The sequence below is a fragment of the Micromonospora sonneratiae genome (assembly GCF_042679305.1).
Lineage (GTDB): Bacteria > Actinomycetota > Actinomycetes > Mycobacteriales > Micromonosporaceae > Micromonospora_H > Micromonospora_H sonneratiae.
In genome coordinates, this window is the sequence record NZ_JBHTMP010000017.1 from 1 (window position 1) to 57,671 (window position 57,671).

Annotated in this window: 48 protein-coding genes and 1 pseudogene (1 of these 49 running past the window's edge); 30 read left to right on the forward strand and 19 right to left on the reverse strand. The window is 69.5% G+C overall.

What is annotated here, in order from left to right; translation table 11 throughout:
* A partial coding sequence (locus ACFQ4H_RS13225; protein ID WP_377570750.1) for a GTPase occupies nt 1-975 on the reverse strand: 975 nt, incomplete at its 3' end.
* 26 nt (nt 976-1,001) lie between these two features.
* A complete protein-coding gene (locus ACFQ4H_RS13230) occupies nt 1,002-2,828 on the reverse strand; it encodes an ABC transporter (protein ID WP_377570557.1) in 1,827 nt (608 codons plus the stop codon).
* Nucleotides 2,829-3,053: 225 nt separating this feature from the next.
* On the opposite strand from ACFQ4H_RS13230, the gene dnaK reads away from it, so the two are divergent.
* The 4 genes from dnaK to ACFQ4H_RS13250 all read left to right on the forward strand — a co-directional run bounded on the left by dnaK (nt 3,054) and on the right by ACFQ4H_RS13250 (nt 7,758).
* The gene (dnaK, locus tag ACFQ4H_RS13235; RefSeq protein ID WP_377570559.1) at nt 3,054-4,943 is read left to right on the forward strand and encodes a molecular chaperone DnaK; all 1,890 of its coding nucleotides are present in this window, start codon (nt 3,054-3,056) and stop codon (nt 4,941-4,943) included.
* Nucleotides 4,944-4,992: 49 nt separating this feature from the next.
* On the forward strand, nt 4,993-5,994 hold the full coding sequence (locus ACFQ4H_RS13240; RefSeq protein WP_377570561.1) for a nucleotide exchange factor GrpE: 1,002 nt from the start codon (nt 4,993-4,995) through the stop codon (nt 5,992-5,994).
* A 94-nt stretch (nt 5,995-6,088) separates the two neighbouring features.
* Entirely contained in the window at nt 6,089-7,285 is a 1,197-nt protein-coding gene (dnaJ, locus tag ACFQ4H_RS13245; RefSeq protein WP_377570562.1) for a molecular chaperone DnaJ, read from the forward strand.
* Between the two features lie 29 nt (nt 7,286-7,314).
* Entirely contained in the window at nt 7,315-7,758 is a 444-nt protein-coding gene (locus ACFQ4H_RS13250; protein ID WP_377570564.1) for a heat shock protein transcriptional repressor HspR, read from the forward strand.
* Nucleotides 7,759-7,962: 204 nt separating this feature from the next.
* Here ACFQ4H_RS13250 and ACFQ4H_RS13255 read toward each other — a convergent pair whose 3' ends face one another.
* From ACFQ4H_RS13255 to ACFQ4H_RS13270, 4 genes are all read right to left on the reverse strand, one after another.
* Nucleotides 7,963-9,066 carry an LD-carboxypeptidase gene (locus ACFQ4H_RS13255; protein WP_377570565.1) on the reverse strand — a complete coding sequence of 368 codons (1,104 nt, stop codon included), beginning with the start codon at nt 9,064-9,066 and terminating at the stop codon, nt 7,963-7,965.
* Nucleotides 9,067-9,292: 226 nt separating this feature from the next.
* On the reverse strand, nt 9,293-9,724 hold the full coding sequence (locus ACFQ4H_RS13260; RefSeq protein ID WP_377570568.1) for a hypothetical protein: 432 nt from the start codon (nt 9,722-9,724) through the stop codon (nt 9,293-9,295).
* Between the two features lie 171 nt (nt 9,725-9,895).
* On the reverse strand, nt 9,896-11,101 hold the full coding sequence (locus ACFQ4H_RS13265; RefSeq protein ID WP_377570570.1) for a cation:proton antiporter: 1,206 nt from the start codon (nt 11,099-11,101) through the stop codon (nt 9,896-9,898).
* 4 nt (nt 11,102-11,105) lie between these two features.
* A complete protein-coding gene (locus tag ACFQ4H_RS13270; RefSeq protein ID WP_377570572.1) occupies nt 11,106-11,606 on the reverse strand; it encodes a cation:proton antiporter regulatory subunit in 501 nt (166 codons plus the stop codon).
* 194 nt (nt 11,607-11,800) lie between these two features.
* On the opposite strand from ACFQ4H_RS13270, the gene ACFQ4H_RS13275 reads away from it, so the two are divergent.
* The 13 genes from ACFQ4H_RS13275 to ACFQ4H_RS13335 all read left to right on the forward strand — a co-directional run bounded on the left by ACFQ4H_RS13275 (nt 11,801) and on the right by ACFQ4H_RS13335 (nt 24,379).
* Entirely contained in the window at nt 11,801-12,934 is a 1,134-nt protein-coding gene (locus tag ACFQ4H_RS13275) for a beta propeller repeat protein (RefSeq protein WP_377570573.1), read from the forward strand.
* Nucleotides 12,935-13,017: 83 nt separating this feature from the next.
* Entirely contained in the window at nt 13,018-15,609 is a 2,592-nt protein-coding gene (gene clpB, locus ACFQ4H_RS13280) for an ATP-dependent chaperone ClpB (RefSeq protein WP_377570574.1), read from the forward strand.
* A gap of 142 nt (nt 15,610-15,751) precedes the next feature.
* The gene (locus ACFQ4H_RS13285; protein WP_377570576.1) at nt 15,752-16,714 is read left to right on the forward strand and encodes a hypothetical protein; all 963 of its coding nucleotides are present in this window, start codon (nt 15,752-15,754) and stop codon (nt 16,712-16,714) included.
* 81 nt (nt 16,715-16,795) lie between these two features.
* Entirely contained in the window at nt 16,796-17,452 is a 657-nt protein-coding gene (locus tag ACFQ4H_RS13290; protein WP_377570579.1) for a DUF4178 domain-containing protein, read from the forward strand.
* On the forward strand, nt 17,452-18,024 hold the full coding sequence (locus tag ACFQ4H_RS13295; RefSeq protein ID WP_377570581.1) for a DUF2617 family protein: 573 nt from the start codon (nt 17,452-17,454) through the stop codon (nt 18,022-18,024). Before ACFQ4H_RS13290 ends, ACFQ4H_RS13295 begins: the two co-directional genes overlap by 1 nt.
* Nucleotides 18,021-18,446 (forward strand): DUF4247 domain-containing protein, encoded by a 426-nt coding sequence (locus ACFQ4H_RS13300; RefSeq protein WP_377570584.1) that lies wholly within the window; start codon nt 18,021-18,023, stop codon nt 18,444-18,446. The genes ACFQ4H_RS13295 and ACFQ4H_RS13300 overlap by 4 nt, the downstream gene beginning before the upstream one ends.
* Before the next feature lie 52 nt (nt 18,447-18,498).
* Nucleotides 18,499-18,921, forward strand: a complete 423-nt coding sequence (locus ACFQ4H_RS13305; protein ID WP_377570751.1) for a DUF350 domain-containing protein — start codon at nt 18,499-18,501, stop codon at nt 18,919-18,921.
* Complete coding sequence (locus ACFQ4H_RS13310) at nt 18,921-19,748, forward strand: hypothetical protein (protein WP_377570586.1); 828 nt, start codon at nt 18,921-18,923, stop codon at nt 19,746-19,748. The genes ACFQ4H_RS13305 and ACFQ4H_RS13310 overlap by 1 nt, the downstream gene beginning before the upstream one ends.
* Entirely contained in the window at nt 19,745-21,328 is a 1,584-nt protein-coding gene (locus ACFQ4H_RS13315) for a polyamine aminopropyltransferase (protein WP_377570588.1), read from the forward strand. Before ACFQ4H_RS13310 ends, ACFQ4H_RS13315 begins: the two co-directional genes overlap by 4 nt.
* Nucleotides 21,329-21,472: 144 nt before the next feature.
* Nucleotides 21,473-22,228, forward strand: coding sequence for a hypothetical protein (locus tag ACFQ4H_RS13320; protein ID WP_377570590.1), 756 nt, complete (start codon nt 21,473-21,475; stop codon nt 22,226-22,228).
* 207 nt (nt 22,229-22,435) lie between these two features.
* Entirely contained in the window at nt 22,436-23,203 is a 768-nt protein-coding gene (locus tag ACFQ4H_RS13325; RefSeq protein WP_377570754.1) for an SDR family NAD(P)-dependent oxidoreductase, read from the forward strand.
* A 201-nt stretch (nt 23,204-23,404) separates the two neighbouring features.
* Nucleotides 23,405-23,944, forward strand: coding sequence for an orotate phosphoribosyltransferase (gene pyrE / locus ACFQ4H_RS13330; protein ID WP_377570593.1), 540 nt, complete (start codon nt 23,405-23,407; stop codon nt 23,942-23,944).
* 57 nt (nt 23,945-24,001) lie between these two features.
* Nucleotides 24,002-24,379 carry an ArsR/SmtB family transcription factor gene (locus ACFQ4H_RS13335; RefSeq protein ID WP_169596714.1) on the forward strand — a complete coding sequence of 126 codons (378 nt, stop codon included), beginning with the start codon at nt 24,002-24,004 and terminating at the stop codon, nt 24,377-24,379.
* Nucleotides 24,380-25,221: 842 nt separating this feature from the next.
* On the opposite strand, the pseudogene ACFQ4H_RS13340 reads toward ACFQ4H_RS13335, so the two are convergent.
* From ACFQ4H_RS13340 to ACFQ4H_RS13350, 3 genes and pseudogenes are all read right to left on the reverse strand, one after another.
* Nucleotides 25,222-25,929: pseudogene (locus tag ACFQ4H_RS13340) on the reverse strand (DedA family protein); the annotation flags it as partial.
* Between the two features lie 144 nt (nt 25,930-26,073).
* Nucleotides 26,074-28,620, reverse strand: a complete 2,547-nt coding sequence (locus tag ACFQ4H_RS13345; RefSeq protein WP_377570596.1) for a polynucleotide kinase-phosphatase — start codon at nt 28,618-28,620, stop codon at nt 26,074-26,076.
* Nucleotides 28,617-30,197, reverse strand: a complete 1,581-nt coding sequence (locus ACFQ4H_RS13350) for a 3' terminal RNA ribose 2'-O-methyltransferase Hen1 (protein WP_377570755.1) — start codon at nt 30,195-30,197, stop codon at nt 28,617-28,619. The genes ACFQ4H_RS13345 and ACFQ4H_RS13350 overlap by 4 nt, the downstream gene beginning before the upstream one ends.
* 149 nt (nt 30,198-30,346) lie before the next feature.
* Between ACFQ4H_RS13350 and ACFQ4H_RS13355 the strand changes: the two genes are divergently transcribed.
* Entirely contained in the window at nt 30,347-30,826 is a 480-nt protein-coding gene (locus tag ACFQ4H_RS13355) for a SigE family RNA polymerase sigma factor (protein ID WP_377570756.1), read from the forward strand.
* A complete protein-coding gene (locus tag ACFQ4H_RS13360) occupies nt 30,826-31,923 on the forward strand; it encodes an LCP family protein (protein ID WP_377570597.1) in 1,098 nt (365 codons plus the stop codon). The genes ACFQ4H_RS13355 and ACFQ4H_RS13360 overlap by 1 nt, the downstream gene beginning before the upstream one ends.
* 4 nt (nt 31,924-31,927) lie before the next feature.
* Here the strand turns inward: ACFQ4H_RS13360 and ACFQ4H_RS13365 are convergent, their stop codons facing one another.
* Nucleotides 31,928-32,137, reverse strand: a complete 210-nt coding sequence (locus tag ACFQ4H_RS13365) for a hypothetical protein (RefSeq protein WP_377570599.1) — start codon at nt 32,135-32,137, stop codon at nt 31,928-31,930.
* A gap of 393 nt (nt 32,138-32,530) precedes the next feature.
* Between ACFQ4H_RS13365 and ACFQ4H_RS13370 the strand changes: the two genes are divergently transcribed.
* The 3 genes from ACFQ4H_RS13370 to ACFQ4H_RS13380 all read left to right on the forward strand — a co-directional run bounded on the left by ACFQ4H_RS13370 (nt 32,531) and on the right by ACFQ4H_RS13380 (nt 34,918).
* Nucleotides 32,531-32,908 (forward strand): phage holin family protein, encoded by a 378-nt coding sequence (locus ACFQ4H_RS13370; RefSeq protein ID WP_377570601.1) that lies wholly within the window; start codon nt 32,531-32,533, stop codon nt 32,906-32,908.
* A 165-nt stretch (nt 32,909-33,073) separates the two neighbouring features.
* Nucleotides 33,074-34,099: a class II fructose-bisphosphate aldolase gene (gene fbaA, locus ACFQ4H_RS13375; RefSeq protein WP_377570603.1), complete on the forward strand. Its 1,026-nt coding sequence runs from the start codon at nt 33,074-33,076 to the stop codon at nt 34,097-34,099.
* A gap of 390 nt (nt 34,100-34,489) precedes the next feature.
* On the forward strand, nt 34,490-34,918 hold the full coding sequence (locus ACFQ4H_RS13380) for a DUF3151 domain-containing protein (RefSeq protein ID WP_377570605.1): 429 nt from the start codon (nt 34,490-34,492) through the stop codon (nt 34,916-34,918).
* Nucleotides 34,919-35,113: 195 nt separating this feature from the next.
* Here the strand turns inward: ACFQ4H_RS13380 and ACFQ4H_RS13385 are convergent, their stop codons facing one another.
* Complete coding sequence (locus ACFQ4H_RS13385; protein WP_377570607.1) at nt 35,114-37,360, reverse strand: MinD/ParA family ATP-binding protein; 2,247 nt, start codon at nt 37,358-37,360, stop codon at nt 35,114-35,116.
* Nucleotides 37,361-37,448: 88 nt separating this feature from the next.
* Nucleotides 37,449-38,435 (reverse strand): diacylglycerol kinase family protein, encoded by a 987-nt coding sequence (locus tag ACFQ4H_RS13390; protein ID WP_377570609.1) that lies wholly within the window; start codon nt 38,433-38,435, stop codon nt 37,449-37,451.
* Nucleotides 38,436-38,560: 125 nt separating this feature from the next.
* Between ACFQ4H_RS13390 and ACFQ4H_RS13395 the strand changes: the two genes are divergently transcribed.
* From ACFQ4H_RS13395 to purD, 3 genes are all read left to right on the forward strand, one after another.
* Nucleotides 38,561-39,850, forward strand: a complete 1,290-nt coding sequence (locus tag ACFQ4H_RS13395; protein WP_377570611.1) for an adenylosuccinate synthase — start codon at nt 38,561-38,563, stop codon at nt 39,848-39,850.
* 226 nt (nt 39,851-40,076) lie between these two features.
* Nucleotides 40,077-41,000, forward strand: coding sequence for a type IV toxin-antitoxin system AbiEi family antitoxin domain-containing protein (locus tag ACFQ4H_RS13400; protein ID WP_377570614.1), 924 nt, complete (start codon nt 40,077-40,079; stop codon nt 40,998-41,000).
* Nucleotides 41,001-41,090: 90 nt separating this feature from the next.
* On the forward strand, nt 41,091-42,344 hold the full coding sequence (gene purD, locus ACFQ4H_RS13405) for a phosphoribosylamine--glycine ligase (RefSeq protein WP_377570616.1): 1,254 nt from the start codon (nt 41,091-41,093) through the stop codon (nt 42,342-42,344).
* 24 nt (nt 42,345-42,368) lie between these two features.
* Here the strand turns inward: purD and ACFQ4H_RS13410 are convergent, their stop codons facing one another.
* Entirely contained in the window at nt 42,369-43,715 is a 1,347-nt protein-coding gene (locus tag ACFQ4H_RS13410) for an MFS transporter (protein WP_377570619.1), read from the reverse strand.
* 144 nt (nt 43,716-43,859) lie between these two features.
* Between ACFQ4H_RS13410 and ACFQ4H_RS13415 the strand changes: the two genes are divergently transcribed.
* From ACFQ4H_RS13415 to ACFQ4H_RS13425, 3 genes are read left to right on the forward strand one after another with little or no spacing between them, the layout of a single operon-like run.
* A complete protein-coding gene (locus ACFQ4H_RS13415; RefSeq protein ID WP_377570622.1) occupies nt 43,860-44,546 on the forward strand; it encodes a hypothetical protein in 687 nt (228 codons plus the stop codon).
* Nucleotides 44,546-46,555 (forward strand): flotillin family protein, encoded by a 2,010-nt coding sequence (locus ACFQ4H_RS13420; protein ID WP_377570624.1) that lies wholly within the window; start codon nt 44,546-44,548, stop codon nt 46,553-46,555. Before ACFQ4H_RS13415 ends, ACFQ4H_RS13420 begins: the two co-directional genes overlap by 1 nt.
* 7 nt (nt 46,556-46,562) lie before the next feature.
* Nucleotides 46,563-51,701 carry a DNA repair ATPase gene (locus tag ACFQ4H_RS13425; RefSeq protein WP_377570627.1) on the forward strand — a complete coding sequence of 1,713 codons (5,139 nt, stop codon included), beginning with the start codon at nt 46,563-46,565 and terminating at the stop codon, nt 51,699-51,701.
* Between the two features lie 15 nt (nt 51,702-51,716).
* Here the strand turns inward: ACFQ4H_RS13425 and ACFQ4H_RS13430 are convergent, their stop codons facing one another.
* Together ACFQ4H_RS13430 and ACFQ4H_RS13435 are read right to left on the reverse strand one after the other, a co-directional pair.
* Nucleotides 51,717-52,832, reverse strand: coding sequence for an NADH:flavin oxidoreductase (locus ACFQ4H_RS13430; protein WP_377570629.1), 1,116 nt, complete (start codon nt 52,830-52,832; stop codon nt 51,717-51,719).
* Between the two features lie 14 nt (nt 52,833-52,846).
* Nucleotides 52,847-53,440, reverse strand: a complete 594-nt coding sequence (locus tag ACFQ4H_RS13435; protein WP_377570631.1) for an NADPH-dependent FMN reductase — start codon at nt 53,438-53,440, stop codon at nt 52,847-52,849.
* A gap of 105 nt (nt 53,441-53,545) precedes the next feature.
* Between ACFQ4H_RS13435 and soxR the strand changes: the two genes are divergently transcribed.
* On the forward strand, nt 53,546-54,001 hold the full coding sequence (gene soxR / locus ACFQ4H_RS13440) for a redox-sensitive transcriptional activator SoxR (RefSeq protein ID WP_377570633.1): 456 nt from the start codon (nt 53,546-53,548) through the stop codon (nt 53,999-54,001).
* A 10-nt stretch (nt 54,002-54,011) separates the two neighbouring features.
* Here soxR and ACFQ4H_RS13445 read toward each other — a convergent pair whose 3' ends face one another.
* Nucleotides 54,012-55,214 carry an acyl-CoA dehydrogenase family protein gene (locus ACFQ4H_RS13445; protein WP_377570635.1) on the reverse strand — a complete coding sequence of 401 codons (1,203 nt, stop codon included), beginning with the start codon at nt 55,212-55,214 and terminating at the stop codon, nt 54,012-54,014.
* A gap of 1 nt (nt 55,215) precedes the next feature.
* On the reverse strand, nt 55,216-55,668 hold the full coding sequence (locus tag ACFQ4H_RS13450) for an SCP2 sterol-binding domain-containing protein (protein ID WP_377570638.1): 453 nt from the start codon (nt 55,666-55,668) through the stop codon (nt 55,216-55,218).
* A gap of 72 nt (nt 55,669-55,740) precedes the next feature.
* Here ACFQ4H_RS13450 and ACFQ4H_RS13455 point away from each other — a divergent pair, with 72 nt between their 5' ends.
* Nucleotides 55,741-56,382, forward strand: a complete 642-nt coding sequence (locus ACFQ4H_RS13455; protein WP_377570640.1) for a TetR/AcrR family transcriptional regulator — start codon at nt 55,741-55,743, stop codon at nt 56,380-56,382.
* On the opposite strand, the gene ACFQ4H_RS13460 is transcribed toward ACFQ4H_RS13455, so the two are convergent.
* A complete protein-coding gene (locus tag ACFQ4H_RS13460) occupies nt 56,379-56,603 on the reverse strand; it encodes a hypothetical protein (protein ID WP_377570642.1) in 225 nt (74 codons plus the stop codon). The two genes, ACFQ4H_RS13455 and ACFQ4H_RS13460, sit on opposite strands and share 4 nt — an antisense overlap.
* Before the next feature lie 211 nt (nt 56,604-56,814).
* Nucleotides 56,815-57,671, reverse strand: partial view of an adenylosuccinate synthetase gene (locus ACFQ4H_RS13465; RefSeq protein ID WP_377570644.1) — the 3' portion only. 454 nt of this gene lie beyond the right edge of the window; only the last 857 of its 1,311 coding nucleotides appear in the window; its start codon lies off the right edge, out of view; its stop codon occupies nt 56,815-56,817.

Here is a 57,671-nt window from a genome sequence, read left to right on the forward strand (position 1 = left end):
GTACGCCGCCTCGGTGGCCCCGACGACCGCCGGTACGACCGCCGCCTCGGCCAGCGCCTCGGTGAGCTGCCGGACGGCCACCGGATCCAGGTCGTCCCCCACGGCCGGCCCCATCAACCCGGCCAGCCGTTCGGCGACCGCGTCGACGTCGCCGGAGAGCCGGCGCAGTGCCGCCTGCCGCTGCGCGACCGCGTGCTCCAGGGTCGAGCGCAGTCCCGCCATGGCCGTCGGGTCGAGCGCCGAGGTGGCCAGTACGGGCACCCCGGTCAACTGGTCGGCGTCCAGCAGCCGGCGTAGGTCGCCCAGTACGGTCGGCACCTCGGCGGGGGGCAGCCGGTCCGCCTGGTTGAGTACGACGACGGTGACGTCCCGGTGGCGGTGGAACTCGCGCAGGTAGCTGTGATGCACCACCCGGTCGGCGTACTTCTGCGGGTCGACCACCCAGATCACCAGGTCGACGAGGCCGAGCAGCCGGTCGACCTCCAGCCGGTGCGTCTCCTGGACCGAATCGAAGTCGGGCAGGTCGAGCAGGACGAGCCCGTGCAGACCCACCTCGTCGTTGCCGTCCAGTGCGCTCTCCCGGACGAACCGGTGCCGGGGCAGCACACCCACCCAGTCGAGCAGTTTCGTCGCGCCGGCCAGCGGCCCCCAGACACAGGCGTGTGCGGCACCCGTCGTCGGCCGGCGTACCCCGGTCGGCGACAGCGCGAATCCGGCCAGCGCGTTGAACAGGCTGGACTTGCCACTGCCGGTCGCGCCGGCCAGGGCGACCACGGTGTGGTCGCGGGACAGGGCGAGCCGGTCGCTGGCCCGTTCGACCACGGTGTGTGCGGCGGAGAGCGGTTCGTCGGGCAGGTGACCGTCGACGGCCCGTAGGAACCGGCTGACCGCGTCCACCCGGCGCAGCAGGCTGTCGGCGTCCAGTCGTTGCTGGCCCCGGAACGCGTCGCGTACCTTGCCCGCGATGCCGGCCAACGATCCGCCGCTCTCCGTCCGGCCGGTCACGGGCGCGTCCCCTCCGGTCGCGCACGGTCGACCGTCAGGCCGGCGCGTTCGGCCGTCCGGGCGCGTTCGACGGTCCGGGCGCGTTCGACGGTCCGGGCGGCCAGCCGTAGCCGGGTGGCCGGGCCGGTGCCGACCCCGACCGCCTCGATCCGGGCCCGGTAGCGATGGGCCTCCTCGGCCAGCAGTGCCTCGACCCGGGTGAGCAGATCCTGTCGGGACCGGTTGGCCAGGCTGCGGATCGCCTGGTCACCGAAGATCGCCTGGAGTACGGCCTGTGCGGCGACGGCCGTACCGGCACCGGTGGCCACCTCCAGTCCGGTCGGGATGAACGCGGTCGAGGCGAACACCGCGATGGTGACCGCGAGACCGACGGCGTTGACCGCGTACGCCGCGCCCCGGGCGGCGAACCGCTTGCCGGCCCCTTCCCGGCGAACCAGTTCCAGCACGCCACGCTGCCATTCGCGGACCAGCCGCTCGGCGCGTTCGGGCAGGTCGTCGGCGGGACGGCCGAGGGCCGGCTCCAACAGGGCCGCCCCGGCCGGGTGCACCTGCCAACCGTTGTACGTCGTTTCGGCGGCTCCGGCGGCGACGTCGCGCAGCAGGGTGACGAGCTGGGATTCGATCGCCTGCCGCAGTTGGGTGCCGGGCACCGGTCGGCCGGTCATCCGGGCCCTGAGCCGGTCTCGGAAGTGGCCGATCCGGGCTTCCAGGTTGCGGAACAGCGCCCCGGTGCCGACGAACTCCTGCCACCGGGTGAGCACCTCACCGCGGAGTAGCCGCCCGTCGGCCAGGCCCTGTTCCACCGTACGGCCAGCGGCCTGGTAGGCCGCGTGGACCCGTTCGTCGAGGGCCTCCGCCGCGGTGACCTGCTCGTCGGAGGCGCTGGCCAGCGTCTCGACGGCCGGCTGGAGGGCGGCCAGGGCACCGTCGAGGGTCTGGCGTACGACGGCGGCGCGGGCCTCGCTGTCGGCGGCGAGCTGACTGAACCAGTTGCGCAACTGCGCGGTGGTCACCTCCGGCAGCAGTCCCTGTCCGTCGGTCGTGGTCTCGGGCAGTACGAACAGCGGTGCGCTGGCCAGGTCGTTCGCGGCCAGCATCTCGCTCAGGTGGGTGGACACCTCGCCGACGGCCTCGGGCGGCACCCGGTCGAGGACCAGGGCGATGGCGGTGCCCCGGTGCCGCGCCGTACGCAGCAGTTCCCAGGGCACCGCGTCGGCGTACCGGGCGGCGGTGGTCACGAACAGCCAGAGATCGGCGGCGGCCAGCAGTTGGGTGGCCAGTGCCCGGTTCGCATCGACCACGGAGTCGATGTCCGGGGCGTCGAGGAAGGCCAGGCCGGGCGTGAGGGCGGGAGCGGCGACCAGTTGCAGGGTGCCGGGCTGGTCCCCGGGCGTGTTGGTACGCGTCAACCCGGGCAGCAACTCGCCGTGCCGGAACCAGGGGGTGTCGGCGGGGTTGCATACCAGTACCGGTGACCGGGTGGTGGGCCGGAGCACGCCGGCCGCGCTGACCGGGGCCTGGACCAGGCTGTTGACCAGGGTCGACTTGCCGGCCCCGGTGGAGCCGCCGACGACGACCAGCAGGGGTGCGTCGAGTCGGGTCAGCCGTGGCAGCAGGTAGTCGTCGAGTTGGGCGATGAGCGCGGCGGCGGACTTCCGCGCTTCGTCGGCAGAGGGGAGAACCAGCGGGTACGAGGTCGTGGCGAGGGTGGTCCGCAGATCGACCAGTGCCTGCCGCAGATGTTGCCTGGGGTCCTTGTCGGATTTGTCCGCTGTGTTGGCAGGCCTCCCGGATGTGTTGACCGGCTCGCCATGCATCGTCACGGGTAAAGCCTGCCCGACTCGAGCAACCCCGACAACAAGCACCCCTCCTGCGGTCGTGGGCGTGGCGCGGTGGATCCGGCAAAGTTGCGTCACATCGACTCAACCTCGACTTGACGTCTGGGATGATCGTGGCACTATTGAGTCCGGTCCACTCAAGTTAGCTCCGCGGGTTGCCTGGGGGCAGCGCCCGCCACCTGCTCTACCAAACGAAGCGAGGAAGCGAAGATGGCACGTGCGGTCGGCATCGACCTCGGCACGACGAACTCCTGCGTCAGCGTTCTGGAGGGCGGTGAGCCCACCGTCATCACCAACGCTGAGGGTGCGCGTACGACCCCTTCGATCGTGGCGTTCGCCCGCAACGGTGAGGTGCTCGTCGGTGAGGTCGCCAAGCGCCAGGCGGTGACCAACCCGGACCGGACCATCCGGTCGGTCAAGCGGGAGATGGGCTCCAACTGGTCGGTTGACATCGACGGCAAGAAGTACACCCCGCAGGAGATCTCGGCGCGGACGCTGATGAAGCTGAAGCGCGACGCCGAGGCGTACCTGGGCGAGCGGATCACCGACGCGGTGATCACCGTTCCGGCCTACTTCAACGACTCCCAGCGGCAGGCCACCAAGGAGGCTGGCGAGATCGCCGGCTTCAACGTCCTGCGGATCGTCAACGAGCCGACCGCAGCGGCGCTGGCCTACGGTCTGGACAAGGGCTCCAAGGAGCAGACCGTCCTGGTCTTCGACCTCGGCGGTGGCACCTTCGACGTCTCGCTGCTCGAACTGGCCGAGGGGGTCATCGAGGTCAAGTCGACCAGCGGTGACAACAACCTCGGTGGTGACGACTGGGACGAGCGGATCATCGACCACCTGGTCAAGACCTTCCGTGGCCAGCACGGTGTCGACCTGGCCCAGGACAAGATGGCGATGCAGCGGCTGCGTGAGGCTGCCGAGAAGGCCAAGATCGAGCTGTCCGCGGCGACCACCACCAGCATCAACCTGCCGTACATCACGGCTGGGCCGGCGGCCACCGACGGTGCCCCGTCCGCTCCGCTGCACCTCGACGTGACCCTGACCCGGGCCGAGTTCCAGCGGATGACCCAGGACCTCCTGGACCGCTGCAAGGGCCCGTTCGAGCAGGCCATCAAGGACGCCGGAATCAAGGTCGCCGACGTCGACCACGTCATCCTGGTCGGTGGCTCGACCCGGATGCCGGCCGTGTCCGAGCTGGTCAAGCAGCTCATCGGCCGCGAGCCCAACAAGGGTGTCAACCCGGACGAGGTCGTCGCCGTCGGTGCGGCGCTGCAGGCCGGTGTGCTCAAGGGCGAGGTCAAGGACGTCCTGCTGCTCGACGTGACCCCGCTGAGCCTGGGCATCGAGACCAAGGGCGGCATCTTCACCAAGCTGATCGAGCGCAACACCACCATTCCCACCAAGCGCTCCGAGGTGTTCACCACCGCCGACGACAACCAGCCGTCGGTGCTGATCCAGGTCTTCCAGGGTGAGCGGGACATCGCCGCCTACAACAAGAAGCTGGGCACCTTCGAGCTGACCGGCCTGCCGCCGGCGCCGCGCAGCGTGCCGCAGATCGAGGTCACCTTCGACATCGACGCCAACGGCATCGTGCACGTCAACGCCAAGGACCTCGGCACCGGCAAGGAGCAGTCGATGACGATCACCGGCGGCTCGGCGCTGCCGAAGGACGACATCGAGCGGATGATGCGGGACGCCCAGGACCACGCTGACGACGACAAGCGTCGGCGTGAGGAGGCGGAGACCCGCAACCTGGCCGAGCAGCTCCAGTGGCAGACCGAGAAGTTCCTCGCCGAGAGCGGCGACAAGCTGCCGGGCGAGTCCCGTGACCAGATCAACGAGGCCCTCGGCGAGCTGCGTGGCGCGTTGGCCGGCAGCGACCTGGAGAAGATCAAGGCCGCCCACGAGAAGCTGGCGCAGGTCTCGCAGCAGGCCGGTTCCCAGCTCTACGCCCAGCAGGGCGAGCAGGCCGCTCCGGGTGCGGACGCCGGTGCCTCCGCCGGTGCAGCCGGTGGGCCGGCTGGCGGTCGGGCTGCCGGTGGTCCGGACGACGTGGTGGACGCGGAGATCGTCGACGAGGACGGCAAGAAGTGATCTTCCGCGCCCGTAAAGCCGACACGTTGAACGGATCGAGGTAGCCGCAATGACGGAAAAGCCCCGAGCCGCTGACCCGGTGACCACCGGGTCGGCGTCGGGTGGCTCGACACCAGTCAATCCCGCCGAGGGTGAGGCCGGTCAGCGCATCATCGTCCGCGACCGGCGGAAGATCGACCCGACCGGCGGCAAGGATGCTCCGGCCAGCAGCACCAGCGACCCGGCCGGTGGCAAGAGCGAACCGACCACCAGCGGCAGCGAGCCGGCTGGCGGCGAGGATAAGTCCACGACCCCGGCGGGCGGTGCGGACCGTGCCGCCGCCGAGGCCAAGGGCGAACCCGCAGCTCAGGAGGAGGCGTCGAACACCGCCGAAGCCGCCGAAGCCGCCGAGGACGACGTGGTGGACGTCACCGAGCCGGCCAGAGCGCAGACCGACGAGGACGTCGCCGCGGAGCTTCCGGCCAGCCCCGTCCTCGACGAGTTGGTCGAGGAGGCCGAGGTCGAGGTCGAGGTCGGCGAGGGCAGGGCACGGGTGCCCAAGCTCGACCAGCCCGAGGGTGTCGACGGACCGGTGGTGGACGCGCCGGCCAAGGCGGCCGAGGGACCGGGACCGTTCAGCGCGGAGCTGGAGGCCGTACGGTCCGAACTCGACGAACGGACCCGGGACCTACAGCGGGTGTCGGCGGAGTACGCCAACTACCGCAAGCGGGTCGATCGGGATCGCGGTCTCGTCGCGGAACAGGCCACCGGAACGGTATTGACCGCGCTGCTGCCCGTGCTCGACGATCTGGACCGGGCACGTGAACACGGTGATCTGGTGGGACCGTTCGGCTCGGTGGCCGAGCAGCTCACCGGGGCGTTGACCAAGTTCGGGCTGACCGCGTTCGGGGAGAAGGGCGACCCGTTCGACCCGACCCGGCACGAGGCGGTCGCGCACCTGACCTCGGCCGACGTCACCGAGCCCACGTGCGTCGATGTGATGCGTCGGGGCTACCTGCTCGGTGACCGGCTCCTGCGGGCCGCACTGGTTGCCGTGGCCGATCCTGAATAGGTTCACACTGTCGTGATCGGGGCGACCCGTATGTACCGCTCAGGTGGCATACGGGACGCCCCGATCATGCGACGAGGGAGGGGGTGGACGATCGATGAGTTCCAAGGACTGGCTGGAGAAGGACTTCTACGCCGTACTGGGTGTGGGCAAGTCGGCCTCCTCTGACGAGATCAAGAAGGCGTACCGGAAGCTGGCCCGGGAGTCACACCCGGACCGCAACCCGGGCGACACCCAGGCGGAAGAACGGTTCAAGGCCGCTTCCGAGGCGTACGACGTCCTCTCCGACGAGCGCAAACGCCGAGAGTACGACGAAATGCGGTCGCTCTTCGGCTCCGGCGCGTTCCGGCGTAACGCCCGTGCCGGTGGCCAGCCGGGCGGTTTCCCGTTCGACGTGTCCGACATCTTCGGTGGTGCGGCCGGCCAGCAGGGCGGCCAGGGTGCGCGGTTCGGTGGTGGCGGCGGCTTCTCCGACCTGTTCGGCTCGATCTTCACGGGGGGCGCCGCAGGCGGGGGCGGTCGGTCCCGGGGCCCGTCCCGGGGGCGGGACGTCGAGGCCGAGGTGGTGCTGGACTTCCGGGACGCCGTACACGGGGTGACGCTGCCGTTGACCCTGCGGGCACCGGGGGTCTGCGAAACCTGTCATGGCAACGGCGCGAAGCCGGGTACCCAGCCACGGGCCTGTCCACAGTGCCACGGTGCCGGGGTGGTCACCCGCGACCAGGGGTCGTTCAGCTTCTCCGAGCCGTGCCGCGAGTGCCAGGGGGTCGGCACGATCGTGGACGAGAAGTGCCCGGAGTGCCGAGGCACCGGCGGGGTGACCAAGACCCGGACGCTCAACGTACGCTTCCCGGCCGGTGTGGCCGACGGGCAGCGGATCCGGCTGGCCGGTCGGGGCGAGCCGGGCGACCGGGGTGGCCCGGCCGGGGACCTGTTCGTGCTGGTCAAGGTGCGTTCCGATGAGCTGTTCGGGCGTACCGGCGACGACCTGACGTTGACCGTGCCGATCACGTTCGCGGAAGCCGCGCTCGGCACCGACCTCCGGGTGCCGACGCTGGACGGTGCGGTGACCCTGCGGGTGCCGGCGGGGACACCGAGCGGCCGTACCCTGCGGGCCCGGGGCAAGGGAGTTGCCCGGCGCGACGGTCAGGCCGGTGACCTGCTGGTCACCGTTGAGATCGTCGTACCGACCGAACTGTCCGTCGAGGCGCGCGAGGCGCTGGAGACGTTCGCCGCTCAGACGCCGCCCGCAGGGCGGGAACAAATCGACGCCCGAGTGCGTCGTCCCAGTTGACCGCTGTGCGCACCCGGAGGTGATCCACGATGGCGCAGGAGTTCCCGGCATCGGGCGACCCGGCGTACGACGCAAAGGTACTGATGATTTCGGTTGCGGCCCGGATGGCGGGGATGCATCCGCAGACCCTGCGTCAGTACGACCGGATGGGCCTGGTCCAGGCGGGCCGAGCCGCCGGTGGTGGTCGCCGGTACAGCGTGCGTGACGTGGTTCTGCTGCGTGAGGTGCAGCGGCTCAGCCAGGACGACGGCGTCAACCTGGCCGGCATCAAGCGGATCATCGGCCTGGAGCAGTTACTCGGTCAGCTGCAGCAGCGGATTGCGCAGTTGGAGGCGGAGTTGGCCGCCGCCGCTCGGCGGGCCGCCGAGCTGGAGGCGATCTCGGCGTTTCCGCGCCGGGACCTCGTTCCGACCAGTCGGGTCTCCACCGCGTTGGTGGTCTGGCAGCCCAAGCGGTCATCCGAACGAGGCTGACGGCGGTTGTCCCGCGCGTAGTAACAAATTGGGCTAACCTCTCTAATGGTCCGGACCTACTCAATTCGGACGGAACCTGGTCTGTGATGAACGCCGTGAACGGCGGCGTCGCGGTCCAGCGGGCCGGGATCCACGGGGGCTCCCGGCCCGCCAAAACTCTCCCGCTCTCCGATCGGCGCCAATGCGGTCGGTGTCACGAGATTCTCAGCGCGGGCTGACCCCCGACTGCACCGTCAACGTCCCGGCCTGTGCATCGATGGTCGCGTGCGACCCGAGCGGTACGGTGAGTTGCCCGTCGCCGTGACCGAGGCGCAACCCGCCCAGGACCGGTACGCCGAGGTCGTAGAGGCGGTCCTTGAGCACTGCCACCGCGTCCCACTCGTCGGGCTCGCCGACGCTGTTGGTGATCTGGCCGATGACCACGCCCGCGACCCTCGACAGGACGCCCAACCGGCGAAGCTCCGTGAGCATCATGTCGATGCTCGATGGTGACTCGTTCAGATCCTCGAAGAACAACAGCGCCCCGTCGAAGCTCGGGCTGTCCTTGGCACCCAACGAACTGGCGATCAGGGTCAGGCAGCCACCGAGCAACGGGCCGCTGGCCCGACCGGGCACCAGGACCGGCGCGGTCGTCTCGGTCGGATCCCGGATGATGGTGATCGGGTCGGTGGTCATCACCGCCCGACGTAGTGCCTCAGCCGAGTCTGGGCCGGTACGACTGTCGGTCCAGTTGACCATCGGTCCGTAGAAGGTGACCAGGCCCGTGCCCCGCCACAGCCTGCCGTGGATGCTGGTGATGTCACTGAATCCCACCACCACCCGGGGCGAACGGCGGACCCCGGCCAGGTCCATCCGGTCGACGATCCGTTGGGTGCCGTAGCCACCCCGTGCGGCGAAGACGCCACGGATTCCGGGGTCGTTGAGGGCGGCGTTGAGGTCGGCGATCCGCTGGGCGTCGGTGCCGGCCAGGTAGCCGTACTTGGTGAAGACGTGTGGTGCCAGTTCCACCTCGAGACCCCAACTGCGCAGGATCTCGATACCGCGCGCCATGTTGGCGGGGTCGGGTGTGCTGCCGGGTGACACGACCCGTACCCGGTCGCCGGGACGCAGGGCCGGTGGGCGTAGCGCGCGCGTGGCGGGGTGCGGGGCTGTGTGGACCGGCGCGGCGTGGGCCGGCGTTCCGGTGACCGTTCCGGCCAGGATCGCGCCGCCGGCGACCGTGGCACCGGCACGCAACATGTTCCGCCGGGACAGCTCGGTCTTCCCTTGCTCCGGTACAGGATCGGTTTCTTGGTGCGACTTCGGCATGAGGGCGTCCTTTCGATGTAGCTGGTCCCCGTTGAAACCCCGCACGGGCCTCGGAGAACGAGCGATCGGAGCCCCATGCGTGGGTGTGGTGCCCGAATGCGAAATAGCCAGCATCGATCCTTGTGCATGGCATTTCGGGTGTCAATGTGGACGGACGGGGACCGGGACAGGGCCGGGGCCGCCTCTGCCGCCGGTTCGGGCGGCTGCCGTGGGGGTGGTGTCCGGGTCAGGGAAGACGGCGGGCCTGGCGGACCAGGCCGCCTTCGCACCACTGGTGATAGTCGAACAGTTCCGGGCGGGCCATCAGCACCCGGGTGTTGTGCGCCCAGGTGGTCATCAGTTCGTCGCCGTGCCGCTCCGCCTGCTTGAGTAGCTTGACCAGGCGACGCTTCGGGTGGGCGCGGAACTTCCGTCGGATGCCGTCCGAGGCGTAGATGTAGAGACAGTGCAGGGCAAACCGACGGGCCGGACAGGACGGGTCCATGGCCAGGTCGAACATCGTGGTGATCAACTGGTCGCCGGAGACGAGCAGGTCCCAGTCCTGGGGCATCGACTCCAGCGGCACCGAATCGGGCTGGTAGGCCCAGGCGCGTAGTTCGACCGGGGACGGATCGACCGGGTTGGCAAAGCCACGGAACAGTGATTCCTGCAGGCTCACCCGGGCTGACCTTCCGTTCGTGACCAGCGGTGCTGGTGTCCCCACGTACACCACCAACTGCGGCGAAACGGTAGCGCGTTGTCGCCGAGCAGCGGAAGGGTCACGGAGCGCCATTGGCGCGCCGTTCGCCTGATGCGTGGGTCCGATGGAAGGTCAGCCCGGACAGCCCGTTCAGTCGGCTGCGGGGATGGGAGCCTGACGTTGGGTCTCAGCCCGCCGCCGTAGCCAGGCCTTGAACCAGGCGTAGTCGGGGATCCTGGCCAGCAACGGGCCGGAGACCACGGTGATTAGTACGTAGGCGGTGGCCAGCGGGGCCAACTGTGGCGCGATGCCGGTCGCACCGACGGCCAGCCCGGCGATGACGATGGAGAACTCGCCACGTGGCATCAACCCGAGTCCGGCGCGCCATCGACCCGGCTCGGCGATGCCGACCCGCTTGGCGGCGAGGTAACCGGTGAGGACCTTGGTCGCCATGGTGACGATCGCCAGGGCCAGCGCCGGCAGCAGCACCGGTGGCATGTCCGCCGGGTTGGTGGCCAGTCCGAAGAACACGAAGAACACGGCAGCGAACAGGTCCCGCAACGGGGAGAGCAGTTCGGTCGCGTTGTGTGCCACCTGTCCGGAGAGTGCGATGCCCACAAGGAAGGCACCCACCGCCGCGGACACCTTCAGGCCGGCGGCGATGCCCGCCACCAGCACGGTCAGTCCGAGCACCCCGAGCAGCAGCGCCTCCGGGTCCTTCGGGGAGAACATCGCGGAGATGGCGTTGCCGTAGCGGATGGCCACGACGAGCACCAGTACCACCGTGAACACGGCGATGCCGAGGGCGATGCTGCCCCCGATCAGGCCGGTGCCGGCCAGCACCGCGGTGACCAGCGGCAGGTAGAGGGCCATGGCGAGGTCCTCGATGACCAGCACCGACAGGATGACCGGGGTTTCCCGGTTACCCAGTCGGCCGAGGTCGGCCAGCACCTTGGCGATGACGCCGGAGGAGGAGACCCAGGTGACACCGGCCAGCACGATCGCGGACACCCAGCCCCAGCCCATCAGGAAGGCGAAGGCCGCGCCGGGCAGCGCGTTGAGTAGCCCGTCGATCAGCCCGGCCGGTGCGGCCGAGCGTAGGTTGCCCACCAGTTCGCTGGCCGAGTATTCGAGGCCGAGCATGACCAGTAGCAGGATCACGCCGATCTCCGCTCCGACGGCGAAGAACTCTTCGCTGGCGGAGAGCGGCAGTAGGCCGCCGTGTCCGAAGGCCAGGCCGGCGAGCAGGTAGAGAGGGATCGGAGAGAGGCCGATCCGCCGGCTGAGCCGGCCGAGGAGTCCTAGACCCAGAAGCAGTGCGCCGACTTCGATCAGCAGAACGGTGAAATCGTGCATCCGATCAGCTGTCCGGATCGTTGTCGGCGAGGATCGCGGTCACTCCGTCGAGGCCCTGGCGGGTGCCGACCACGACCACCACGTCGCCGGCCTCGAAACGGAAGGTCGGGTCGGGGGAGGCGATGACCTCCCGCTCGCGCAGCACGGCGACGATCGAGGCGCCGGTACGGGTACGGGCCTTCGTGTCGCCCAGTTTGCGACCGACGTACGACGAACCCGCCGGGATCGAGATCTGTTCGGTCAGCAGTCCGGCCGCCTGCTGGCGTAGTCCGGAGAGTTGGCCGAGCATCAGCGAAGCACCGAGGATGTCGGCGAGTGCCTCCGCCTCGTCGTCGGTCAGCGGGATGTCGGCGACTGATGCGTCCGGATCGTCTTGATCGTAGAGAACCAGGTCGCGACGGCCGTTTCGATGGGTGACCACGCCGACCCGGAGTCCGGACACGGTCAACAGGTCGTGACGTACACCGATGCCGGGCAGGGCCGTCTGTTCCACACGTACTCGCACGGCGGAAAACCTACCGCGCCGGTGCCAACAGCATGGCTCCGGCCAGCAGCGCTGTTACCCGATGGTGTTCTCCCGTCGGCGTACCGGCCGGGTGGTCGGGGTGCCAGCAAGATCATTTTGGGGTACGTGGGTGGGGGTGGATATCGATAGCCTGACTGTCTTCGCCGGGGCGTCGAGAGTCATGGGGGTGGCTGATGCGGGGCTGGACAGCGCGGGTGGCGGTGGCCGGGGTGCTGACCACGGTCGTTTCCGGCTGTACGGCCGGGCCGATCCGGCGACCAGCGCCGACCGCGCCCGCCGGTGGTGGGGTGGTCGAGTCGGCTGGTTCGGGGCATCCGGACGAGGTACGCCAGTTCCAGGTGTCCGTACCGGCCGGTCATGTCCAGCGGCAGATCGAGTTCACCGACGCCGAGCACGGCTACGCGCTGTTCAGTGACTGTGCGCCGGAGGGCGACCGGACGACCGGGCCGGGCTGCGGCGTCGTCCTGTTGGCCACCGCCGACGGTGGGCGCTCCTGGCAGGAGCTGCGCCATCCCCGGCCAACGGCGCAGAACCACCAGTTGTACGCGGAAGGCAGCGATCTGGTGCTGCTGGCCGAGCCGCACGGTTGGTACGCCTCCTCCGATCGTGGTCGGACGTTCAAACCGGTCCCCGGTGCGCCAAGGGTGCCGGTGGCGTACCGGAAGCTGTACGGGCGGTTCCAGGTCTGCTGTGACGACTCTGCGCCGAAGGTCGGTGAGTGGGTCGGTGACGTGTTCCGTCCCGTACCGGTGCAGCCGGCGCTGCCCAGTCTGCACATGGTGAAGGAGGTGTCCGGTATTCCTGGGCCTGCCGTTGGTCGATCGCTCGTCGCGATCGGGTTGCGTGACGGTCAGCCGTACGTGGCATCGTCGCCCGACGAGGGGCGGACCTGGCGGTCGATGGCGGTGCCCGCGCCGGACGAACCGCTGTCCAGACTGGGATTGGAGGTCGCGCCGGACGGTGGTGCCTGGTTGTTCGGTCACGCCGACGACCCGATGCGGTTTCCACAGCTCTGGAACCTCGACGGGCGCGGCATCTGGCAGCGGGTGTGGGCCCCTGGCCCGGACCGGATCACCGGGCTGGTGCCGATCAGCGGCACGATGCTGGCGGTGATCGGGCCGGGTGGCAGCGGCGTGATCAGCGAGGGGCGTTACCAGGACCGGGGCTGGCCCCGTGACGGTGGATATCTGCAGATGTTGCCGGACGGCGTGTTGTTCAGCGCCTACCACCCAGACAACAGCGTCTGGCTCGGTCCGGGGCAGGGCGACGAGCGTCGGTGGATCAAGATCGTGCTCGATCCCGTGTGATGGGGGTCACATCTCAGAGTTGAGTGGAATAGGCTCAACTCTGGTTGTGTCGTCATCAGTGGACACGCCGATCAGGGGAGCCCATGAACGCCGAACGCCTCACCACCAAAAGCCGCGAAGTCATCACCGGTGCCGTCGCCACCGCCAACCAGCGTGGACACGCAACCGTCGAACCGTGGCACCTACTGCTCTCGCTGCTCGACACCGGCGGGTCGACCGCCGCAGGGCTGCTGAGGGCCGTTGGCGCGAACCCGGCCGACATCCGCCGGGCCGCCATCCGGACCGTGGAGAACCTGCCGGCCGCCCGGGGATCCAGCGTCGCCGAGCCGAGCCTGTCCCGCGAGTTTGCCAACGCCATCGGGGCCGCCGAGCAGATCGCCCGTCCGCTGGGCGACGAATACACCTCCACCGAACACCTGCTGGCCGGTCTGGCCCGGGTCGGTGGTGCGGTGGCGCAGTTGCTCAAGAACGCGGGCGCGACCGAGGAGAACCTGGTCGCCGCCTTCCCGACCGTGCGCGGCGGCAACCGCCGGGTCACCACCGCCGACCCGGAGCAGACCTACCAGGCCCTGGAGAAGTACGGCGTTGACCTGACCGCCAGCGCCCGGGCCGGCAAGATCGACCCGGTCATCGGCCGGGATGCCGAGATCCGTCGGGTCATCCAGGTGCTGTCCCGCCGTACCAAGAACAACCCGGTCCTGATCGGTGAGCCGGGCGTGGGCAAGACCGCCATCGTCGAAGGCCTGGCCCAGCGCATCGTCGCCGGTGACGTGCCCGAGTCGCTGCGCGACAAGAAGCTGGTCTCGCTCGACCTCGGCGCGATGGTGGCCGGCGCACAGTACCGGGGCCAGTTCGAGGAACGACTCAAGTCCGTACTGGAGGAGATCAAGAACTCGGACGGCCAGGTCATCACCTTCCTCGACGAACTGCACACCGTCGTCGGTGCCGGCAAGGGCGAGGGCTCGATGGACGCCGGCAACATGCTCAAGCCGATGCTGGCCCGGGGCGAACTGCGGATGGTCGGCGCGACCACCCTCGACGAGTACCGCGAGCACATCGAGAAGGACCCGGCGCTGGAGCGCCGGTTCCAGCCGGTGCTGGTCGGGGAGCCGACCATCGAGGACACCATCGGCATCCTGCGCGGGCTCAAGGAACGCTACGAGGTCCACCACGGCGTACGCATCACCGACGCCGCCCTGGTCGCCGCCGCGTCGCTCTCCGACCGCTACATCACCGACCGATTCCTGCCGGACAAGGCGATCGACCTGGTCGACGAGTCCGCCTCCCGGCTACGGATGGAGATCGACTCGCGTCCGGTCGAGGTGGACGAGATCGAGCGGGCGGTACGCCGGCTGGAGATCGAGGAGATGGCGCTGGCCAAGGAACCGGACCCGGCCTCGGCGGAGCGGCTGACCCGGTTGCGCAAGGAACTGGCCGACAAGCGGGAACAACTCACCGCGCTCAGCGACCGGTGGAAGCTGGAGAAGGACCACATCACCCGCATCTCCACCGCCAAGGAGGAGCTGGAGCGGCTCGGTGGCGAGGCCGAGCGGGCGGAGCGCGACGGCGAACTGGAACGCGCCGCCGAGCTGCGCTACGGCCGGATCCCCGAGTTGCGGGCCGACCTCCAGCGGGCCGAGGCGGAACTAGCCGGCATCCAGGCCGACGGCGCGATGCTCAAGGAGGAGGTCGGGGCGGACGACATCGCCGCCGTGGTCGCCTCATGGACCGGCATCCCGGCCGGTCGGCTGATGGAGGGCGAGACTGCCAAGCTGCTGCGGATGGAGTCGTCCCTGGGAGCCCGGGTGATCGGGCAGGCCGAGGCCGTCGCCGCCGTCTCCGACGCGGTCCGGCGGGCGCGGGCCGGGGTCGCCGACCCGGACCGGCCCACCGGCAGCTTCCTCTTCCTCGGCCCCACCGGGGTCGGGAAGACCGAGCTGGGCAAGGCGCTGGCCGAGTTCCTCTTCGACGACGAGCGGGCCATGGTCCGCATCGACATGAGCGAGTACGCCGAGAAGCACTCGGTGGCCCGGCTCGTCGGTGCCCCGCCCGGCTACGTCGGGTACGAGGAGGGCGGCCAGTTGACCGAGGCGGTACGCCGCCGGCCGTACTCGGTGATCCTGCTGGACGAGGTGGAGAAGGCCCACCCGGACGTCTTCGACGTGCTGCTGCAGGTCCTCGACGACGGTCGGCTCACCGACGGGCAGGGTCGTACGGTCGACTTCCGCAACGCGATCCTGATCCTGACCTCGAACCTCGGCTCGGCAGTGATCGCCGACCCCACCCTCTCCGACGAGCAGCGTCGGGACGCGGTGCTGGCGGTGGTGCGTTCCCACTTCAAGCCGGAGTTCCTCAACCGACTCGACGACATCGTGGTCTTCGCGGCGCTGACCGGTGAGGAGCTGCGTTCCATCGTGGACATCCAGATCGGTCGGATGCGTCGGCGGTTGGCCGACCGGCGGCTCACCCTGGACGTCTCCGACGATGCCCGCACCTGGCTGGCCGAGCACGGGTACGACCCGATCTACGGTGCTCGGCCGCTGCGCCGGCTGGTGCAGTCGGCGATCGGCGACCGGCTGGCCAAGGCGCTGCTCTCCGGTGAGGTGCGTGACGGAGACACGGTCCGGGTGGAGTTGGCCGACGGCAAGGACAGCCTGACGGTCGGCGCGGCCTGATCGACGGAGCACCGGCGTACCTCGGTCCTGGTTCAGGGTCGAGGTACGCCGGTGTCGCCATATCGCGGGTGTCGTCATATCACCGTTGGCGAATCAATCGGGCGATACCGAAGGTCCAACCAGGACGGTAGCGTCGGGCACCGTGAGCCACTCCAATCCAGCGGCCCGGCCACCCCGGCCCTCCAATGTCACCCTCGCCGGCCACCTGCAACTCGCGGCCATGGTGTTGCTGCTGGTCAACGTCGGTACACAGATCGCCGGAGCGATCCATTACGACGGCGTGATCGATCGGGCTGGTCGGCTGAGCAGGGTCGACCCGGAGTTGGTGTCGTTGGAGCACGGCGGCAACGTATTTACCACCGTCGTGGGTACGGTGCTGGCCACCCTGCTGGCGGTGGTGTTTGCGGCCTGCCTCGTGCCACTGCGCCGGGGCAGCAACGTGGCACGGATACTCATCCTCGTCGCTGCCGGTCTCATCCTGCTGGCCTGCCTCGGCCCGGTCGGGGCCGGCGCGCTGTTCCTGCCGATCGCCTTCATGGCCTCCCCTTTCCTGGCGGAGGAGCCCTGGTCGGACGTATCGACGCCCGGCGAGACCGAGGCACTGTCCAGGGAGGACGCGTTCTACGAGGCGTTGCTGGACCCGGCCACCGACCTGTTCCACCTCGGGGTCGGTGCCAGCGCGTTCATCGTTTTCGGTCTGATGGTGGCGGTCGCGGTGCTGGTGCTGCTGCCGTCGGCCAACCGCTTCTTCGTACCCCGGCCGGAGGTGCCGGCGTTGCCATGGCCGATGCCGATGCCGATGCCGATGGCTGGCCAGGTCTACTACGGTCACCCGGGTACCCACTTCCCGCCGGCACATCCGCATCCACAGGGATATCCGTATGTGTTCGTGTACCCGGCCGGGTACTGGCCAGCCGGCGTACCGGGCATGCCAGCCGGCCCGCAGCCGGACTCGGTCGGCCCGACGGACCCGTCGGACTCGCCCTGGCAACCCGACCCGTCGGACCCGCCCAGCCAGCCGGAACCGGCCGCCCCTGCGAGCGGACCGGACTCGTCGGGATCCTCATCCTCGGGGGAGGCCTCACCACCGCCGTCCGCCAGCTGACCTGGTCGACCCTTGCCGGGATGCGGCCGTGCACACGTTTGTTACCGTCACCGGCCGATCGGGTTGGAGAGGACGGGGCGAATGAACGGCACGCTGGCGTACGTCGTGGTCACGCTGAGTTGTCTTGTCGCGGTTGCCGGGGTGGTGGTGGCCGTCCTCGCCGTACGGGCGGCCCGGAAGAAGGCGGAGCAGGCCGCCAAGGCGACGAAGACGCCGGCCGACCCGTTCCGGTCCGCCGACGATGACGCCGACGCGCTGCGGGGGGATCCACGACGGCTACAGCCCGGCGACATCGTGGAGATCCGGCACACGTCGTACGGCGTGCGCGGCACACTACGCTTCACCGAGGGGGACTGGAGCTGGACCGAGCACCTGCTCGACGACGCCGGTGGCACGAAGCGCTGGCTCTCCGTCGAGGAGGATCCCGACCTGGAGCTGGTGCTCTGGACCGAGGAGCCGGCAGCGACGGTGACCCCCGGCAAGCCCACCATCAACTTCGACGGGCGGCGCTTCACCCGCAAGGAGTCGGGCCGGGCCCGGTACACCGCCATCGGCACCACCGGGCTCAACCCGACCGGCACCGTGGCCTACCACGACTACACGGCCGGCGAGGCGCGGCTGTCGTTCGAGTCGTACGGCGACAGCGGCAAGTGGGAGGTGGGCCGGGGCGAGCGGCTGCATCGGGCCGAGGTGCAGATCTACCCACAGGCCGGCCAACCTGGCAAGGTCATCAGCTGATGCTCGTCACCCTCGACGCCCCGTACGCCGACACCTCGGCCGCCGACCTCAGCTTCGCGCTCGAATCGGCCGAGCGGCCGGCCCTGTACGTGCTCGACCTCGTCCTGCCTACGACGACGTCGGCCGACCCCGCAGGAAGCCAGCCCTCCGACCCCGCAGGGAGCCAGCCCTCCGGCGACGACGGGGTACGGCTGCGGCTGCGGCTGCTCGGGGCCTCACACCAGGTGACGGTGAGCGCCTCCGGTCTCGACTTCGTCGAGACTGTCGCCTGTCTGCCCGGTCGGCAACCCGACCTGCCCGCCACGGTGGAGGACGCCGCCACCGGCTACCGGTTCACCGCGCGGGTGCTGCGCCTGAACAGCGCGGAACTGGCCGCCCGGTCCGCCGCACTGCGACAGGAACTCGCCGACGACCCGTACGCGTTGGTCGGGGTCTTCCCCGGCGGGCCGGACGCGATCACCGCGTTGCAGGCCGGAGTCCATGCTGGGGCCGGGATCGGCTGGCGGACCTGGCATGCCTATCCACAAACCGGAGAACTCGTCGAAACCGAAACGACGGTGAGGATGCGATGACGTACCGCAGATGGTTCATCATAGGTGGGGTGTTTGCGCTGGTCGGAGCGCTGGTGGCGAGCTTCGCCATCTTCTACGGCAGCTTCTCACCGCGCGGCTATGTCAAGGATCGGTACACCCGGGCGGCGTCCCAGGACATCGGCCAGCAGGCCATGGCGTACACCTCCCGGAAGTCGCCCAGCGCGGTGGCCGCCGAGGTCACCAAGGCCTGGAAGCCCGCCGACCAGTACGTCGACGGCAGCGGCGTGTACCTGCGCTACGACGACGACTCGGTGGTGATCCTCCCGACCGCCGCCGGCTCGCTGATCCTGTTGGAACGGATGACGACCGCCTACCCGCGCTACCGCAGCACCGTCGGTAACTCCTGGGGTTGGGGTCGGGGCACCACGGTCCGGGGCGGTGGCCCCGGCTCAGGCAAGTAGTCCGGGCGGCAGCCCGTCACCCCCTCAACACCCCTCACCCTTGGAGTCGAAGTTGATGACCCTCGCCACCGACCTGCTGGTCACCCTCGCGTACGGCGTGGTCGGCGTCCTGCTCATGGGGATCGGCTACGTCCTGGTCGACGTCGCCACCCCGGGCCGGCTACGGGAACTGATCTGGGTCGACCGGAACCGTAACGCCGCACTGTTGCTGGCCTCCAACCTGCTCGGCGTCGGCATCATCGTGGTCGCCGCCATCGTCAGCAGTGCGGACGACTTCGTCGCCGGGATCATCGGCAGCGCCGCGTACGGCATCCTCGGTCTGGTCATCATGTCCGCCGCGTTCCTGCTGCTCGACCTGGCCACCCCGGGCCGGCTGGGTGAGATCCTGGTCGACCCGGAGCCGCACCCGGCGGTCTGGGTCTCCGCAGTGATCCACCTCGCCACCGGTGCCGTCGTCGCCGCGGCGATAAGTTGATGGCGGTCAAGAAGGGCGCTGCGGCGACGAAGGCCGCAGGCAAGAACGAGGGCTGGAAGGCCTTCGGCTGGATCATGGGCGTTACGGCGGCCATCATCGCCGGCATCCTCGTCTTCTCGGACACGGACAACGACACCATGGTGCCCGCGCCGACCGCCACCGAGCGCACCGACACGGTCGCGATCCTCACCCGGGCCAGCCAGGCACAGAACATCTGCTACGGCTGGCAACTGGAGGGCGGCTACCGCAGCGACGCGGTCAGCGTCGGCTCCAACCTCGGTGACAACGTGCCGGTCGACGAGGACCCGACCCGCTGCCCGCGCTGGATCCTGGTCACCGCCGACGTCAACTACACGTCGGAGAGCAGCGAGAGCAACGACTGGGTCTACGTCAACGTGAGAAGCTCCAGCGACCTTTCGACGATCGGCTTCACGGCCGGGTTGGAGCAGCTCGGGGTCGACGACGACGCCTTCCTCGACGAGCCGGGCTGGGCCATCACCCGGGCCGCCGTCTTCCTACCGCTGCTGGCGGCCGAGCATGGGCTGGCTGAGCCCGTACCGGTCGTCACGGCGGATCCCGACCCCACCGCGTCGGTTCCGCCGCTACCCGCCGCAGGCAACGACTTCCTGCGCGACCGCTGGGCCTACCTGCTCGGCGTGGCAGGCCTACTGCTCGTCACGGTGCTGTTCGTGACGATCGGACTGGTGCAGCGCCGGCGTCGGTCGGCCGAACTCGTCGCCGCCGAACGTCGTGCCGCGTTGATCGCCGAGCGGCGGGCCAGCCGTGCTGGCGGATCAACGTTCTCCCAGAGCAAACGGAAGAAATGACCACCACCACCTCACCCCCTGCCCCACCGACCGTCCCCCGCTGGCGGCTGGCCCGCGCCTCCGTACTGGTCGCGGTCTTCGTCTGTGCCGCCTGCGGGCTGGTCTACGAACTCGCCCTGGTCGCGCTCGGCAGCTACCTGATCGGCGACACGGTGGGGCAGGCCTCCATCGTGCTCGGCGTGATGGTCTTCGCGATGGGTGTCGGCGCGCTGGCCGCCAAACCCTTCCAGTCGAAGGCCGCTGCCGCGTTCGCGGCCGTGGAACTCACCCTCGCGTTGCTCGGCGGACTCTCCGTGCTCGGGCTCTACGCCGCCTTCGCCTGGCTCGACCTCTACGCCCCCGCGCTGGTCGCCACCGCGTTCGTACTCGGCCTGCTGATCGGTGCGGAGATTCCGCTGCTGATGGTGCTCCTCCAGCGCATCCGTGAGCAGTCCGCCGGCAGCGCGGTCGCGGACCTGTTCGCCGCCGACTACGTCGGTGCCCTCCTCGGTGGGCTGGCCTTCCCGTTCCTGCTGATGCCCGTCTTCGGGCAACTACGCGGCGCGCTGGTCGTCGGCGCGGTGAACGCGATCGCCGGACTCGCCCTGGTCTTCACCGTCTTCCGGAAGGACCTGAGCCGCCGGGCACGTACCGTGCTCACCGCCGGCTCCGTCGTGGTCATGGTCTGCCTCGGGTACGCCTACGCGGTGGCGCACGACTTCGAGGTGACCGCACGTCAGCAGCTCTACCGTGATCCGGTGGTGCACGCCGAGCGCAGCCGCTACCAGGAGATCGTGCTGACCCGGTCGGTTCCGATGGTCTCGCAGGGCGTCACCGACCTGCGCCTCTACCTGAACGGGGACCTCCAGTTCAGCTCCGTCGACGAGTACCGCTACCACGAGGCGATCGTGCACCCGGTGCTGCGTGGCACCCGGGGATCGGTGCTGGTGCTCGGCGGTGGTGACGGGCTGGCCGTACGGGAGGTGCTGCGCTACCCCGACGTGAACTCGGTGACCGTGGTCGAGCTGGACCCGGCGGTGGTGCAGTTGGCCCGGACCGAGCCGCAGCTGCGCACCCTCAACCGTGGGGCGTTCGACGACCCCCGGGTACGCCTGGTGCACACCGACGCCTTCGGCTGGCTGCGGGAGGTACGTGAGCGGTTCGACGCCGTCATCGTGGACCTGCCGGACCCGGACGAGACCGCCACCGCGAAGCTCTACTCGATCGAGTTCTACACGCTGGTCCGGGCGGTGCTGGCCGACGGGGCGCGGATGGTGGTGCAGTCCGGCTCGCCCTACTTCGCGCCCCGGTCGTACTGGTGCATCGAGCAGTCGATCCGTGCCGCCGGTTTCGCCACCACCCCGTACCACGTGGACGTGCCGTCCTTCGGCGACTGGGGCTTCCATCTCGCGAGCGCGGGTCCGGCCGCACCGGCGCTCGGCCTACCCGCCGACGTGCCGCAGTTGCGCTATCTCGACGCCGGCACGCTCGAAGCCGCCACCCACTTCCCGCCGGACCGGTCGCGGGTCGACGTGCCAGCCTCGACGCTGCTGCACCCCCGGGTGCTGGAGTTCGCCCGCGCCGAGTGGCGTAGCTACTGACCTGCGTGTCATTACCACAACGACGTGGTGGTTCGGGTCGTCACGCTAGCGACGTGCAGATACGGTGAGTTCTCGTCACAAGGGCAACATCAGAGGCAAGGGTCCGGCGGTCCGGTTGGCGGGCAGCCCTACGGAAGGAGCACCGTGTCGGTTCCGATGAGTCCGGTTGCGCCGGCGGGCGGGCAGCGCCCGGGCGTCGTCAGCATTTCCAGCTATCTACTTTTCCTGGTCGCCGGGTTGCAGGTGCTCGGGCTCATCATGGCGCTGATGGTGATGAGCACCTTCAACGAGGTCTACGAGGAGCTGTACGCCGGTACCGAGATCGCCGATGCGGCCACCACGATCGCCACGATCACCCTGATCGGTACGTCGATCGTCAGCCTGCTCATCGCGGCGGGTCTGGTGCTGCTGGCCATCTTCAACCTCAAGGGCAAGAACCCGTCCCGGATCGTGACCTGGGTCGTGGGCGGCATCTTCGTCTGCTGCTCCGGCTTCGGACTGCTGGGGTCGGCCGTCGGCGGCATGATGCCCACGGAGACGGGTGGCACCACGACCGGGCCGGATCCGGCCGAGGTCCAGGAGGTCCTGTCCGACCGGCTGCCCGGCTTCTACGAGCCGCTCAGCCTCGCCATCAACGTGATTACGGTGATCGCGCTGCTGGTGTCGCTGATCCTGCTGGCCCTGCCCGCCGCCAACGAGTACTTCCGTAAGCCCCAGGCTGCCGGCTGGGAGCCGCCGGTACCGGGTGCCGCCTACCCGGGATACCCACAGGCGCAGCAGCCGTACCAGACCGAACAGCCGCCGTACCCGGGCCAGCAGCCGCCGTACCCCGGCGGGCAGCAGCCGCCGTACCCGGGTGGGCAGCAGCCGCCGTACCCGCCGGCACCGCCGGCGAGCTGATCGCAAAAGGTAGATCGTCGCGGATCCCCCCGAGTAGGTTCCAGTATCCAGGGACACTCGGGGGGATCTTTCAATTCGCGTATCCACCCCGGCCATCGACCGCGCCGACCTGAGGAGACCGCCGTGTCCACAGCGCCCGACCCGCACCGCGCCGATCCCGACCCGGCTGCGCCGTACCCGCCGTCGCCGGGTTCGGGACGACGGGCGATCATCACCGGGGCGACGGCCGGGATCGGCGCGGCGTTCGCCCGGCGGCTGGCCCAGGACGGCTGTCGGCTCGTCCTCGTTGCCCGGGACGAGCAGCGGCTGGCCGAGTCGGCGGCGGAGCTGTCCGACCGCTACGGCGCTACGGTGACCGTGCTTCCGGCGGATCTGTCCACTGACGAAGGCTGTGCAGCGGTCGAGGAGCAGCTCCGCGAGCCGGTGGATCTGTTGGTCAACAACGCCGGCATCAGCCTCAACCGCTCGTTCCTGCGCTCGACCGTGGCGGACGAGACGCGGCTGCTGCGGCTCAACGTGCACGCGGTCATGCGGCTGACCCTCGCCGTACTGCCCGGCATGGTCGATCGTCGACATGGGGCAGTGATAAATGTCTCTTCGGTTGCTGGCTTCGGCGCACTGATGCCCGGATCGACCTACCCGGCCAGCAAGGCATGGGTGACAAATTTCAGCGAGTCGATGGCCCAGTCGGTACGACGCTACGGCGTACGGGTGATGGCGCTCTGCCCCGGCTACACCCGTACGGAGTTTCACGACCGGGCCGGCATCAACATGTCGAAGACGCCCGGGTGGATGTGGCTGCGGGCCGATGACGTGGTCCGGGATGCCCTACGTGACCTGGGGAAAGGCAAAATCGTCAGCGTTCCCGACTGGAAGTACAAGGTCGCCGTCTTCGGTATGCGGCACACGCCGGGCGGGCTGCTGCGGGCGGTCGGACGCAAGGGCCGGGGACGGCTCGGACGTGAGGAACGGTGATCCGACAACTGTTCGACAAATCTGTTCGCAGCCGGTTTTCCGGTCGTGCAGACGGGACGGTGGGCCCCACGTTGGAACCGGTTGGATTGATACGGAGAGTAGTCGGATAGGGCTGTCTCTGACCCTTCCGCAGCCGTGCCAGTCCGTATCTGCCCGGGTCATCCGTTCGGTCAATAGAGTCGCGCAGTACCCTTGTCCGCCATGGGGGACCACGACGACCTGCGTAAATTCATCACTGACCTAGCTGTTGTACATGGACGGGTGGTGTTGTCGTCAGGTCGAGAAGCGGACTGGTACGTCGATCTGCGTCGCGTGACGCTCCATCACGCGGCGGCACCGTTGGTTGGTCGGGTACTCCTCGACCTCACCTCAGACTGGGAGTACGACGCGGTCGGTGGCCTGACGCTGGGCGCCGACCCGGTAGCCCTCTCGATGCTGCACGCGGCTTCCGCGACGCGGCCTGGGCTGGACGCCTTTGTGGTACGTAAATCAGAGAAGACGCACGGGTTGCAGCGTCGGATCGAAGGCCCGAATGTGGCCGGCCGCCGGGTGTTGGCGGTGGAAGATACCTCGACAACGGGGGGCAGTGTCCTCACCGCCGTCGAGGCGTTGCAAGAGGCCGGGGCCGAAGTCGTGGGTGTTGCGGTTATTGTTGATCGTGGCGCCGGCGACGCGGTGCGAGCCGCCGGATTGCCGTACCGGGCGGCCTATACGTTGGCTGACCTCGGCCTTGTGGCCTAAAAATTTGCCGATTCGGATCTGCTGATATGCAGGCGGGTCGATGCTGCTGGTGGAAGGATGGATTACGTGGGAACTGCGTTGGCTGAAATGACTATGCCTCAGATCTCGCCGCTTGCCGGCGAGCCAATCGAACGTGCCGATGCCGAGCGTCTCGCGGGGGTTCTCAAGGCCCTTGCCGACCCGGCTCGTCTTCGGCTGCTCAGCCTGATCCAGTCGGCGCCCGAGGGCGAGGCGTGCGTGTGTGACCTCACCGCACCGCTTGGCCTCTCGCAGCCGACGGTCAGCCACCACTTGCGTATCCTCACCGAGGCCGGCTTGCTGGAGCGGGAGAAGCGCGGTGTGTGGGCGTACTACCGGCTGGTGCCGTCGGCGATCGCGACGATTGCCGACCTGCTGACCCCGCCCCGTAAGCGGGCGACCAAGAAGGCGCGCTGAATCAGAGTGAGCTGCCTGGTGCCGCCCCACTCGCGGGGTGGCACCAGGCGGTCAACCGGGTGCGGTCACCGCAGTCGGTGATTCGACCTGCCCGCCGATTCTGATCGATCGCGATGAAACCGATCAGGCCCGCCCGACATCTCGACGTTGTTATCGGAGCGGCCTGCTTATCGGTACTGTCATCAGCGTCGACATCCACCGTCGGTGGCGCTTCTTCGCGTCACTGATCGGATTGACGTGGTCGCAGATCGGATTGACGTGCTTGACTGACGGCACCGTCAGTGCGAGTAGCGAGATGGTTACCCATCGGTTTCCGGCTGCTCCGATGTCCACCTCTGTGGGCGGTGCCTGTCCACCTCGCGGATGCTGCTGATGACGTCTGCGGTCCTCGCGATCGATCCAGCCGTCCTGGTGATCGATCTGCGGCTCTCGCGATCGGTAGTGCTTCCCTGCGGATCGGATCGGCACCACGCCGCCGCAGCTGGTGTCGATCGCCACAGTTGGGGTCGCCACAGCCGCAGCCGCCACGGTGAACCGGCTACCGCCGGCCCAGCCGTGACGACCCCGTGGATCCTGGCCCTGGCTGTTCGCGCTGTCTACTGCCCGTACGGCTGCTGACCGGAGGTCTGCTGGCCACCGTAGGTCTGTGGACCGCCGTACGTCTGCTGCCCGCCGTAGGTCTGCGGTCCGCCGTACGTCGGCTGCCCGTACGCCGGCTGCTGCTGCCCGTACGCCGGCTGCGTGGACGGTTGCTGGCCACCGTACGTCTGCTGGCCGTAGGCCGGCTGCTGCTGGCCGTACGCTGCCGGCTGGCCGTACGCCGGCAGTTGCTGGGTCTGGGTCTCCCCGTAGTGCTGCTGGGTCTCCTGGATCGCCTGCTCCGCGGCGGCCTTCTCCTCGGGGCTAGTGCCCTTCTTCGCGCCCATCCGCGCCCGGAGCAGCTCGATGATGATCGGTACGACCGAGATGAACACGATCGCGACCAGGATGAACTCGATGTTGGCCTTGACGAACGGGATCTGGCCGAGGAAGTAGCCGAGCACCGTGACACCGGTACCCCACAGGACGCCGCCGACGACGTTGTAGACCACGAACGTCTTGTAGTTCATCCGGCTCACCCCGGCCACGATCGGCGTGAAGGTCCGAACGATGGGTACGAAGCGGGCCAGGACGATCGAGCGGGCGCCGTACTTCTCGAAGAACTCATGCGCCTTGATCAGGTTTTCCTGCTTGAACAGCCGTGAGTTGGGGCGTCGGAACAACGCCGGCCCCACCCGTCGCCCGAACAGGTAACCCACCTGGTCACCGGCGATCGCCGCGATCGTGATCAGCAGACACACCAGCCACAGCGGGTAGGTGATGTACTGCCCGTCGGCGGTGAGCAGACCGGTGGTGAACAGCAGCGAGTCACCCGGCAGGAAGAACCCGATCAGCAGGCCGGACTCGGCGAAGACGATGACCAGGATGCCGAGCAGCCCGAAGGTCGAGATCAACCACTCCGGATCCAGGAAATCGGGCCCCAGGGCCAGGGTGGTGGTGGGCGTCGGCACGAGGTGACCTCCGATGTCTTCCGGTCAGTGTCGGCTTTCATCCCCGTAGTGCCGGTGGCATGGTCTCTGCCCGCCACCGGCAACGGGCACGAAAATAGTCTAGGCCGCCTTCCGATACCCCCGGTGCGCGACGTCACACCAGGTCTACAGCCGTGGATCGACCGGTTCCGACTCACAGGCGAGGATGGCGAAGACCAACTCGTGTCGACGCCACAGCGGAGCACCCTCCGCCAGGCGGTCCAGAGCCGCCAACCCGAGCCCGTGCTCACGTAGCGCCAGCCCTCGCTTACGGCCCAGGGACCGCTGCCGCAGCGCTGCGAGCTGCTCCGGTTCGGTGTACTCCGGCCCGTAGATGATCCGCAGGTACTCCCGCCCACGGCACTTCACACCCGGCTGGAGCAGTCGACCCTTCCCGTCGACCGCCGCCAGCCCGGCGTACGGCTTGACCACCATGCCCTCGCCCCCGGCCGCGGTCAGCTCCAGCCACCACTGCGTCGCCTCCGCCACCGCCGCGTCGTCGTCGAGGTCCACGATCCGGCGTCGGGTCGGAGTGAACAACGCGGGGTCGGCGTCGTGCAGCCGGTCCGCCATGGCCAGGTGCCAGCCGTGGTCCCGGCCCGCGTGGGATGCGCCCTGACTGGCGAGTACGGCGAATGGGGCGAGCGTCACACCGTCCAGCCCGTCCGTCGGTGCCACGTACGCCCGGTAGGCGGCGGTGTAACCGGCCACGTCTGCCTGCCGGCGGGACATCCGGTCCCGCAGTCCGGTCACCGGCAGGCCACGCCCGGCCGCCCGGTCCAGCACCTCCAGTACGGCGGGCAGCGCGGCCCGGCTGGCCGCCCCGACACTGGCGTACTGGTCGCGGATGAGTCCCATCGCCTTCGCCGACCAGGGCAGCAACTCACAGTCGAGCAGCAGCCAGTCGGTGTCCAGTTCGGCCCAGAGGCCGGCAGTGGTCACGGCGGACCGGACCCGGGCCAGCAGTGCCTCGTCCAACGGGCTCCCGAAGAAAGGTCGTCCGGTACGGGTGTAGACCACCCCGCCACCCGGTACCGCATCCGCCCCGGCCAAATGACCGGTTTCCTCCCGGCAGACCAGAACCACCGCGCGGGAGCCCATGTGCTTCTCCTCGCAGACCACCCGATCCACGCCGGCCGCCCGGTAGTCGGCGAATGCCTGTGCCGGGTGCTCCAGGAACCCGTCGACGGTGGAGGTCGAGCACGGTGCCATCGTCGGCGGCAGCCACGGCAGCCAGTGGGGGTCGACGGAGAACCGGCTCATCACCTCCAGTGCTGCCGCCGCGTTCTCCGCCGCGACCGTCACCTTCCCGTAGCCGTAGTCGAGGTGCCGTCGTCCGGTCACGTCGGCGAGATCGAGTACGTCGTCCTGGCGTACCGGTTCGGCGGCGACGGGAACCAGCGGCCGGGCCGGCGGGTAGTACTCCTTCGCGGCCGGTACCGAGACGAGGTCGCGTTCCGGGTAGCGCAGGGCGGTCAGCGAACCACCGAAGACGCAGCCGGTGTCGATGCAGATCGTGTTGTTGACCCACTCCGGGGTCGGGGTCGGGGTGTGCCCGTAGACCACCATGGCACTGCCCCGGTAGTCGCGCGCCCACGGGTAGCGCACCGGCAGGCCGTACTCGTCGGTTTCGCCGGTGGTCTCCCCGAACAGCGCGAACGCCCGTACCCGCCCGGATGCCCGGCCCTGGTACTCCTCCTTGAGTCCGGCGTGCGCGACCACGAGCCGCCCGCCGTCGAGCAGGTAGTGGCTGACCAGACCGTCGATGAAGGTGGCCGCCTCGGCGACGAAGGCCGGCTCTTCGGCTTCGAGCTGGGCCAGTGTCTCGGCCAGGCCGTGCGACACCGTGACGTTGCGACCACGCAGCTTGCGCAGCAACTTCTGCTCGTGGTTGCCCGGCACGCAGATGGCGGTGCCGGCCGCGACCATCCCCATCACCAGGCGGAGCACGCCCGGCGAGTCCGGGCCGCGGTCGACCAGGTCTCCGACGAAGACCGCCGTACGGCCGGCCGGGTGCGTCGCGCCGACCGGACGCCCGTCGGTGTCGGTGTGCAGCGTCCAGCCCAACCGGACCAGCAGTGCCTCCAGTTCAGCCCGGCAACCGTGCACGTCACCGATGATGTCGAACGGACCGGTCAGCTCCTTCCGGTCGTTGTACAGCTTCTCGTACCGGATCTCGACAGTGTCGATCTCCTCCGGGCCGCGCAGCACGTGTACCTTGCGGAACCCCTCCCGGCCCAGGCGGCCGATGGAGCGTTGCAGGTCGCGTCGCATCCGGCCGAGGACCTGGCGACCGAAGGTACGGTCGGCCCGGCTCTGCGTACGCTCCCAGCACAGCGGCTCGGGTACGTCGAGCACGATCGCCACCGGGAGCACGTCGTGTCCCCGGGCGAGCTGGACCAGCCCGGCACGGGCGTGAGGTTGCAGGTTGGTGGCGTCGACGACGGTCAACCGGCCGGCCCGGAGCCGCTTACCGGCGACGTAGTGCAGCGCGTCGAACGCCTCCGCCGAGGCGGACTGGTCGTTCTCGTCGTCGGCCACCATGGCCCGGAACGCGTCGGACGAGAGCACCTGGGTGGGCGCGAAGTGCCGGCGGGCGAAGGTCGACTTGCCCGAGCCGGAGATGCCGACCAGGGCGACCAGGGCCAGTTCGGGAATGTCGATGCTGGTCACAGCGATTCCTTTCCACGCGCTTCGGTGCCGCTGCCCGTCGGCGCCTGGGGGCCGTTGTCCGTCGGCGCCTGAGGCTGGTTGTCCGCCGGCGATTCGGCACCGCTGCCCGCCGTCGGCGTGCCGCTGCTGATTCGGCTGAAGACGGCGAGTTGGCTGGAGCAGCCCACCTCGGGGTCGGCCTCCCCCACGCCGCTGATCGACACCGTGTAGCCGTACGTCCGGCCGACCTCGTGTGCCCAGTCGGCGAACTGGGCGCGGGCCCACTCGAAGCGGTGGTCGGTGTGCCGCATCGCCGTCGGGGCCAGCCCCTCGTACCGCACGTTGTATTCGACGTTCGGCGTCGTCACGATCACCGTGGTCGGCTGGGCGTGACCGAAGACGGCACTGGCCAACGCCGGCAGCCTTGGCGGGTCGACATGCTCGATGACCTCCATCAGCACGGCGGCGTCGAAGCCGCGTAGCCGGTCGTCGCGGTAGGTCAGCGCCGACTGCCACAGCCTGATCCGGTCCCGCTGCCGTTGCGGCAGTCGGTCCAGGCGCAGCCGACGTTCGGCCACCGCCAGCGCCACCGAGGAGACGTCGGTACCGACGATCTCGGTGAAGCGTCGGTCGCGGATCAGGTCGGCCAGCAGTGACCCACCACCGCACCCCAGGTCGAGTACGCGGGATGCGCCGCTGTCGACCAGGGCCGCCAGTACGGCCGTCCGGCGCTGCGCCGCCAGCGGCTGCCGCCCGACCGTCGGTTCGGCGGTGTCTGGTTCGACCGTGTCCGCCGTCGGCAGTTCGTCCCGGGACCGGAGTTCGGTCAGCCGGAGTTCGGCCGCCTGGGCTTCGTTCAGTTGGGTGAGTGCCTTACCGGCCAGCGCCCGTCGATGGGCGAGGTACCGGCGGATGATCAGCGACCGCTCCGGGTGCCGGGCCAGCCAGCCCTCGCCGGCCCGGAGCAGCTTGTCGATCTCGTCGGGGGCGACCCAGTAGTGCTTGGCGTCGTCGAGCACGGGAAGCAGGACGTAGAGATGGTTGAGTGCGTCGGCGAGCCGTACCGAACCGGTCAGCTTGAGATCGACGTACCGGCTGGCACCCCAGGACGGATGCTGGTCGTCGAGCGGGATCGCCGTGGCGGAGACGGTCCAGCCCAGCGGGGTGAACAGCCGATCGGCCAGGTCCGCCCCGCCTCGGCAGCGGAGCACCGGTACGCCGATCTCCAGCGGAATGGGCGTGCCGGTCAACTCCGGGCGGTCCTTCGACGTACCCCGCAGGGCGGACCGGAACACCTTGGCCAGCGCGGACGCCAGCAGGCTGGAGGCGGCGTACGGCCGGTCGTTGACGTACTGGCCGAGGGTGAAGCCCTCGGGTGCCGTACCCCGGCCGTTGTCCCTGCCCCGGCCAGGAGCCAGCCGGAGCGGGTCGACGTCGAGCAGCAGGGCAGCGGTGCAACGCGCCTCGGTCGCTTCCGGATAGAACACATGGACGGTGCCGGTCGGCACGTCGAAGGAGTGCGTCCGGTCCGGGTGCTTGACCAGCAGATAGCCGAGGTCGGTGGCCGGCTGGTGGGTGGTGGAGACGGTGAGCAGCACGCCGGACATCATGGCAGCCAGATCATCGATACGTCGTCCGTTTTCCCCGCTCCTTTCGTTGCGAACTGCCCGACCGGGTGATTCCACGGATCCGCAATGGTTGCCGGGGCTCGGTACGTCCAAGGAGGCGAGGACCTCTGGAGGTGTCCGTGACGTACGAGGAGTTCGCCGACTCCCGACTGGCGGCGTTACTGCGGTACGCGGTGATGTTGACCGGTGATCCACACCTGGCCCAGGACCTGGTGCAGGAAACGATGGTGCGGGTGCAGCTCAACTGGCGGCGGGTGGACCGGGCCGACTCACCCGAACGCTACGTACGCCGAATGCTGACGAACCAGTTCGTCGACTGGCGGCGGGGGTCCTGGGTCAGGCGGGTGCTGTTGCGGGCCGAGCCGGAGGAACTCGCCGTACCGACGGACCACGCCCAGACCACCGCGGACCGGGACCAACTCTGGTCCCAGCTGGCCCGGCTGCCGCGCCGGCAACGGGCGGCGTTGGTGCTGCGCTACTACGAGGACCTGCCCGATGCGGAGATCGCCGAGGTGCTCGGGTGCGCGGTCGGGACCGTGCGGTCCGCCATCTCCCGTGCGCTGGCCACGCTTCGCGCCGAACTAGTGGAGGCTTGCTGATGATCGAGGACGACCTGCGGGCCTCCTTTGCCCGACACGAGACGCTGACCCCGGATGCCGGCCCGGTACGGGACGCCATCAACAGCACAGCGGTACGTAGACGGCGGCGGCGGTTCGTGACCCGGATGGCCGGTGCTGCCGTGGCTGTTCTCGTGGCCGTGTCGATGCCGGTGTTGGGCCGTACGCTCATGGCGGCTCCGACCCCGGTGCCGGAGACGGTCGGCAGCGTGCCCACGGCGGACCCGTCGGCTGCCGCGCTTCCCGACTCCGCGTTGAACTTCCTGCTGATCGGCGTCGACGGGGAAGCGGGTGGCCGGGACGTCAGCGATCGCGCCGACTCGGTGTTGATCGTGCACGTGCCCCGGGACCGGAGCCGGATGTACCTGGTCTCGCTGCCCAGGGATCTGGGGGTGGAGATTCCTGGGCACGGCTTCGGCAAGCTGAATGCGGCGTTCTTCCACGGCAGCCACCGGCCGGGCACCAGGTCGGATCTACGGGGTGGAGCTCGCCTGACGGTCCAAACCGTGACCAACCTGACCGGACTCCGCTTCGACGGAAGTGCAACGCTGACCTTTTCCGGCTTACGTGGCATCACCGACGCTGTCGGCGGAGTCCGGCTGTGTCTGCCCAGGAAGGTGCAGTCGGTCCACACCAAGCGGGTCTTCCCGGCCGGCTGCCAGCAACTCGACGGCGCCGCCTCGCTGGACCTGCTCCGGCAGCGCTACCGGTTGTCCGAGGGGGCGCATGAGCGGGACCGCAACGGTCAACGGTTCACCCGGGCGATACTGACGAAGGTGTCGCCGACGTCGGACGGACTCGATCTGGCCAGGTCGATGGCGATCCTTGCGGCGGTCGACGACGGGGTGGTGCTGGATACCGGCACCCTGCCCATGGCCGGTCTGTTCGCCGCCCTGCAACGGACGTCCACGGTCGATCCGGTGGGGATCGGCTGGACCTATCGGGCCGAGTCGAAGGACGGACAGATCTTCGAGCGGCTCGATCCGTTGGTGAGTGGCAGCCTGTTCGAGGCACTCCGCCGTGACACCCTCGCCGCCTGGACGGCGCAGCATCCGGCCCAGCTGACCAGGTGGCAGTAGCCGGTCAGCGGTAGTCGTCCTCCGGGCCGATGATCCGGGCCTGCTCCAGCGCGTCCCACTCGGCGACTTCGAGGCCCCGATGCACGACAGGTTCGTCCTCGGCCGGATCGGCGACGATCGTCTGCTCGGCGACGTCGTCCGCCGACGCCTCCAGGTCCCGTTCCTCGGGCACCAGGTGGTCACCGGGCGCGAACTCCTCGTCGGGCTGGGTCATCGTCGCCTCCTTCCGGCCGTCGGCTGAGCCGGGTAGCCTGCCCCACCGGGATAATCCGCCCCTACCGGACAGATTGCCACCCGGGTAGGTCCACCGTACGGGTTCTGCCGTCTTCCCGCCGTCGCTGGCGCCCGGACACGGCCGTACCCGGATTAACACGGCTCGTACCCGGATTCTCCGGATGTTGCCCGTACCCGGACCCTGCGACGTTGCTCGTGTCCGGACTCCTTGCCCAGGGGCGTCCGGCGGCAAACACCGGACGCAATGCCGGTGGCCGGCCCGCTGCCGGTCAGGGACCGGTTACTTCCGGCTGGCCGGGCGGGTCGTCCGTGGTTGGTGGATCAGTCGCGGGATTGGCTTACCGAGGGCCGGTGGGAGTGACAAGATGGGAAAATGGGCTTCCTGATCCGGCTCGTGATCACAGCGATCGCGTTGTGGATCACTACCCTGGTGGTGCCCGGCATCGAGGTGAGTGGCCGGTCCGCCGGGGTCAATGCGCTGACGTTGCTGGCGGTTGCGTTGATCTTCGGCATCGTCAACGCGGTGCTGAAACCGATCATCAAGGTGGTCGGCTGTGTGTTCTACCTCCTTACGTTGGGTCTGATCGCGCTGGTCGTCAACGCGTTGCTCTTCCTGCTGACCGACTGGATCGCCGGCCAACTCGACCTGCCGTTCAAGGTGGATGGTTTCTGGCCGGCCTTTTGGGGTGCGATCGTGGTGGCGGTGGTCAGCTGGCTGATCAGCCTGGTGATCCCGGAACCGTCGGATTAGGGCTGCCCCGATCGTCGAGGCCAGGCGAGGAAGCGCGGGATCCGGGTCGGTTGTGCCGGCTCGGACGCTCTACGGGATACTGCCCGCGGAGGACAGCGCGGTCCGGCGCACCCATGGAAGACAGCGGCCGTCGTGGCCGAGAGCGGTTAGTAAGGAGCGTTTGACATGCCCATCGCTTCCCCCGAGGTCTACGCCGAGATGCTCGACCGTGCCAAGGCCGGCCGGTACGCGTATCCCGCGATCAACGTGACGTCCTCGCAGACCCTCAACGCCGCCCTGAAGGGCTTCGCCGACGCAGAGAGCGACGGCATCATCCAGGTGTCCACCGGTGGCGCGGAGTACCTCTCCGGTCCGAGCATCAAGGACATGGTCAGCGGTGCGGTCGCCTTCGCTGCGTACGCCCGCGAGGTGGCCAAGAACTACCCGGTGAACATCGCGTTGCACACCGACCACTGCCCCAAGGACAAGCTGGACAAGTTCGTCCGTCCGCTGATGCAGATCTCGAAGGAGCGGGTGGCGCGCGGTGAGGAGCCGCTGTTCCAGTCGCACATGTGGGACGGCTCCGCCGTGCCGGTCGCCGAGAACCTGGAGATCGCCGCCGGGCTGCTGGACGAGGCCGCCCAGGCCAAGATCGTCCTGGAGATCGAGGTCGGCGTCGTCGGTGGTGAGGAGGATGGCGTCGAGAACGCCATCAACGACAAGCTCTACACCACCATCTCCGACGGTCTGGCCATGGTCGAGGCGCTCGGCCTCGGCGAGAAGGGCCGCTACATGGCGGCGCTGACCTTCGGCAACGTGCACGGCGTGTACAAGCCGGGCAACGTCAAGCTCCGCCCGGAGATCCTCCGGGAGATCCAGGACGCGGTCGCCGCCAAGTACGGCAAGGACAAGCCGCTCAGCCTGGTCTTCCACGGCGGGTCCGGTTCGCTGCTCTCCGAGATCCGCGAGGCGCTCGACTACGGCGTGGTGAAGATGAACATCGACACCGACACCCAGTACTGCTTCACCCGGCCGGTCGCGGACCACATGCTCCGCAACTACGACGGCGTGCTGAAGGTGGATGGCGAGGTCGGCAACAAGAAGCTGTACGACCCGCGGGTCTGGGGCAAGCAGGCTGAGGCGGGCATGGCCCAGCGGGTCGTCGAGGCGTGTGAGCACCTGCGCTCGACGGGCACCAAGCTCGGCAAGTAGGCGCTGAGCGCCCGCTGACAGCACACCGTACGGCCGGTTTCCCACCCGGGGAGCCGGCCGTAGGCCTTTCTGCCCGGGATCCCGTTCCGCCTGCTTTCCCCGGTAACCGGGTAACCGGGTAACCGGGTAACCGGGTAACCCGGGTAACCGGGTAACCCGGGTAACCCGGGTAACCCGGCAGCGTGCCGGGTAGGGGCACGGAAGAGGGCCCGGTGGCACAGGGCGACCAGGCCCTCCTGCCGGATCCTGGGGAGGGTTCCGGTCCCCTATTTCTAGTCGAGCCGATGGTCACCCGCACCGGCCGCTTGCGTGACGAACACCTCGGCCGTTCAGCCAACCAACCGCTCACACCACTCGCCACCGGGGTGCTGCGCCAGGTTGAATGGTCCGATGCAGAATCTGTTGCCCGAACCGCCTGCCACGCTCCTGCCCGGCGACCCGGCCGCCGAGGCGGCCCTCGCCCAAGCCGAGCAGGCGCAGACAGACGAGGCGTACGCCGCAGCTGCGGCACAGTTCCCGACCTTCAGCGCGGCCTGGGCTGCGCTGGCCGCGCGGGCCTTCGCCGCCGGCCAGGTCGTCCAGACGTACGCCTTCGCGCGGACCGGCTACCACCGGGGCCTGGACCAGCTGCGCCGTAGCGGCTGGAAGGGGCACGGTCCGGTACCGTGGGCGCATGGTCCCAACCGTGGCTTCCTGCGCTGCCTGCACCTGTTGTCCCGAGCTGCCGGCGAGATCGGTGAGTCGGACGAGGCAGCCCGGTGTGCCCAGTTCCTCCGCGACTGCGACCCGGCCGCAGGCGACGCGCTCGCCGGCAGCTGAGCCGGTCAGCCGGCAGTCGGGCAGGCCGAACCGATCCTCGCCCAGCCCCCTGCCGGCTCACTACCGCGTCAGCCCGACCTGCCACTACCTCAGCCTGACCCGCCACTACCGGCCGATCAGTCGCTGATCACGCCGGTTGGTGGCGTCGGTCTCCAGCTGATGCGTCCGTCCCCGGCTGAAGATCCTGGTTGCGCCCTACAGCCCCTCGGCCACGGCAGCGGCGATCTTCAACCAGGCATCCTTGGTGGCGGAGGAGAGCTGGCCGTACCGGATCGGCTCCCCGGCGTCGATCAGGCGTTCGTACGGGGCCAGTAGGACGGCTCTGGTCCGGGCCGCGAAGTGCTGTTGAATCGCCGGCAGGTCGATCTCCTTGCGTGACGGTGGCATCGACACGACCGTCACCGCCTGCCGGACCAGGCGCTGTCGTCCGCTCTGTTCGAGATGGTCGAGCATCCGCGCCGCAGTCTCGGCCGAGTCGTTCCGGGCCGACATGGTTATCAGTAGCTGGTCGGTCGCGTCGATCGCGGCCTGCCAGTTCTGTGCCCGTACGTTGTTACCGGTGTCCACGAAGATCAACTTGTAGAACCGGCTGACCACCTCACGGAGTTCGGCGAACGCGCTGGCCGTCAGCATCTCGCCACCGGTGGCGGACTCGTCGGAGGCGAGTACGTCGAACATGCCCTCGCCCTGAGAACGGACATACTGGGACAGGTCGCCGACCCGCCCGTGCGCTCCCTGGAACTGGCCGAGATCGCGGAGCAGGTCGCGGACGGTACGGGCGTGGAAGTCCTGCTGCGCCCGCATCCCGAGGGTGCCCTGGGTCTCGTTGTTGTCCCAGGCCAGCACGTACCCGCCACGCCTCTGACCGAAGGTCATCGCCAGCAGCAGGATCGCCACGGTCTTACCGGCGCCGCCCTTGGGATTGACGACGGTCACCTGCCGCAGGCCGCCGAAGTTACGGCGGACGGTATCGATGTCCTGCCTGACCTCCTGCTCGTGCCGGCCGGGTGAGAGCCGTACCAGACCCAGCGAGGTCCGGTTGACCGCAGCCCGGAGGCCCATGGTGGCGACCGGGTCGGGTGGGCGGACCGCCCGGCGACGTGCGAACTCGTCGGCCGTCGGGGCCGAGTTTTCCGGCGTCCAGACTGGTTCGGGATAGGCCGGCCCGGGTTGGGGCGGCATCCGGACCACACCGGGGGCGTCCTGGAACGGCTGCTGCGGTACCGGGGTGACACCGGGATACCGCTCGCCCCGGGGACCGGGGATCCCCGGTGGCGTCGGTGGTCCGGGCGGTACGGCATCGCCCGGCCGGTACACCGGTGTCGGCCAACCGGGCATCGGTGCCGGCGGTCCGGGAGGTGCCGGCGGGTGCATGGACGGCGTGGGCGGATATCCGGCCGGAGTCGGGCGTGCGGGGCCGGGAGGAGCCGCAGGAGAACCGGTTCCGGCCGGACTGGTCGGGTGGGCCGCTGGCTCCGGTGCGGGCGGGTACGGTGCTCCGCCGGGCGGCGATACCGGGTGGGATCCGCCGCCGGGCGGCGATACCGGGTGGGATCCGCCCTGGGGCGGCGACTGCCGGGGCTCGGGAGCCCGGGGAACAGGTGGTGCGGCGGTGCCACGGGCCGTCGGCGGGCGCTGCGGAGGTTGCGCCCACGGCGACTGTGCGGCCTGCGGCAGGGTGGCAGGTCCTTCGGCGGGCTCGGGGCCACCGACCATCGGGGTGTCCATGGTGAACGGTTGGTCGAGGGTGACGGGCAGAGCGGCGCGGGTCGACGCTCTGCCAGCGACCGGGTCGGAGTTGGCCGACGGCTCGGAACCGGCTTCCGGGTCGGGACCCTGCTGATCCGGGGCAGCCGGCCGGTCGGTGTCCGACTCGGGCTGGTCACCGAGTTTCGGCTGCGGCTGGTCACTGGCGGGTGCTGCCGGAACACTCGGGTTGCCCGGGCCCAGGTCGGTGCCGGGGGACACCGGTGCGGTGGGGGGAGTTGGCGGCCCGACCACGGGCCAGGCGCGGGTGGGCAGGTCCGCCGGTGGCGTGCCCTGCTGGTTCGGCGGGACCGGGCCCGGCCCGGGCGGGTACGACGGCGGCCCGGGTGGCGTTGCCTGCTGGTTCGGCGGTCCGGGTGGGTAAGTCGGCGGCCCGGGCTGGTACGTCGGCGGACCGGGTGGGTACGACGGCGGACCGGGTGGGTACGACGGCGGTCCGGGCGGATAGACCGGGCCGGGTGGCGTGGCCTGCTGGTTCGGCGGGACCGGTCCGGGGACTGGCGGGTGGGCGAGGGGAGCGCCATGGCCGGGGTGACCGCCGTCGGGTTGTGGCTGCCCCGGACTTGCCCACGGCTCTGCCGCCAACTCGTCCGGTGCCCAGAACGGCTCGACATCGCGCTGTGGGATCGCTCCCTGACCTGGTACGTGAACCCGGTCCGTGTGCTCGTCCTGCACAGTCCACCTCCCCCTTCCTTGCCCGAGGATATGCCGGTCGATCAGTATCAGCCGGGCAGCGAAGCCAACCGCAGCCTCGCACAGGAGATCAGCGGTCGAACACCGCCCATGCGCCCGGCTCGATCCACCACGAGCGTTTCCGGCTCAGCTCGCCGGCCACCCCATCGTCCAGGTACGGCAGGCTGCCGTCGCGGGGCGTGATGGCGACAGCTCGCCCGCGAGCCCGCCGTACCTCGATGCGTACCCGCTTTTTACCTAACCGTGATCGGGTGACAACCGGAACGGCCACAGCGACCTCGATTACGCCGTTGGCGGGGTCGGCCCCGGTCAGCAGGGGAACCGGGTCGAGCGTGGCGTAGCCGTTGCCGTTGCCGACCGCGCAGGCCATGATCGGGTCGTCGCCCTCGGAGAGAACGGCGTCGTCGACCTCGACCCGACCACGCCAGGGCAACGGTCGGCCGTCCTCGTCGGCGCCACCGAGCAGGGCGCCGTCGAGGGTGACCGAGCCACCGTCGTTGCGGAGCAGGTCGAGCCGGCGGACCCGGCCGTCGAGTACGGCGGCGGCCACCTCCGCCGGATCACGGGGCAGTCCCAACTGTCCGGCCAGATCGGCGTGATCGCTGCTCCGGGCCGGGTCGAGGGGGAGGATCGCGACCGGTGGAAGGTCGGGAACGGTTCGGTTGCCGGCGAGGTCGGCGGGACGCCGGCTGGGCGGCGGGGCGTACCGGCGGACCAGCCGACGCATCACGGCCCGTAACTGTCCGTCACTGGCGGTAGCAACCACGAGTCGGGTCTTGCTGTCGTCGTCCGGCCAGGTGAGCCCGTCCGGCCGGGCGGGACCGTCAAGTCTGGATAGCACCGCGTCGATTTCCTTGTCGGAGTTCGCGGTGACCGTTTCGACCCGTGCACCCCGGGTCGTGAGAGCATCTGCGCAGTTCAGCACGGGTACGCGCGGTGTCTCTGCGCATTTTTCGTCGCCCGGTCCGGGTGCGGATCCGCAGCAGGCACCACCGCTGGCACAGCCTGCCGAGTCATCGCGACCGGCTCCGAGGGTGAGCAGCACCACGTCGTACACGTAGGTGTCCTCCTGCCTCTCACACGGCCTCTGCCGGCCGGGTCGTCACTTCTTGTTAATCTGGGCCCTCGGGCTCGCCGCGCGGTCGCCACCTGGCACCCGGGCCCCGTGAAGGCGGGTAGAAGATGCCAGCGATCGTGCTCATCGGAGCGCAGTGGGGCGACGAGGGCAAGGGCAAGGTTACCGACCTCCTCGGCGGGCGGGTCGACTATGTCGTCCGCTACTCGGGCGGTAACAATGCCGGACACACCGTGATCACTCCGGATGGGCAGAAGTACGCGCTGCACCTGATGCCGTCAGGCGCGCTGTCGCCCACCGCGATGATCGTGATCGGAAATGGTGTGGTGGTTGACCCGAAGGTGCTGCTCACCGAGATCGACGGGCTTGCCGAGCGGGGCGTCGACGTGTCCCGGTTGCGGATCTCCGGCGACGCGCACCTGATCATGCCGCACCACCGGGCGCTGGACCGGGTGGTCGAGCGTTACCTCGGCTCGTCGCGGATCGGTACGACCGGGCGCGGCATCGGCCCGGCGTACGGCGACAAGGTCGCCCGGATGGGTATCCGGCTCCAGGACCTGCTCGACCCGGGCATTCTGCGCAAGAAGCTGGAACTGGCGCTGCGCGAGAAGAACCAGCTCCTGTTCAAGGTCTACAACCGCAAGGCGCTCGACGTCGATGCGGTGATCGAGGAATACCTCGAGTACGCGGAGCGGCTGCGCCCGTACATCGCCGAGACCCGGGCGATGCTCTGGGACGCGCTGGACCGGGGCGAGACCGTCCTGTTGGAAGGCGCCCAGGCGACCATGCTGGATATGGACCACGGCACGTACCCGTTCGTGACCTCGTCCAACCCGACCGCCGGTGGGGCATGCGTGGGAGCGGGCATCCCGCCGACCGCGATCACGCAGGTCATCGGGGTGAGCAAGGCGTACACCACGCGGGTGGGCTCCGGCCCGTTCCCGACCGAGCTGTTCGACGACAACGGTGCCCACCTGCGCAAGGTCGGCGCGGAGTACGGCACCACCACCGGCCGCGAGCGCCGATGTGGCTGGTTCGACGCGGTGGTGGCCAGGTACGCCTGCCGACTCAACGGGATCACCGACCTCGTGATCACCAAGCTCGACGTGCTGACCGGGCTGGAGAAGGTGCCGATCTGCGTCGGTTACGAGATCGACGGTGAGCGGTTCGACGACATGCCGATGACGCAGACCGCCTTCCACCACGCCAAGCCGATCTACGAGGAGATGGACGGCTGGTGGGAGGACATCACCAAGGCGCGTACCGAGGCTGAGCTGCCGGAGAACGCCCGCCGTTACATCGCCCGGATCGAGGAGATCTGCGGCACCCGGGTCAGCGTGGTCGGGGTCGGCCCGGGCCGGGACGAGAACGTCATCCGCCACCCCCTCCTCCCCTGACCCACCCCACCCCTGCCCCTGCCCCTGCCCCTGCCCCTATGCGTTGATCATGAAGTTGTTGTCGCAAAAACCGGCGTGTCGCGGTGACAACTTCATGATCAACCCGGGCGGGCAACGCGGGTGGGGCGTGGGAAAGTTATCCACAGGGGGCGTTCCGTTACCCGGGGTTATCCACAGGGGCTTGGATTGATCTTTGCGGGCCGCGACAGTGGCCTCCATGGATTCGATGACGCTGATTCGGAAGATTGCCGCTAGCCAGGACGGGACCGTCACGCTCACCCAGGCGAACGCGGCTGGTCTGACCGTTCACGAGGTGCACCGACTGTGCCGTTCCGGACGTTGGCGTCGCCTGGCCAGAGCCGGCTATCTCGTTGATGCCGACCGGTACGCGGAGATCCCGCGCCGGGTACGCATCCGGGCCGCCGTCGCGTCGTTCGGCCGGAGTGCGGCGGCGGTGCTGGACACTGCCGCAGAGCTGCACGGGATCGCGGGCACTCGGCGGACGGAGGCGATTCACGTCTCCCTGCCAGGTCCAGCCGTCCGGCCCAGCCGGGACACCGATCCAGCTGTGATCATCCATCAACTGACCATCGGTGCGGCGCAGCTCTGCGACGTGGCGGGTATCCCGGTCACTCGTCCGGTGCGTACGGTTGCCGACATCATCGTCCGCGCGGACCGTTTCACGGCCGTCTCGGTGCTCGACTCGGCGGTCAACCGCCAGGTTGTCACGGCAGAGGAGTTCGCGATGATTCCGGGGCTGATCCGTGGCCGACGTGGTGCCGTCGCCGCTCGCGGTTACCTTGCCGAGTGCGATGGACGCGCCCAGTCGCCGCTGGAGACAAGGTTGAGGCTGCGGTGTGTGGACGGCAGGGTGGCGCCTGACGTGTTGCAGCATGAGGTTCGCGACCGGGACGGCTGTCTGCTCGGCGTCGGTGATCTGGCCTGGCTGGCGGCACGCCTGATCGGGGAGGCGGATGGCCGGGAGGTGCACGGCACGCCTGAGGCCGTCTACCAGGACCGGTGGCGGCAGAACCGGATCGTCAATGCCGGTTGGCGGATTCTGCGGTTCACCTGGGACGACACGATGCGGCCGGACTACATCCCGTTCGTCGTCCGGAATGCGCTCGCTGCCTCCCCTCTACCGCGTTGATCATGAAGCTGTTGTCCGAAACCGGCCCGATTCTGGACAACAACTTCATGATCAACGGGGAGGGAGGGGGGGCGCGTAGGATCGGGCATCGTGCGCGTACTTCTCATCGGAAGCGGCGGGCGGGAGCATGCGCTCGCGCTCGGCCTGGCCGCTGATCCCTCGGTCCAGCAGCTCACCGCCGCCCCGGGCAACCCCGGCATCGCCACCGTCGCCGAGTTGCGCCAGGTGGACGCCGTCGACCCGGCCAGCGTCGCCGCGCTTGCGGTGGAGACCGGCGCCGACCTCGTGGTGATCGGCCCGGAGGCCCCGCTGGTGGCCGGGGTCGCCGACGCCGTACGCGCCAAGGGCATCGCCTGCTTCGGCCCGTCCGCCGCCGCCGCGCAACTGGAGGGCTCGAAGGCGTTCGCCAAGGAGATCATGACGGCGGCCGGGGTGCCGACCGCCCGCGCCCCCACCTGCGTGACCGCCGAAGAGGCGGAACACGCGCTGGACGACTTCGGTGCGCCGTACGTGGTCAAGGACGACGGGCTGGCCGCCGGAAAGGGCGTGGTGGTGACCGACGACCGGGCCGTCGCGCTGGCCCACGCGGCTGCCTGTGAGCGGGTGGTGGTCGAGGAGTACCTCGCCGGACCCGAGGTTTCGCTGTTCGTGGTCACCGACGGCGAGGCAGCGGTGCCGCTGCTCCCGGCACAGGACTTCAAGCGGATCGGCGACGGCGACACCGGCCCGAACACGGGTGGCATGGGGGCGTACGCGCCACTGCCCTGGGCGCCGGCCGGACTGGTCGACGAGGTCATGCGCGACGTGGTGCATCCGACGCTGGCCGAGATGCGTCGCCGGGGCACGCCCTTCGCCGGCCTGCTCTACGTCGGCTTGGCGATCACCGCCACCGGTCCGAAGGTGATCGAGTTCAACGCCCGGTTCGGCGACCCGGAGACCCAGGTCGTACTCGCCCTGCTGGAGACGCCGCTGGCCGGGCTGCTGCACGCCGCCGCGACCGGCACGCTCGGCCAGCAGCCACCGCTGCGCTGGCGGCCGGGTTCGGCGGTCACCGTCGTGGTCGCCGCCGCGGGCTACCCGGACGCGCCGCGCACCGGTGATGTGATCACCGGTGCGGACCAGCCCGGGATCATCCACGCCGGCACCCGTCGGGACGCCGACGGTACGTTGCGCTCCTCGGGCGGCCGGGTCCTCTGTGGTACGGCCATCGGCCCGGATCTCACCGCTGCGCGGGAAGCGGCGTACGCCCTGGTCGACGGGGTTGGCCTGGCCGAGTCCCAGCATCGGCGGGACATCGCCCTGGCGGCGGCGCAGGGACGGATCCAGCCCCCGACCGCCGGCTGATGGTCCAGGCCGGGGGCTGAGGGCTCAGGCCCGGTCGTCGGGGCGGTCCCGGCGGGCGGTGGAGATCCACTGCTCGCCGAGCGGGACCGGTCCCTCGTCCAGCGGGGCGGTGACCGGGGCCGGCGGATGGATGGGTGGCTCGTCCAGGGCCTGTAGCGACGGCAGGGGAATGGCCACCAGCGCGACGACGAGCAGCGCCACGGCCAGGACCAGGAAGGCCGGCCGTACGCCGAGCCACTCCACGAGTGGTCCGGCCAGCAGATATCCGGCTGGCCCGGCGGCGTACGCGGACGAGGTCATCACCCCTACGACGCGCCCGCGCAGGTGCTCCGGCGTACGGGTCTGCATCGCGTAGTTGGCCAGCGGGTTGATCGGGCCGTACATCAGCCCGGTCGCCGCGGCCAGGGCGATCATCGCCGGGTACGGCGGCAGCGCGGCCAGCCCGACCAGGGCGATGCCGGTGCCGACCAGGGCGATCACGAACGCGGTACGGCGACGGATCCGGTGTCCCAGGCCACCGAAGAGGAGCGCCCCGACGATTCCGCCGGCGCTCATCGCCATCACGATGGTGCCCAGTCGGGACGGCGCACCCTGGGCGACGAAGTACGCCGGCAGGATGACGCCCTCCGACGGTAGGTAGAGCGCCACGAGTGCCATGGTCAGCAGGGCGATGGTTCGCAGCAGGCGGTCCCGCCAGACGAAGGTCAGGCCCTCGACGGTGCCGTGCCAGATGCCCGCTGGCCGGGTCTCGGGCCGTCCCGCCCCGGGCAGCCGTACTGCCGCGATCAGCAGCATGGAGAGTACGAAGCCGGCGGCGGTCACCCAGAGGGTGCGTTCCGGGCCGAAGGCGGCGATGAGTACGCCACCGACGCCGGGGCCGACGAGGAAGGCGACACCCCACATCGCCTCGTGGACGCTGTTGGCCCGGTCGATCCGCCAGCGTGCCGCCGCGGCGGCGGCCGGCAGCATGGTCTCCCGTGCGGTGAGCCCGGCCGGGTCGAAGACCGCGCCGAGCACGGCCAGTACGACGATGGCGGCGATGTTCAGCCCGAGGGTGGCGTCCAGGATCGGGATCGCCGCGACCGAGGCGGCCGACAGGGCGTCGGAGACGATCGAGGTCCGCCGCCGACCGAGCAGGTCGACCACGGTCCCGGAGAGCAGACTGGAGACCAGCAGTGGCAGGGCGGTGGCCGCCGCGACGATACCGGCGGCGGTCGGGCTGCCGGTGCGTTCCAGGACCAGCCAGGGCAGCGCGACGGTGGCCACCCCGTTTCCGGTGCCGGAGAGCAGCGTCGCCGCCTCGACCAGCAGGAGCGGGCCCAGGCGGCGGGCGGGCGGTCCAGGGGTCGCCGGCGGCCGGCGGCTGGCCATCGGGCATCTCTCCTTCGACTTGTCGGCCACGGGGACGGACTTCTCGTCCACCGGGACCCGGCTCAGCAGCGGACGGGCGCGATTGACAGAGCATGTCATGATCGCCGTGCCGATGCGGATGAGAAACGGTTTCACCTGCTCCGAGTGGGTGCGCCGGGGGCGGGTAGCTGGGAGGGCGACGGTTCGATGGGTGGGTTCGCCAGCGCGGTGCTCGACTTCCCGACCGTCGTCTTCACGTTCCTGCTGGTGGTCGTCATCGGCTATTGGCTGCTCGTGCTGGTCGGCGTGGTCGACCTCGACGGTGACGCCGAAGCCGGCGGATCGGTGAACCTTCTGGCCGGGCTCGGGCTCGGCGGGCTTCCGGCCACAGTGGTCCTGTCACTTCTGATCGCGGTGGCGTGGTTCGTCAGCCTCGTCGGCACCGTGCTGCTCGACATACTCCTCGGGCTGACCGGACTCGTCCTGGTCGTGCTCTCGGTTTTCGTGCTGGTGGTGGCGCTGGTCTGCGCCTGGTCGGTCACCCGGTTGCTGGTGATACCGCTGCGCCACCTGTTCCCGTCCAGCGCGGGCCCTTCCCGTACCGCCTTTGTCGGCAGGTTCTGTGTCATCCGTACCGGTCGGGTGACGGTCGACTTCGGCCAGGCCGAGGTGACGGCGGAGGACGGGTCGTCCGCTGTCGTCCAGGTGCGGCAGACCGGCGACGAATCCCTTGGTGCTGGCAGCACCGCCCTCATCTACGACTACGACGCTGACGGCGAGTTCTTCTGGGTCACGGCCATCGACGCCGAACTCCGCCCGGGCCACTCGCCCCATCGACCGAAGGAAATTTGATGGAAGTAATCACCACCGGGCTCGGCGTTCTGTTGGGTGTCATCCTTCTTGTCGTCATCTGCATCATGTTCATCGTCAGCCGACTGTTCCGGAAGGTGGAGCAGGGCAAGGCCCTGATCATCTCCAAGGTCCGGCGGGTCGACGTGACGTTCACCGGCGCGGTGGTCCTGCCGGTGCTGCACAAGGCCGAGATCATGGACATCTCGGTGAAGACCATCGACATCGAGCGGACCGGCAACGAGGGCCTGATCTGCCGGGACAACATCCGGGCCGACATCCGGATCACCTTCTTCGTGCGGGTCAACAAGACCACCGAGGACGTGGTCAAGGTGGCTCAGGCGATCGGTACGGCCCGGGCCAGTGACCGGGAGACCCTGCAGGAGCTGTTCAACGCGAAGTTCTCCGAGGCGCTGAAGACGGTCGGTAAGCAGCTGGACTTCGTCGACCTCTACACCAAGCGGGACGAGTTCCGCGACCGGATCATCCAGGTCATCGGCACCGACCTCAACGGTTACAGCCTTGAGGACGCCGCCATCGACTTCCTGGAGCAGACCCCGCTGGCCCAGCTCGACGCCGCCAACATCCTGGACGCGCAGGGCATTCGCAAGATCACTGAGCTGACCGCGATCGAGCACGTCCGTACCAACGAGTTCCAGCGCAACGAACAGAAGGAGATCACCCGCCAGAACGTCGACGCCCGGGAGGCCATCCTGGAGCTGGAACGCCGGCAGGCCGACGCCGAGATCAAGCAGCGCCGCGAGATCGAGACGATGCGGGCCAGGGAAGAAGCGGAGATTTCCCGGGTACGGGCCGAGGAGCGGCTCAAGGCCGAGTCGGCCGGTATCCGTACCGACGAGCAGCTCGGCGTCCAGCAGGAGAACCTGGCCCGGGAGATCGCCGTCGCGGAGAAGAACCGGGAACGGGTCATCGCGATCGAGACCGAGCGGATCGAGAAGGACCGGCTGCTGGAGGTCATCGCCCGGCAGCGGGAGACCGAACTCTCCACCATCGCCAAGGACAAGGAGGTGGAGGCGGAGAAGCGGTCCATCGCCGAGGTGGTCCGGGAGCGGATCGCGGTGGAGAAGACGGTCGCCGAGCAGGAGGAGAACATCAAGCGCCTGCGGGTGGTCGAGGAGGCCGAGCGGACCCGGCAGGCGGTGGTGATCCAGGCCGAGGCGGAGGCGCAGGAGAACCTGGTCAAGGACATCAAGGCCGCCGAGGCGGCCGAGCAGGCGGCCAAGCACCGGGCCCGGGAGCAGATGGTGCTGGCCGAGGCCCGCCAGCAGGCGGCCGAGTTGGAGACCCGGGCGAAGATCCGGCTGGCCGAGGGCCTACAGGCCGAGGCGGCTGCCGCAGGCCTGGCCGAGGTGCAGGTACGCGAGCGGGGTGCCGAGGCGATCGAGCGGGTCGGCCGGGCCGAGGCGATCGTCGAGCGGGAGAAGGCGCTGGCGGTGGCCGAGGCGGTACGGGAGAAGCTCAAGGGCGAGGCCGAGGGTCTGACCGAGAAGGCAGCCGCGATGGCGGCCCTCGACGACGCGACCCGTGACCACGAGGAGTACCGCCTGCGGTTGGAGGCGGAGAAGGAGATCCGCCTGGCCGGCATCGACGTGCAGCGGCAGGTCGCCGAGGCGCAGGCCAAGGTGGTGGCGGCCGGCCTGGAGAAGGCCAACATCGACATCGTCGGTGGCGACACGGTCTTCTTCGACCGGCTGATGGGCTCGATCACGCTCGGCAAGAGCGTCGACGGTTTCGTCCAGCACTCCGACGTCGCCCAGACCCTGGCGCGGCCGTGGCTGGACGGATCCTCGAACTTCACCGACGACCTGGGCAAACTGCTCGGCGCGCTGAACACCGCCGACGTGCAGAACCTCACCGTCTCCGCGTTCCTGATGCAGCAGATCAAGGCCGGTGGGTCGAACGCGGACAAGCTGCGGGAGCTGCTGACCGCCGCGCAGCGCCTCGGTGTGGCGGAGGCGCCGGTGGCCGCCCTCACCGGCGCGAAGAAGTGACGCCCGGGTGGCTGAGTTCGTGACCGGGTCCACCACCGTCGAATCGGGCGACCAGAACCGGACCGCCGACCAGGCGGGGATGGACGCCGGCACCTACGACGTACTCCGGAACCGGCTGGCGGAACGCGCCACGGAGCTGGCCCGCCGGGCCGAGCAGCTCAACGCCCGACGGCTGGACGTCTTCGGCGGCACCGAGCTGCGGCTGCTCGGCACCGAGCGGATCCGTACGCAGCACAACTGCGTACCCCGCGACATCGTGTCGGTCGGCGGGCTGATGCTGTTCGGCTACAACGTGTTCATCGGGCTGAAGCCCGAGACGACGGTGGACGACGTCTTCTCGCTGCACCGGTTCACCCGCGAGGCGGCCCCGGACACCGGCGGCGGGGAGGTCTTCCGGTTCGCCGAGGTGGACCCGGTCGAGCTTCCCGAACTGCTACGTGACCAGCAGTTCGAGCGCGACTTCGGCGAACTCTACCGGTACTACCGGGAGACCCGGCTGCTGCAACTACGGCGGACCGACGGCCGGCTGCTGGCCATCTTCCAGACCGGTCCGCGTACCGAGGACATCCGGGTCCTGCGCTGGCGGGTCGACGCCGACGGGACGATCGGCTACCTCGACAACCGGGGCGAGCGCGACCACGTGTTCCCGCCCGCGCACGACTTCGAGTGGATCGAGACCACTCGTGAGGACCACGTGCTCGGTCGGCACCCGCACATCTCGATCCGGGGCGAGGTGTTCGTCGAGACGGTCGGCGGCAACCTCACCGTGAAGATCGAGAACAACACGGAGACCGGCGAGGGCATCTACGGCGAGCCGGTGGACGAGCCGCTACAGAGCCTGGCCGACGCCGACATCCACTACGCCGTCGTCGGTCCGCTGATCCTGCTCCGGATCCGGCCGTACAAGGAGACCGAGTGGCGGCACCTGGTCTTCAACACGACCACCAAGACGGTCGTACGTCTGGACGGCATCGGACAGGCCTGTCAGCGGTTGCCGGAGGACCACGGGATCATCTTCCCCGGGGGCTACTACCTGGCCACCGGGGTCAGCCGGACCTTCGACACGGTGGTCGACGACCTCGAGTTCGAGCGGGTCATCCGGTCCACCAACGGGGAGGACGTGCTCTACGTCTTCCATGCCCGCAAGGACGGTCGCAGCCTGCTGCTGCCGTACAACGTGATCCGTAAGGAGGTCGCCACCCCGGTTCCCTGCCACGGCTACTCGCTCTTCGACGACGGCACGCTGGTGGTGTTCCGGGCGACCTCCGAGGAGCCGACCCGGGTCCACCCGATGCAGATCTGGCAGACCCCGTACCTGTCCGACACCTACTCCGCCGCCCAGCCGGTCGGCAGTGGTCCGTTGGAGCGGGTCGGTAACGCAGACCTGGTACGCGGCATCTCGGACTGCCTGTCGGTGGCCCGGATGGTGGGCGAGATGACCCCGGCGGTCGGGGTGTTCGAGGCACTGATCGCCGGGTGCACCCGGGCCTTCGACCACTACCACTGGCTCGGCGACCCGGAACTGGACGACCTGGGCGGGCCGCTGGCCGAGGTCCGGGCGATCGCGCAGCAGGTCCTGGACGAGTTCGAGAAGGTCCAGTCGCTCACCGCACAGGCAGCGGCGACCCTGGAGGAAACCGCCGCCCGGATCGCCTCCCTGGTCCGCCGGGTACGCGGCGAAGCGCCGCTGACCGCCGACGACTGGGTACGCCAACTCGCCGGGCTGCGTCAGGCGCAGGGCCAGTTGGTGACCCTGCGTGAGCTGCGGTACGTCGACGCGGCCCGGATCGACCGGCTGGCCGCCGAACTGGCCGAGGAGTTGACCGCCGCCGCCCAGCGTGCGGTCCGGTTCCTCCAGCAGGAGGACGCCTTCGCCGACTACCACGTCGAGGTCGACCGGTTGGCCACGGCCGCCGGCGCGATCAGCACCGTGGCCGAGGCCGGGCCGGTCCGGGACCGGCTGGCCGAACAGGCCGAAGGGCTACAGATCGTCACCGAGGTGGTGGGCAGCCTCGACATCGCCGACGCGACCGTACGGACCGGCATCCTGGAGCAGGTCGCCGAGGTGCTGGGCGGGGTCAACCGGGTCCGGGCCACGTTGGACGGCCGTCGGGCGCAACTGCTGGCGGCAGAGGGGCGGGCCGGCTTCGCCGCCGAGTTCGCCCTGCTCGGGCAGGCGGTCACGGGTGCGCTGGCGGTGAGCGACACCGCCGAGAAGTGCGACGAGCAGCTGGGCCGGCTGCTGCTCCAGGTGGAGAACCTGGAGTCCCGCTTCGGCGAGTTCGACGACTTCCTCGCCGAGTTGGCGACCAGACGTACCGACATCTACGAGGCGTTCTCGTCGCGCAAGCAGGCACTGCTCGACGAGCGGGCGCGCCGGGCCGACCGGCTGGTGTCCTCGGCCGAGCGGATCCTGGTCAGCGTACGGCGTCGGGTCGGCGGGCTGCGTTCCCTCGACGAGGTGAACACCTACTTCGCCTCCGACCCGATGGTCACCAAGCTGCGCGGGGTGGCCGACGAGCTGCGTACCCTGGGCGACCAGGTGCGGGCCGACGAGCTGGAGGGGCAGGTCAAGGCCGCTCGCCAGGAGGCCGGCCGGACGCTGCGTGACCGGATCGACCTCTACCGCGACGGTGGTGACACGATCCGGTTGGGCCGGCACGCCTTCGCCGTCAACACCCAGTCGATCGACGTGACCCTGGTTCCGCACGACGGGCGGATGATGGTCGCCATCACCGGCACCGACTACCGCGCACCGGTACGGGACGAGGCGTTCGAGCAGACCCGGGCGTTCTGGGACCAGTTGCTGGTCTCCGAGTCCGCCGAGGTGTCCCGGGCGGAGTACCTGGCCACGTCGATCCTGGCCGAGGCGGAAGCCGGCACGTCGGGACTGACCCTCGACCTGCTGCACGAGACGGCGGTCGGCCCGGCCGGGTTGCGCGACCTGGTCCGCCGCGCGGCGGAGGGGCGGTACGACGAGGGCTACGAGCGGGGTGTGCACGATCACGACGCGGCCCTGATCCTCGATGCCCTGCTGCGTCTGCACACCGCGGCCGGGCTGCTGCGTTATCCGCCCGGGGCGCGGGCCGCCGCCCAGCTCTTCTGGGCGTACGGCACCGGGGACACGGCCCGGGCCGGGTGGTCGAGACGGGCCGCTTCCCTGGGCCGGGCCCGTGCCCGGTTCGGCCGTACGGCCGCCGTCGGTGAACTGTGCGCGGAACTGGCCGACGCGGCTACCGCGTACCTGCGCGAGGTCGGCCTCGACGACCAGTTGACCGCCGTCGACCTGGCCGGGGAGTACCTGTTCGAGGAGCTGGCGCGGGAATCGTCGGCCGGCATGGCTGCCGGGACGCCACGCGGGTTCGTGACCGGGGCCGGGGCGCGGACGCTGCTCGACCGGTTCCGTCGGACGCTGGGCGGGCCGCAGTCCAGGTCGACCAAGGAGTTCGACGACGACCTGCGGGCGCTCGGTGACGACCTTGCCGCCCGGCACCAGTTGGTCGTCGCCTGGCTGGAGGCCTACCTGGGCACCGTCCCGGCCGGCGCTGCCGCCGACCCGGGAGCCGGTGTCGCTGCTGATCCGGGAGCTGGCGTCGCCGCCGATCCGGGCGGTCTCTCCGCGTACGACCTGCCGGAGGCGGTCGCCATCGAGCTGTGCGGTGCCAGCCTGCCCCGGTACGAGTCGGCAGCCAACCTGTCGACGGAGGTGGGTGGGCTGTTGGCCACCCATCGGCGCATCGTCGGGTCGAACCTGACGCTGCGACTCGACGAGACCCTGGCCCGGACCCGACGGTTCCGCAACGAGCAGGTGCCGGCCTACCGGGCCTACCAGCAGCGCCGTAACGAACTGGTGGCCCGCGAACGGCAGCGGTTGCGGCTGGAGGAGCACCAGCCGAAGGTGATGAGCGCCTTCGTCCGTAACCGGCTGCTGGACGAGGTCTACCTGCCGTTGATCGGTGACAACCTGGCCCGGCAACTCGGCGCGGTGGGTGACGGCAAGCGGGTGGACCAGATGGGTCTGCTCCTGCTGATCTCGCCACCCGGCTACGGCAAGACGACCCTGATGGAGTACGTCGCCAGCCGGCTCGGCCTGGTGTTCGTCAAGGTCAACGGTCCGGCACTGGGCTCGGCCGTCACCTCGCTGGATCCGGCCGAGGCGCCCAACGCGACCGCCCGCCAGGAGGTCGAGAAGATCTCGTTCGCGCTGGAGGCGGGCAGCAACGTGCTGCTCTACCTGGACGACATCCAGCACACCTCGCCCGAGCTGTTGCAGAAGTTCATCTCGCTGTGCGACGGGCAGCGTCGGATGGAGGGGGTGTGGGACGGCCGCACCCGCACGTACGACCTGCGGGGCAAGCGGTTCGCCGTGTGCATGGCCGGCAACCCGTACACCGAGTCGGGGCAGCGCTTCCGGGTGCCGGACATGCTGGCCAACCGGGCCGACGTGTGGAATCTCGGTGACGTGCTCGCCGGGCGGGACGAGATCTTCGCGTTGAGCTACGTCGAGAACGCGCTCACCGCCAACCAGGTGCTGGCCCCGCTGTCCACGAGGGAACGCGGCGACGTGGAGCTGCTGGTCCGGCTGGCCCGGGGCGACGAGACGGTACGGGCGGACCAGTTGAGTCACCCGTACTCGCCGGTCGAGTTGGAGCAGATCGTCTCCGTACTGCGCAAGCTGCTGCGGGTCCAGCAGGTGGTGCTGACCAACAACCAGGCGTACATCGCGTCGGCCGCGCAGTCGGACGCGTCCCGTACCGAACCGCCGTTCCAGTTGCAGGGCTCCTACCGGAACATGAACAAGCTGGCGGAGCGGATCGTCCCGGTGATGAACGACGAGGAACTCGAGATGGTGATCGACGACCACTACCGGGGCGAGGCGCAGACCCTGGCCTCGGGGGCCGAGGCGAACCTGCTCAAGCTGGCTGAGTTGCGTGGCCGGCTCACCGCCGAGCAGGCCCGCAGGTGGGCCGAGGTGAAGGCCGGTTACCTGCGGGCCCGGGCGCTCGGCGGGGACCGGGACGATCCGGTGAGTCGTGCGGTCGGGGCACTCGGCCTGTTGGCCGACCGGGTCGGCGACGTGGAGTCGGCGATCCAGCAGGTGGGTGCCGGGGTACGCCGGGTCGAGGTGGGCGGAGCGGCCGGGTGAACCCGCATGCCCGGGTCAGGTCAGTGATCGGAGGGCCTCGGGCCGGTACGGGATGAGTTCGTCGTTCCGGCCGGAGCGGATCTTCTCCAGCCAGGCGGGATCGGTCAGGAGGGTACGTCCGGCTGCCACGAGGTCCGCCTCCTGGCGTTCCAGCAGGTCCACCACCGCCTGTAGGCCGGTGTTGTCCGCGTGCCGGAACTCCAGGAACTCCGTGCCGTCGAGCCCCACCGAGCCGACGGCGATCGTCGGGCGGCCGGAGAGCTTTCGGGTCCACCCGGCCAGGGTCAGTGGCGAGCCGGCGAATGCGGGCAGCCAGAACCGACGCGTCGAGCAGTGGAACGCGTCGACCCCGGCGGCCACCAGTGGGGCGAGGAATGCCGCCAGATCGGCTGGGGTTTCGACCAGCCGGGCCGCGTAGTCGCTGATCTTCCATTGCGAGAAGCGCAGGATGATCGGGTAGTCCGGTGCCACCACGCTTCGGCAGGCTGCCACGATGTCGGCGGCGAACCGGGTTCGGGCGACGAGATCCCCGCCGTAGCGGTCGGTACGCCGGTTGGTCCGTTCCCAGAAAAACTGGTCGATCAGGTAGCCGTGTCCGGCGTGCAGTTCGATGCCGTCGAAGCCGAGACGTTGGGCGTCGGCGGCGGCCCGGGCGAATGCCGCGATCACCTGCTCGATCTCTGTTTCGGTCATCGGCTCGGCAACCGGTTCACCGGTGAGGGACAGCCCCGACGGACCGATCGGCGGGACGCCCGGGTTGGGTTGGTCGTCGACCGTGCGATCGGTCCCGACGTGCCACAGTTGCGAGGCGATGCGTCCGCCAGCAGCGTGTACCGCCGAAACCACGTCAGCCCAGCCGGACAATGGCGCGGCACCGAACAGGCGTGGCACCCGGGGACTGCTGGCCGACGCCGGATGGTCGACCACCGTCCCCTCGGTGATGATCAGCCCGATGCCGTGCGCGGCCCGGCGGGCGTAGTACGCGGCGACGTCCGGGCCGGGTACGCCGTCCGGCGAGTAGTTGCGGGTCATCGGGGCCATCACCACCCGATTCGGTACGGTGAGCCGGCCGATCGTGAACGGGCGGAACAACGCCTCGACGGCGTTCGGGACGAGAGTGTTTCCGGACACTGGGATGACTTCTTTCACGCCACGTACGGGGTGGTGGCCTTCGCTTCGCGTAGCGCATGGCCCCACCAGGTGAGCTGGTCGAGGAGGGTTTTGGCGGCTGCGCCGCACTCGTCCGGCTGCCGGGGCGTCCCGTCGGCGTCGAACTGCTGCCACGCGTTCTGGAAGCTGACCGTGTCCCGGATGGTCACCGCATGCAGTTCGGCGAAGACCGGGCGCAGTGCCTCGACGGCCCGCAGGCCGCCACTGACGCCGCCATAGGAGACGAAGGCGACCGGCTTCGCGTGCCACTGCCGGTGGTGCCAGTCGATGGCGTTCTTCAACGATGCCGGGAAGCTGTGGTTGTACTCCGGGGTCACCACGACGAACGCGTCGGCGGCGGACAGCCGGGGAGACAGGTCCTGGAGGGCCCGAACGGCTTCCGGTGCCGCCTCGGCCCCGAATGCTGGCAGCACCATGGGGAGTGCGGACTCGGCCAGGTCGACGACGTCGACGATCAGGTCGGTGCGTTCGCGGGCCAGGCGGACGAACCAGTTCCCTACGGTCGGGCCGAACCGGCCCTCCCGGACGCTGCCGATCAACACGGCGAGTTGCAGAGGCTGACGAGACATGGTGATCCTCCGGAGCCGGCGGGCGTAGATCGTGGCCAGGCGTTCGGCCACCCCCTCGAAGGATCGAACCTGAACAAATGTTGAGGTCAAGTTACGCTGGTCAGCGTGCCCCCATCACCGGCGACCATCGAACTGTTGACCATCGGGGAACTGTCCGCCCGGAGCGGCGTTCCGCACTCGGCCCTACGGTTCTACGAGCGGCAGGGACTCGTCCACAGCCAGCGGACCACGGGGAACCAGCGTCGCTACCACCGCAGCACGCTGCGCCGGATCGCGTTCATCCGTGCTTCGCAGAACACGGGGATACCCCTGGCGGTGATCGGTGAGGTGCTGGCGCTGTTGCCCGCCGACGTGGCTCCGACCAAGGAGTTCTGGGACCGAGCCTCGGAGTGCTGGAGCAGGGAGATCAACGATCGCATCGCCCGGCTGGAGCGGATGCGCGACCGCTTCACCCGGTGCATCGGCTGCGGATGCCTGTCGTTCGACGAGTGTGCCCTGGTCAATCCGGGTGACCAACTCGCCGATCAGGGCCCGGGGCCGCATCGGCTGCTCGGGCCCTGATCCCTGCCGACTAGCGGGCGATGGCCCGGGAGATGACCAGGCGTTGGATCTCCGAGGTGCCCTCGAAGATGGTGTAGATCTTGGAGTCCCGGTACCAGCGTTCGACCGGGTGCTCCCGGAGGAAGCCGGCCCCGCCGAGGATCTGGACCGCCTTCTCGGTGACCGCCACGGCCACCTCACCGGCCTTGAGCTTGGCCATCGAGCCTTCGCCGGCCAGGAACGGGCGGTTGTTCCGGCCCATCCAGGCGGCCCGCCAGACGAGCAGTCGGGCGGCGTCGATCTCCATCTTCATGTCGGACAACGCGAAGGCGATGGCCTGGTTCTCGATGATCGGCCGCCCGAACTGGACCCGCTCCTTGGCGTACGCCAGGGCGTACTCGTACGCGGCGCGGGCGACGCCGAGCGCCTGCGCGCCGACGGTCGGGCGGGACAGTTCGAATGTCCGCATGGCGGCCTGGCTGGCGGTGCGTTGCCCGGACCGGGCCCGGTCCAGCCGTTCCTGTAGCTTCTCGGGGCCACCGAGCAGGCAGCGTCCCGGTACGCGTACGTCGTCGAGGAAGATGTCGGCGGTGTGCGAGGCGCGTAGGCCGAGTTTGGCGAGTTTCCGCGTCGAGGCGAGGCCGGGCGTGTCGGGTGGTACGACGAACGCGGCCTGCCCCCGGGAGCCGAGTGTCGGGTCGACCGCCGCGGTGACCACGTGCACGTTGGCGATACCGCCGTTGGTGGCGTACGCCTTCTGCCCGGTCAGCACCCACTCGTCGGTGGCCGCGTCGTAGACCGCCCGGGTGCGCATGGCGGCCACGTCGGAGCCGGCTTCCGGTTCGGTGGTGCAGAACGCGGCCACGGCCGGCTCGTCGACGGTGCCGAAGCACTGCGGCACCCATTCGATCAGTTGTTCCGGCGTGCCGCTGCCGTAGATGGCGGCTACGGCCAGGGAGGTGCCGAAGATGCTCAGGCCGATGCCGGCGTCGCCCCAGAAGAGCTCCTCGCTGGCGATCGGCAGGGACAGGCCGGTCGGGTCGGCCCAGCAGGTTGCCAGGAACTCGAAGCCGTATAGCCCGACCTTGGCCGCTTCCTGGATCACCGGCCAGGGGGTTTCCTCCCGGGCGTCCCACTCGGCGGCGGCCGGGCGCACGACCTCGCTGGCGAAGCCGTGCACCCAGTCGCGTAGATCCCGCTGTTCCTCGTTCAGATCGAGCGAGAACTCGGCCATCTCAGGCCTTGGGGATGTCGAACAGGTTGGCGATGTTGGCGGCCAGGCCCAGGTCACCCTTTGCCTTCAGCTTGCCGGTCATGAACATCATGACCGGGTTGGCGCCACCGGAGACGATCTTGAGGAACTCGACCGGGCCCATGGTGAGGGCCAGCTTCGGCTCGCGCTCCGGGCTGGCCGGCACGGTGCAGGTGCCGTTCTCGATGACGACCTCGTAGGTGTCGGAGCCCCCGTCGGCGCGGCCGGTGATGATCCAGTGGATGACGGCGTTGGTGGAGCCGGCCCGGTCGGCGCGGAACAGTGACGGCATCCGGCCGAAGACCTCGTCGAGGATCTTGCCGCGCAGGTCGCTCTGCATCACCTGGGCGATCTTGTCGTCCGGGGTGGATTTGACGAGCTGGGCGAACTGCTTGGGGTCGACCGAGGAGAAGTTGGCCGGGTCGAAGTCAGTCATTGAAGTCGCACCTTCCGGGACAAGATTAGTTACTACAGCGTAACCCTACGGGCGAGTAGGTAAGCTGACAAGGTGTCCACCACACCCACCTTCAAGCGGCTGCCGCGCGCCGTACGGGAACAACAGATGCTCGACGCGGCCGTCAAGGTGTTCTCCCGGCGTGGCTTCCATGCCGCCAGCATGGACGAGATTGCCGAGGATGCGGGGATTTCCAAGCCGATGGTCTACGCGTACCTAGGCACCAAGGAGGAACTCTTCGTCGCCTGCCTCCACCGCGAGGGCACCCGGATGATGGAGGCGATCGCTGGTGTGATCAATCCCGAAATGCCCGCTGACCAGCGGCTCTGGCACGGGCTGAGGGCGTTCTTCCGGTTCGTGGCGGCGCACCGCGACGGTTGGGTGGTGCTCTACCGTCAGGCCCGGGGTGAGCAGCCGTTCGCCGGCGAGTTGGCTGTGATGCGCGCCCGGATGGTCGAGGTGGTCGCCGGCATGCTCGACCGGGCACTGCGGGCGGACGGCCGCGAGGTCCGCGAGATCGATCTGGAGATCCAGGCGTACGCCCTGGTCGGCGCGAGTGAGTCGCTGGCCGACTGGCTGGCGGACCGCCCTGACGCGGACCCGGACCAGTTGGCCGCCCGGATGGTCAACATTGCCTGGCTGGGGGCCGGTCAGTTGCTGAGCGGCGAGGTGTGGCGTCGCCCCACCGAAGGCTAGGCCGGGGTGGTGCGTCGCCGGCTGCGCCACTTCGCGGCGTACGGCAGCGCGAACAGGTACAGGCCGGAGAACAGGAGCAGGGCGAGCGGGAGCAGCGGCAGGTAGGACATCCAGAGGGCGGGCTCCTTCTGGGCCAGGGCGACGAACGCGATGACGACGGTCACCGTGAAGGTGATGGAGAGCCAGCGGTGGATTTGCCGTACCCACTTGTTCCAGTTCAATGGGACCTCCTCGTCAGTGAGAAACCCCGACCCGCAGCGACCTGTCGGGTGGGATGTCGATGACGGTCACGCTAGCTGCGGTCCGATGACCGGTGCTTCTCGATTCCTGATCGGTCTGGTCGGCCGATCTGCCTTGCGTGGCGACGTCTCGGCAGCGTGCTGGCGGTGACGTGCCGCCTGGTGCGATCCCGGCCCTGCCGGCCCGTCGACTTCACCGGGACTGGCTGACCGGCACCGTCCCGAGCGGCACCGTCCCGACCGGCACCGGCGAGTCGGCCGGGGCCGGGTCCAGCAGTGGCCCTCTCACCGACTTGTCCTCGGCCGTGGGGCCGTGGGAGGTGAGCACCACCGGGCAGGCCAGCTCGTCCTCGACCGTGGCGACCCAGTCGCGGGGTGGTTCGTCGTACCCGGGTCGGGAGCGCAGCAGTCGACCGGTCAGCGCGGCCTGCCGGTCCAGGTCCCCGACCGGACCCGGTGCGAGCCGGTCCGTCCAGTCGTAGCGGCGACAGATCCGTAGCTGCGGACCGGCCAGGTCCAGGTGCGTCAGCGCCAGTCCGTCCACACCGCCGGCCACCTCCAGCGCGTACCGGTGGGCCACCGCGTCGAAGTGCCCGAACCGGAACCGGCCCTGCCACGGGTTGGTCGGGTTGCGCGGGTCGGCGAACGGCAGGGTCGGGTCCTCGGTCACCAGTGGCCCGGGACCGTGCCGGGTGGTGGCGGTACGCAGCACGCCGAGTCGGGTCGCCGTACCCGACATGCCGGCCTCCGCCAGCAGCCGCTCGGCGTTGGTGAACGTCGTCGTGCTCCACGTGGTGTACGGGTGGAAGCCGTGCCACTCGTCCAGCAGCACGCCCTGGGCGCCCTCGAAGACACAGGTCCCGGACCGCAGCAGCGTCGTCAGGTGATTGCCATCCACTATGGACACGCGCTCGGCGAAGGCGGTGAAGGCGGTGACACAGTCGTCCACCGGTGGGGCGTCCAGCGGGCCGAGTTCGGCGGTGAGCCGGTCACGCAGCGCGGCCAGCCGCTGGCGCAGCACGGCAGGCGTGACGCAGTCGCCCACCCGGG

Excerpts from the sequence above, each read along its gene's own strand:
- ACFQ4H_RS13250 (WP_377570564.1), top strand. The coding sequence starts at position 7,315 with ATGGCGCAGGAGTTCCCGGCATCGGGCGACCCGGCGTACGACGCAAAG.
- ACFQ4H_RS13275 (WP_377570573.1), top strand. The coding sequence starts at position 11,801 with ATGCGGGGCTGGACAGCGCGGGTGGCGGTGGCCGGGGTGCTGACCACG.
- ACFQ4H_RS13315 (WP_377570588.1), top strand. The coding sequence starts at position 19,745 with ATGACCACCACCACCTCACCCCCTGCCCCACCGACCGTCCCCCGCTGG.
- ACFQ4H_RS13300 (WP_377570584.1), top strand. The coding sequence starts at position 18,021 with ATGACGTACCGCAGATGGTTCATCATAGGTGGGGTGTTTGCGCTGGTC.
- ACFQ4H_RS13395 (WP_377570611.1), top strand. The coding sequence starts at position 38,561 with ATGCCAGCGATCGTGCTCATCGGAGCGCAGTGGGGCGACGAGGGCAAG.
- ACFQ4H_RS13380 (WP_377570605.1), top strand. The coding sequence starts at position 34,490 with ATGCAGAATCTGTTGCCCGAACCGCCTGCCACGCTCCTGCCCGGCGAC.
- ACFQ4H_RS13400 (WP_377570614.1), top strand. The coding sequence starts at position 40,077 with ATGACGCTGATTCGGAAGATTGCCGCTAGCCAGGACGGGACCGTCACG.
- ACFQ4H_RS13335 (WP_169596714.1), top strand. The coding sequence starts at position 24,002 with ATGGATTACGTGGGAACTGCGTTGGCTGAAATGACTATGCCTCAGATC.
- ACFQ4H_RS13360 (WP_377570597.1), top strand. The coding sequence starts at position 30,826 with ATGATCGAGGACGACCTGCGGGCCTCCTTTGCCCGACACGAGACGCTG.
- ACFQ4H_RS13420 (WP_377570624.1), top strand. The coding sequence starts at position 44,546 with ATGGAAGTAATCACCACCGGGCTCGGCGTTCTGTTGGGTGTCATCCTT.
- ACFQ4H_RS13370 (WP_377570601.1), top strand. The coding sequence starts at position 32,531 with ATGGGCTTCCTGATCCGGCTCGTGATCACAGCGATCGCGTTGTGGATC.
- ACFQ4H_RS13410 (WP_377570619.1), bottom strand. The coding sequence starts at position 43,715 with ATGGCCAGCCGCCGGCCGCCGGCGACCCCTGGACCGCCCGCCCGCCGC.
- clpB (WP_377570574.1), top strand. The coding sequence starts at position 13,018 with ATGAACGCCGAACGCCTCACCACCAAAAGCCGCGAAGTCATCACCGGT.
- ACFQ4H_RS13310 (WP_377570586.1), top strand. The coding sequence starts at position 18,921 with ATGGCGGTCAAGAAGGGCGCTGCGGCGACGAAGGCCGCAGGCAAGAAC.
- ACFQ4H_RS13365 (WP_377570599.1), bottom strand. The coding sequence starts at position 32,137 with ATGACCCAGCCCGACGAGGAGTTCGCGCCCGGTGACCACCTGGTGCCC.
- ACFQ4H_RS13240 (WP_377570561.1), top strand. The coding sequence starts at position 4,993 with ATGACGGAAAAGCCCCGAGCCGCTGACCCGGTGACCACCGGGTCGGCG.
- ACFQ4H_RS13295 (WP_377570581.1), top strand. The coding sequence starts at position 17,452 with ATGCTCGTCACCCTCGACGCCCCGTACGCCGACACCTCGGCCGCCGAC.
- ACFQ4H_RS13255 (WP_377570565.1), bottom strand. The coding sequence starts at position 9,066 with ATGCCGAAGTCGCACCAAGAAACCGATCCTGTACCGGAGCAAGGGAAG.
- ACFQ4H_RS13450 (WP_377570638.1), bottom strand. The coding sequence starts at position 55,668 with ATGACTGACTTCGACCCGGCCAACTTCTCCTCGGTCGACCCCAAGCAG.
- pyrE (WP_377570593.1), top strand. The coding sequence starts at position 23,405 with ATGGGGGACCACGACGACCTGCGTAAATTCATCACTGACCTAGCTGTT.
- ACFQ4H_RS13435 (WP_377570631.1), bottom strand. The coding sequence starts at position 53,440 with ATGTCTCGTCAGCCTCTGCAACTCGCCGTGTTGATCGGCAGCGTCCGG.
- fbaA (WP_377570603.1), top strand. The coding sequence starts at position 33,074 with ATGCCCATCGCTTCCCCCGAGGTCTACGCCGAGATGCTCGACCGTGCC.
- ACFQ4H_RS13265 (WP_377570570.1), bottom strand. The coding sequence starts at position 11,101 with ATGCACGATTTCACCGTTCTGCTGATCGAAGTCGGCGCACTGCTTCTG.
- ACFQ4H_RS13445 (WP_377570635.1), bottom strand. The coding sequence starts at position 55,214 with ATGGCCGAGTTCTCGCTCGATCTGAACGAGGAACAGCGGGATCTACGC.
- dnaK (WP_377570559.1), top strand. The coding sequence starts at position 3,054 with ATGGCACGTGCGGTCGGCATCGACCTCGGCACGACGAACTCCTGCGTC.
- ACFQ4H_RS13290 (WP_377570579.1), top strand. The coding sequence starts at position 16,796 with ATGAACGGCACGCTGGCGTACGTCGTGGTCACGCTGAGTTGTCTTGTC.
- dnaJ (WP_377570562.1), top strand. The coding sequence starts at position 6,089 with ATGAGTTCCAAGGACTGGCTGGAGAAGGACTTCTACGCCGTACTGGGT.